42 protein-coding genes, 5 pseudogenes and 1 riboswitch are annotated in these 50,504 nt (G+C 39.1%); of the genes and pseudogenes, 45 read left to right on the top strand and 2 right to left on the bottom strand.

Annotated features, from left to right (window positions below; all coding sequences use genetic code 11):
* Positions 1–137 precede the first annotated feature (137 nt).
* The 13 genes and pseudogenes from HMPREF2805_RS04810 to HMPREF2805_RS04750 all read left to right on the top strand — a co-directional run bounded on the left by HMPREF2805_RS04810 (position 138) and on the right by HMPREF2805_RS04750 (position 13,408).
* The gene (locus HMPREF2805_RS04810) at positions 138–1,214 is read left to right on the top strand and encodes an aspartate-semialdehyde dehydrogenase (protein WP_075231619.1); all 1,077 of its coding nucleotides are present in this window, start codon (positions 138–140) and stop codon (positions 1,212–1,214) included.
* Positions 1,215–1,264: 50 nt separating this feature from the next.
* On the top strand, positions 1,265–2,200 hold the full coding sequence (gene dapA / locus HMPREF2805_RS04805) for a 4-hydroxy-tetrahydrodipicolinate synthase (RefSeq protein WP_075231618.1): 936 nt from the start codon (positions 1,265–1,267) through the stop codon (positions 2,198–2,200).
* A gap of 112 nt (positions 2,201–2,312) precedes the next feature.
* Complete coding sequence (dprA, locus tag HMPREF2805_RS04800) at positions 2,313–3,170, top strand: DNA-processing protein DprA (protein ID WP_148131603.1); 858 nt, start codon at positions 2,313–2,315, stop codon at positions 3,168–3,170.
* Between the two features lie 118 nt (positions 3,171–3,288).
* Positions 3,289–5,375: pseudogene (gene topA, locus HMPREF2805_RS04795) on the top strand (type I DNA topoisomerase).
* A 257-nt stretch (positions 5,376–5,632) separates the two neighbouring features.
* The gene (locus HMPREF2805_RS04790; RefSeq protein ID WP_075231616.1) at positions 5,633–5,992 is read left to right on the top strand and encodes a YbaN family protein; all 360 of its coding nucleotides are present in this window, start codon (positions 5,633–5,635) and stop codon (positions 5,990–5,992) included.
* Between the two features lie 93 nt (positions 5,993–6,085).
* Positions 6,086–6,718 carry a copper homeostasis protein CutC gene (locus tag HMPREF2805_RS04785; RefSeq protein ID WP_075231615.1) on the top strand — a complete coding sequence of 211 codons (633 nt, stop codon included), beginning with the start codon at positions 6,086–6,088 and terminating at the stop codon, positions 6,716–6,718.
* 43 nt (positions 6,719–6,761) lie between these two features.
* Complete coding sequence (locus tag HMPREF2805_RS04780; RefSeq protein WP_075231614.1) at positions 6,762–7,418, top strand: MmcQ/YjbR family DNA-binding protein; 657 nt, start codon at positions 6,762–6,764, stop codon at positions 7,416–7,418.
* A 314-nt stretch (positions 7,419–7,732) separates the two neighbouring features.
* Complete coding sequence (locus tag HMPREF2805_RS04775) at positions 7,733–9,295, top strand: 2-isopropylmalate synthase (RefSeq protein WP_075231613.1); 1,563 nt, start codon at positions 7,733–7,735, stop codon at positions 9,293–9,295.
* Positions 9,296–9,306: 11 nt separating this feature from the next.
* Positions 9,307–10,344 carry a 3-isopropylmalate dehydrogenase gene (gene leuB / locus HMPREF2805_RS04770; RefSeq protein ID WP_075231612.1) on the top strand — a complete coding sequence of 346 codons (1,038 nt, stop codon included), beginning with the start codon at positions 9,307–9,309 and terminating at the stop codon, positions 10,342–10,344.
* Positions 10,341–10,610: a DUF1294 domain-containing protein gene (locus HMPREF2805_RS04765; RefSeq protein WP_075231611.1), complete on the top strand. Its 270-nt coding sequence runs from the start codon at positions 10,341–10,343 to the stop codon at positions 10,608–10,610. The genes leuB and HMPREF2805_RS04765 overlap by 4 nt, the downstream gene beginning before the upstream one ends.
* Positions 10,611–10,613: 3 nt before the next feature.
* Positions 10,614–11,996: a 3-isopropylmalate dehydratase large subunit gene (gene leuC / locus HMPREF2805_RS04760; protein ID WP_075231610.1), complete on the top strand. Its 1,383-nt coding sequence runs from the start codon at positions 10,614–10,616 to the stop codon at positions 11,994–11,996.
* A 9-nt stretch (positions 11,997–12,005) separates the two neighbouring features.
* A complete protein-coding gene (gene leuD / locus HMPREF2805_RS04755) occupies positions 12,006–12,599 on the top strand; it encodes a 3-isopropylmalate dehydratase small subunit (RefSeq protein WP_075231609.1) in 594 nt (197 codons plus the stop codon).
* 29 nt (positions 12,600–12,628) lie between these two features.
* Positions 12,629–13,408: an L-threonylcarbamoyladenylate synthase gene (locus HMPREF2805_RS04750; protein WP_075231608.1), complete on the top strand. Its 780-nt coding sequence runs from the start codon at positions 12,629–12,631 to the stop codon at positions 13,406–13,408.
* 452 nt (positions 13,409–13,860) lie between these two features.
* Here HMPREF2805_RS04750 and HMPREF2805_RS04745 read toward each other — a convergent pair whose 3' ends face one another.
* The gene (locus HMPREF2805_RS04745; RefSeq protein WP_075231607.1) at positions 13,861–15,564 is read right to left on the bottom strand and encodes a thiol-activated cytolysin family protein; all 1,704 of its coding nucleotides are present in this window, start codon (positions 15,562–15,564) and stop codon (positions 13,861–13,863) included.
* 183 nt (positions 15,565–15,747) lie between these two features.
* Here HMPREF2805_RS04745 and HMPREF2805_RS04740 point away from each other — a divergent pair.
* The 13 genes and pseudogenes from HMPREF2805_RS04740 to HMPREF2805_RS04680 form a co-directional block, all read left to right on the top strand.
* Positions 15,748–16,530 (top strand): annotated as a pseudogene (locus HMPREF2805_RS04740) (3-isopropylmalate dehydrogenase); the annotation flags it as partial.
* 171 nt (positions 16,531–16,701) lie between these two features.
* Positions 16,702–17,685 (top strand): GMP reductase, encoded by a 984-nt coding sequence (gene guaC, locus HMPREF2805_RS04735; protein ID WP_075231606.1) that lies wholly within the window; start codon positions 16,702–16,704, stop codon positions 17,683–17,685.
* Positions 17,678–17,774: riboswitch (purine riboswitch) on the top strand. It overlaps the preceding gene by 8 nt.
* A 76-nt stretch (positions 17,775–17,850) precedes the next feature.
* The gene (locus HMPREF2805_RS04730; protein ID WP_075231605.1) at positions 17,851–18,432 is read left to right on the top strand and encodes a xanthine phosphoribosyltransferase; all 582 of its coding nucleotides are present in this window, start codon (positions 17,851–17,853) and stop codon (positions 18,430–18,432) included.
* Positions 18,432–19,691: a nucleobase:cation symporter-2 family protein gene (locus tag HMPREF2805_RS04725; RefSeq protein ID WP_075231604.1), complete on the top strand. Its 1,260-nt coding sequence runs from the start codon at positions 18,432–18,434 to the stop codon at positions 19,689–19,691. The genes HMPREF2805_RS04730 and HMPREF2805_RS04725 overlap by 1 nt, the downstream gene beginning before the upstream one ends.
* Positions 19,692–19,784: 93 nt before the next feature.
* Positions 19,785–21,743 carry an NAD-dependent DNA ligase LigA gene (gene ligA, locus HMPREF2805_RS04720; RefSeq protein ID WP_075231603.1) on the top strand — a complete coding sequence of 653 codons (1,959 nt, stop codon included), beginning with the start codon at positions 19,785–19,787 and terminating at the stop codon, positions 21,741–21,743.
* A 3-nt stretch (positions 21,744–21,746) separates the two neighbouring features.
* Positions 21,747–22,697: a diacylglycerol kinase family lipid kinase gene (locus HMPREF2805_RS04715; protein ID WP_075231602.1), complete on the top strand. Its 951-nt coding sequence runs from the start codon at positions 21,747–21,749 to the stop codon at positions 22,695–22,697.
* 32 nt (positions 22,698–22,729) lie between these two features.
* Positions 22,730–25,012: a type I pullulanase gene (pulA, locus tag HMPREF2805_RS04710; RefSeq protein ID WP_075231601.1), complete on the top strand. Its 2,283-nt coding sequence runs from the start codon at positions 22,730–22,732 to the stop codon at positions 25,010–25,012.
* Positions 25,013–25,409: 397 nt separating this feature from the next.
* On the top strand, positions 25,410–27,338 hold the full coding sequence (glgB, locus tag HMPREF2805_RS04705) for a 1,4-alpha-glucan branching protein GlgB (RefSeq protein ID WP_075231600.1): 1,929 nt from the start codon (positions 25,410–25,412) through the stop codon (positions 27,336–27,338).
* Positions 27,328–28,470 carry a glucose-1-phosphate adenylyltransferase gene (locus HMPREF2805_RS04700; protein ID WP_075231599.1) on the top strand — a complete coding sequence of 381 codons (1,143 nt, stop codon included), beginning with the start codon at positions 27,328–27,330 and terminating at the stop codon, positions 28,468–28,470. The genes glgB and HMPREF2805_RS04700 overlap by 11 nt, the downstream gene beginning before the upstream one ends.
* Entirely contained in the window at positions 28,460–29,599 is a 1,140-nt protein-coding gene (gene glgD / locus HMPREF2805_RS04695; RefSeq protein WP_075231598.1) for a glucose-1-phosphate adenylyltransferase subunit GlgD, read from the top strand. The genes HMPREF2805_RS04700 and glgD overlap by 11 nt, the downstream gene beginning before the upstream one ends.
* Positions 29,596–31,029 carry a glycogen synthase GlgA gene (gene glgA, locus HMPREF2805_RS04690; RefSeq protein WP_075231597.1) on the top strand — a complete coding sequence of 478 codons (1,434 nt, stop codon included), beginning with the start codon at positions 29,596–29,598 and terminating at the stop codon, positions 31,027–31,029. Before glgD ends, glgA begins: the two co-directional genes overlap by 4 nt.
* Before the next feature lie 211 nt (positions 31,030–31,240).
* Positions 31,241–31,882, top strand: coding sequence for a phosphoserine phosphatase SerB (gene serB, locus HMPREF2805_RS04685; RefSeq protein ID WP_075231596.1), 642 nt, complete (start codon positions 31,241–31,243; stop codon positions 31,880–31,882).
* A 16-nt stretch (positions 31,883–31,898) separates the two neighbouring features.
* Positions 31,899–33,014, top strand: a complete 1,116-nt coding sequence (locus tag HMPREF2805_RS04680) for a glycerate kinase (RefSeq protein WP_075231595.1) — start codon at positions 31,899–31,901, stop codon at positions 33,012–33,014.
* Here the strand turns inward: HMPREF2805_RS04680 and HMPREF2805_RS04675 are convergent.
* Positions 33,011–33,454, bottom strand: a complete 444-nt coding sequence (locus tag HMPREF2805_RS04675) for a DUF1694 domain-containing protein (RefSeq protein ID WP_075231594.1) — start codon at positions 33,452–33,454, stop codon at positions 33,011–33,013. The two genes, HMPREF2805_RS04680 and HMPREF2805_RS04675, sit on opposite strands and share 4 nt — an antisense overlap.
* A 164-nt stretch (positions 33,455–33,618) precedes the next feature.
* On the opposite strand from HMPREF2805_RS04675, the gene eno reads away from it, so the two are divergent.
* The 19 genes and pseudogenes from eno to HMPREF2805_RS11670 all read left to right on the top strand — a co-directional run.
* On the top strand, positions 33,619–34,923 hold the full coding sequence (eno, locus tag HMPREF2805_RS04670; RefSeq protein ID WP_000022825.1) for a surface-displayed alpha-enolase: 1,305 nt from the start codon (positions 33,619–33,621) through the stop codon (positions 34,921–34,923).
* A 261-nt stretch (positions 34,924–35,184) separates the two neighbouring features.
* Positions 35,185–36,525, top strand: a complete 1,341-nt coding sequence (gene xseA, locus HMPREF2805_RS04665; RefSeq protein ID WP_075231593.1) for an exodeoxyribonuclease VII large subunit — start codon at positions 35,185–35,187, stop codon at positions 36,523–36,525.
* Positions 36,503–36,715: an exodeoxyribonuclease VII small subunit gene (locus HMPREF2805_RS04660; RefSeq protein ID WP_075230269.1), complete on the top strand. Its 213-nt coding sequence runs from the start codon at positions 36,503–36,505 to the stop codon at positions 36,713–36,715. The genes xseA and HMPREF2805_RS04660 overlap by 23 nt, the downstream gene beginning before the upstream one ends.
* Positions 36,712–37,587, top strand: a complete 876-nt coding sequence (locus HMPREF2805_RS04655; protein ID WP_075231592.1) for a polyprenyl synthetase family protein — start codon at positions 36,712–36,714, stop codon at positions 37,585–37,587. The genes HMPREF2805_RS04660 and HMPREF2805_RS04655 overlap by 4 nt, the downstream gene beginning before the upstream one ends.
* Complete coding sequence (locus tag HMPREF2805_RS04650; protein ID WP_075231591.1) at positions 37,580–38,395, top strand: TlyA family RNA methyltransferase; 816 nt, start codon at positions 37,580–37,582, stop codon at positions 38,393–38,395. Before HMPREF2805_RS04655 ends, HMPREF2805_RS04650 begins: the two co-directional genes overlap by 8 nt.
* The gene (locus HMPREF2805_RS04645; RefSeq protein ID WP_075231590.1) at positions 38,388–38,819 is read left to right on the top strand and encodes an arginine repressor; all 432 of its coding nucleotides are present in this window, start codon (positions 38,388–38,390) and stop codon (positions 38,817–38,819) included. Before HMPREF2805_RS04650 ends, HMPREF2805_RS04645 begins: the two co-directional genes overlap by 8 nt.
* A gap of 6 nt (positions 38,820–38,825) precedes the next feature.
* On the top strand, positions 38,826–40,493 hold the full coding sequence (gene recN / locus HMPREF2805_RS04640) for a DNA repair protein RecN (protein ID WP_075231589.1): 1,668 nt from the start codon (positions 38,826–38,828) through the stop codon (positions 40,491–40,493).
* Positions 40,494–41,222: a metallophosphoesterase family protein gene (locus HMPREF2805_RS04635; RefSeq protein WP_075231588.1), complete on the top strand. Its 729-nt coding sequence runs from the start codon at positions 40,494–40,496 to the stop codon at positions 41,220–41,222.
* A gap of 78 nt (positions 41,223–41,300) precedes the next feature.
* The gene (gene lepA, locus HMPREF2805_RS04630) at positions 41,301–43,124 is read left to right on the top strand and encodes a translation elongation factor 4 (RefSeq protein WP_075231587.1); all 1,824 of its coding nucleotides are present in this window, start codon (positions 41,301–41,303) and stop codon (positions 43,122–43,124) included.
* Between the two features lie 299 nt (positions 43,125–43,423).
* Positions 43,424–43,525, top strand: a pseudogene (locus HMPREF2805_RS10640) (transposase); the annotation flags it as partial.
* 740 nt (positions 43,526–44,265) lie between these two features.
* A pseudogene (locus HMPREF2805_RS04620) lies at positions 44,266–44,760 on the top strand (hypothetical protein); the annotation flags it as partial.
* 147 nt (positions 44,761–44,907) lie between these two features.
* Positions 44,908–45,384, top strand: coding sequence for a PTS sugar transporter subunit IIA (locus HMPREF2805_RS04615; protein WP_000521965.1), 477 nt, complete (start codon positions 44,908–44,910; stop codon positions 45,382–45,384).
* A gap of 39 nt (positions 45,385–45,423) precedes the next feature.
* On the top strand, positions 45,424–45,729 hold the full coding sequence (locus HMPREF2805_RS04610) for a PTS sugar transporter subunit IIB (RefSeq protein ID WP_000590576.1): 306 nt from the start codon (positions 45,424–45,426) through the stop codon (positions 45,727–45,729).
* Positions 45,730–45,773: 44 nt separating this feature from the next.
* Entirely contained in the window at positions 45,774–47,249 is a 1,476-nt protein-coding gene (locus HMPREF2805_RS04605) for a PTS galactitol transporter subunit IIC (RefSeq protein WP_045763399.1), read from the top strand.
* 102 nt (positions 47,250–47,351) lie between these two features.
* Positions 47,352–48,245 carry an aldose 1-epimerase family protein gene (locus HMPREF2805_RS04600; protein WP_075231585.1) on the top strand — a complete coding sequence of 298 codons (894 nt, stop codon included), beginning with the start codon at positions 47,352–47,354 and terminating at the stop codon, positions 48,243–48,245.
* Between the two features lie 257 nt (positions 48,246–48,502).
* Positions 48,503–48,928, top strand: a complete 426-nt coding sequence (lacA, locus tag HMPREF2805_RS04595; protein ID WP_075231584.1) for a galactose-6-phosphate isomerase subunit LacA — start codon at positions 48,503–48,505, stop codon at positions 48,926–48,928.
* 30 nt (positions 48,929–48,958) lie between these two features.
* The gene (gene lacB, locus HMPREF2805_RS04590) at positions 48,959–49,474 is read left to right on the top strand and encodes a galactose-6-phosphate isomerase subunit LacB (protein WP_001216925.1); all 516 of its coding nucleotides are present in this window, start codon (positions 48,959–48,961) and stop codon (positions 49,472–49,474) included.
* 10 nt (positions 49,475–49,484) lie between these two features.
* Complete coding sequence (locus tag HMPREF2805_RS04585) at positions 49,485–50,414, top strand: tagatose-6-phosphate kinase (protein ID WP_075227660.1); 930 nt, start codon at positions 49,485–49,487, stop codon at positions 50,412–50,414.
* 1 nt (position 50,415) lies between these two features.
* A pseudogene (locus HMPREF2805_RS11670) lies at positions 50,416–50,504 on the top strand (tagatose-bisphosphate aldolase); the annotation flags it as partial.

Here is a 50,504-nt window from a genome sequence, read left to right as displayed (position 1 = left end):
ACAAACCACCCGTTTGACGGGTGGTCATGATTGTCAATTTCAGAAAATAGATAGGAAAAAGACTTTTCAATTTTGGTAAAAAGTAGTATAATGTTTCTATTATAGAAATTTTTAGAAAATTCCGAAAGAGGTTTGTTATGGGATACACAGTTGCTGTTGTCGGTGCTACAGGTGCCGTTGGTGCTCAAATGATCAAAATGTTGGAAGAATCAACTCTTCCAATCGATAAGATTCGCTACCTTGCGTCTGCACGTTCTGCAGGAAAGGTCTTACAATTCAAGGGTCAAGATGTGACCATCGAAGAAACAACAGAAGATGCTTTTGAAGGGGTTGATATTGCTCTTTTCTCAGCTGGTGGATCAACTTCTGCAAAATACGCACCTTATGCTGTAAAAGCAGGAGCAGTTGTCGTAGATAACACTTCTTACTTCCGTCAAAATCCAGATGTACCATTGGTTGTTCCTGAAGTGAATGCTCACGCCCTTGATGCTCACAACGGAATCATCTCTTGTCCTAACTGCTCAACTATTCAAATGATGGTAGCTCTTGAACCAATTCGTCAGAAATGGGGCTTGGATCGTATTATCGTATCAACTTATCAAGCAGTTTCAGGTGCTGGTATGGGAGCAATTCTTGAAACCCAACGTGAGCTTCGTGAAGTCTTGAATGACGGTGTGAATCCACGTGAAGTCAAAGCTGAAATCTTGCCATCAGGTGGTGATAAGAAACACTATCCAATTGCTTTTAATGCCCTTCCTCAAATCGATGTCTTCACTGATAATGACTACACTTACGAAGAAATGAAGATGACCAATGAAACCAAGAAGATCATGGAAGACGATAGCATTGCCGTATCAGCAACATGTGTACGTATTCCAGTTTTGTCAGCTCACTCTGAGTCAGTCTATATTGAAACAAAAGAAGTAGCACCAATCGAAGAAGTGAAAGCAGCTGTTGCTGCCTTCCCAGGTGCAGTTCTTGAAGATGATATTGCTCACCAAATCTATCCTCAAGCAGTAAATGCTGTTGGTTCACGTGATACATTCGTTGGACGTATCCGTAAAGACTTGGATGCAGAAAAAGGTATTCATATGTGGGTAGTATCTGATAATCTTCTTAAAGGTGCAGCTTGGAACTCAGTTCAAATCGCAGAAACACTTCACGAACGTGGTCTAGTACGCCCAACAGCTGAATTAAAATTTGAATTGAAATAATGTGTAGGAGTTCATTTGAACTCCTTCTTTGAAATAGAGAGGTGTTTTGTATGTCTTATCAAGATTTAAAAGATTGTAAAATTATCACGGCCTTTATTACTCCTTTTCATGAAGATGGGTCAATCAATTTCGATGCCATTCCAAAGTTGATTGAACATTTATTAGCACATCATACAGACGGAATTCTCCTAGCAGGAACAACTGCTGAGAGTCCGACTCTAACTCACGATGAGGAGTTGCAGTTGTTTGCGGCTGTTCAAAAGGTTGTCAATGGCCGTGTTCCTTTAATCGCTGGTGTTGGTACCAATGATACACGAGACTCTATTGAATTCGTCAAAGAGGTAGCAGAGTTTGGCGGTTTTGCAGCAGGACTTGCCATTGTTCCTTACTATAATAAACCATCCCAAGAAGGTATGTATCAACACTTTAAAGCTATTGCAGACGCATCTGATTTGCCTATCATTATCTATAACATTCCAGGTCGTGTAGTTGTAGAAATGACTCCAGATACCTTGCTTCGTCTAGCAGAACATCCAAACATCATTGGTGTCAAAGAATGTACCAGTCTTGCAAATATGGCCTATTTGATTGAGCATAAGCCAGAAGAATTCTTGGTATACACAGGTGAAGATGGAGATGCATTCCATGCGATGAACCTTGGAGCTGACGGAGTTATCTCGGTTGCTTCCCATACCAATGGGGATGAGATGCATGAAATGTTCACTGCGATTGAAGAGAGTGATATGAAGAAAGCGGCAGCTATTCAACGTAAATTTATTCCTAAAGTTAACGCTCTATTCTCTTACCCGAGTCCGGCACCTGTTAAGGCAGTACTCAACTATATGGGATTCGAAGCTGGGCCTACTCGTCTACCTTTGGTTCTTGCGCCTGAAGAGGATGCTAAACGCATTATCAAGGTTGTTATTGATGGGGATTACGAAGCAACCAAGGCAACTGTCACCGGAGTTCTTCGTCCTGATTACTAAAATTTTCATTATTAATAATAGAAACTTTCTAAACAAGTCAATTTGTTGGGGAGTTTTTTTCTTTTTTTACGAATAAATAGATAGAGAGAAAAATAAGGAGTCTATCATGAAAATTAAGATTGATAATTTTGAGATTTATAAGTTGAAACAAGCAGGTCTAAGTAATCAACAAGTGCTAAAGGTTCTTCAATATGGAGAAATTTATGATCAGGAATTAAGCTTAGAAACGATAGCAGAAGCATCTGAGTGTAGAAATCCAGTAGTTTTTATGGAACGTTACCATAAACTTACCTTTGAAAGTATGGAGAGATTAAGAAGTGACTTTGAAAAATTTTCTTCATTTTCAATTCTAGATGATGTCTATCCCTTTGCTCTCAGTGAAATCTATGATGCTCCAGTATTATTATTCTATAAGGGGGATTTAAATCTCCTAAAGTTGCCTAAGATTGCGGTTGTTGGAAGTCGCACTTGTAGTCAGTCAGGTACAAAATCAGTCCGTAAGGTTGTTCAAGAATTGGAGAATGAACTAGTCATTGTCAGTGGTCTTGCTAGGGGAATTGATACGGCAGCTCATATGTCTATTCTTCAAAGTGGCGGAAAAACTATTGCTGTCATTGGTACTGGCTTAGATGTCTACTATCCTCGATCGAATAAACGTTTGCAGGACTACATCGGTCAACATCACTTGCTCCTCAGTGAATATGGGCCTGGTGAAGAACCTTTGAAATATCATTTTCCAGCAAGAAATCGGATTATAGCAGGATTATGTAGGGGTGTGATTGTTGCAGAAGCTAAGATGCGTTCAGGAAGTTTGATTACATGTGAACGAGCTATGGAAGAGGGAAGAGATGTCTTTGCTATTCCAGGTAGCATTTTAGATGGTCGTTCAGATGGTTGTCATCATTTGGTACAAGAGGGGGCAAAGCTGGTTACAAGTGGTCAAGATGTCTTGGCAGAATTTGAATTTTAGAAGTCTGTAAGATTTCAATAATCAAACTTTTCTTCTATATATAGTAGTTAAGTCTTGACAGGTCTCTAAAAATGGTTTACACTTTATAAAGTTTATTACTTTGAAAAGGTGTGATAATGTGGCTACGGCAACAAAGAAGAAAAAATCAACAGTTAAAAAAAATCTAGTAATCGTGGAGTCGCCTGCAAAGGCTAAAACGATTGAAAAATATTTGGGTAGAAACTATAAAGTTTTAGCAAGTGTCGGTCATATCCGTGATTTGAAAAAATCCAGTATGTCGGTCGATTTTGAGAATAACTACGAGCCCCAATATATCAATATTCGTGGGAAAGGTCCTCTGATCAATGACTTGAAAAAAGAAGCTAAAAAAGCCAATAAAGTCTTTCTCGCAAGTGACCCGGACCGCGAAGGAGAAGCAATTTCTTGGCATTTGGCTCATATTTTCAATCTAGATGAAAATGATGCTAACCGTGTTGTTTTCAACGAGATTACCAAGGATGCGGTAAAAAATGCCTTTAAAGAACCTCGTAAGATTGATATGGATTTGGTGGATGCCCAACAAGCCCGTCGTGTCTTGGACCGCTTGGTAGGTTATTCTATTTCACCAATTTTATGGAAAAAGGTCAAGAAGGGCTTGTCAGCTGGCCGTGTTCAGTCTGTTGCTCTCAAGTTAATCATTGACCGTGAAAATGAGATCAATGCTTTTCAACCGGAAGAATATTGGACTATTGATGGAGTCTTCAAAAAGGGGACTAAGCAATTCCAAGCATCCTTCTATGGAATGAATGGCAAGAAGATGAAATTAGCTACCAATGAAGAGGTCAAAGAAGTCTTGTCTCACCTGACCAGCAAAGACTTTACAGTGGATCAGGTGGATAAAAAAGAGCGCAAACGTAACGCTCCACTCCCTTATACTACCTCAACTATGCAGATGGATGCAGCTAATAAAATCAATTTCCGTACTCGAAAGACCATGATGGTTGCTCAGCAACTCTATGAAGGGATTAATATTGGTACGGGCGTCCAAGGTTTGATTACCTATATGCGTACAGACTCGACTCGTATCAGTCCAGTAGCGCAGAACGAAGCAGCAAGTTTCATTACGGACCGTTTTGGTAGCAAGTATTCTAAGCATGGTAGCAAGGTCAAAATGCTTCAGGAGCTCAGGATGCCCACGAGGCTATTCGTCCATCTAGTGTTTTTAATACACCGGAAAGTATTGCTAAGTATCTGGACAAGGATCAACTCAAGCTTTATACTCTTATTTGGAATCGTTTTGTAGCGAGCCAGATGACAGCTGCTGTCTTTGATACTATGGCTGTTAAATTGTCTCAAAATGGGGTTCAATTTGCTGCTAATGGTAGTCAAGTTAAGTTTGATGGTTATCTTGCCATTTATAATGATTCTGATAAGAATAAAATGTTACCAGATATGGCTGTTGGAGATGTGGTCAAGCAGGTCAATAGCAAACCAGAGCAACATTTCACTCAACCGCCTGCTCGCTATTCTGAAGCGACCCTTATCAAGACTTTGGAAGAAAATGGGGTTGGACGTCCGTCAACCTACGCACCAACCATTGAAACCATTCAGAAACGTTATTATGTTCGCCTTGTGGCCAAACGTTTTGAACCAACAGAGTTGGGAGAAATTGTTAACAAGCTCATCGTCGAATATTTCCCAGATATCGTAAACGTGACCTTTACAGCTGAAATGGAAGGCAAGCTTGATGATGTCGAGGTTGGAAAAGAGCAGTGGCAACGTGTTATTGATTCCTTTTACAAACCATTTTCTAAAGAAGTCGCCAAGGCTGAAGAAGAAATGGAAAAAATACAAATCAAGGATGAACCAGCTGGATTTGACTGTGAAGTGTGTGGCAGTCCAATGGTCATTAAACTTGGTCGTTTTGGTAAGTTCTACGCTTGTAGCAATTTCCCAGATTGCCGTCATACCCAAGCAATCGTGAAAGAGATTGGTGTTGAGTGTCCAAGTTGTCATCAGGGACAAATCATTGAACGCAAAACTAAACGTAATCGCCTTTTCTATGGTTGCAATCGCTATCCAGACTGTGAATTTACATCTTGGGACAAGCCTGTTGGTCGTGATTGTCCAAAATGTGGCAATTTCCTTGTAGAGAAAAAAGTCCGTGGTGGTGGCAAGCAGGTTGTTTGTATCAAGGGTGACTACGAAGAAGAAAAGATTAAATAAGAGGAGAGTCCTGAAAGTGAATTTCAGGCTCTTTTTGGTTAGAACTTGACAAAATTCATCATTTTATGCGAAACTAGAAGAAGATTATTTTATACTCAATGAAAATCAAAGAGCAAACTAGGAAGCTAGCCGCAGGCTGCTCAAAGCACTGCTTTGAGGTTGTGGATAGAACTGACGAAGTCAGTAACATATATACGGCAAGGCGAAGCTGACGTGGTTTGAATTTGATTTTCGAAGAGTATTAACTAGGAGAAGTTATGCGTATTATCTATCTGATTATTGGATTTCTGTCATTAGCTCTGGCTATTGTTGGAGTTGTCTTGCCCTTGTTGCCTACGACTCCTTTTCTTCTGTTGTCTATTGCTTGTTTTTCCAAAAGTTCCAAGCGTTTTGAAGATTGGCTTTATCATACCAAACTTTATCAGACTTACGTAGCGGACTTTCGTGAGACCAAGTCTATTGCGCGTGAACGTAAGAAAAAGATTATTGTATCGATTTATATCTTGATGGGAATTTCCATTTATTTTGCGCCTCTTTTACCAGTTAAAATCGGTTTGGGATGTTTAACCATCTTTATTACCTACTATCTTTTTAAGGTGATTCCTGATAAAGAATAGCTTTAATAAGTAACGATTTCCCTTGATAAAAATAAAAACATATTCAAAATAATATGATATAATAAATTTAAACTAATCTTCAAGGAGAATCAAATGATTTACGAATTTTGTGCTGAAAATGTAACTTTGCTTGAAAAAGCTATGCAGGCAGGAGCTCGCCGCATCGAGCTCTGTGATAATCTAGCAGTTGGTGGAACAACTCCAAGCTACGGAGTGACAAAGGCAGCTGTGGAACTGGCGGCCGACTACGATACGACCATTATGACTATGATTCGTCCACGTGGTGGCGACTTTGTCTACAATGATTTAGAAGTTGCTATCATGCTTGAGGATATTGCTCTAACTGCTCAAGCAGGTAGCCAAGGGGTTGTCTTTGGTGCATTGACTGCTGATAAGAAGTTGGACAAGGCCAATCTTGAAAAATTGATTGCTGCATCTAAAGGTATGGAAATTGTTTTCCATATGGCATTTGATGAATTGAGCGACCAAGATCAGTTAGAAGCCATTGATTGGCTCAGTCAAGCTGGAGTGGCACGCATCTTGACTCGTGCTGGCCTATCTGGCGATTCTCTAGAGAAACGTTTTGCGAACTATCACAGAATCCTAGAACACGCTGCAGAAAAAATTGAAATTTTACCTGGTGGAGGGATTGACATGGACAACCGTCAAACCTTTATCGACCAACTGGGTGTGACACAATTACATGGAACTAAGGTTGTCTTTTAAAAAATAGAAAGGAACTGCTAGCTTTTGGTAGCAGTTTTCGCTTATGTTTGAAATTTTTAAAGCTTATCAGTTTAATAGTAAAAAGGCCAAAGAGTATGGATTTGTAGAAAATCAAGGCGTATGGACCCATAGTTCGACTATCTTGCAGGGAGACTTTCTCATGATGGTTACAGTTGAGGATGGAGTCTTAGGTTTTCAAGTTTATGACCAAGAAACTGGTGATCTCTATTCACAAGTTCATATGGCCAGTATGAGAGGGACATTTGTAGGAAGTGTCCGTGAAGCCTGCTTAGAAGTTCTTTATGAAATCCGAAAGTCTTGTTTTGATGTGCAGGATTTTATCTATCCACAGACCAATAGAATCATGACTCGTGTTCAAGAAAAGTATGAAAATCAATTAGAATACTTATGGGAGAAATCTCCTGATACTGCGATTTTACGCCATGAAAATAATCAGAAGTGGTATGCGGTTCTTATGAAGATTTCTTGGGATAAGCTTGAAAAGGGCAGAGAAGGATTAGTGGAAGCAGTCAATCTCAAACATGATCAAGTATCTGATTTGTTGGTAAAAAAAGGGATTTATCCAGCCTTTCATATGAACAAGCGCTACTGGATTAGTGTGCCACTGGATGACAGTTTATCAGATGAAGAGATGCTAGAATTGATCGAAAAAAGCTGGAACTTGACCTTGAAAAAGTAATTATATTTACTTGATTTTTCAAATACTTTCAATTAGCAAAATATTCTTTACTGAAGAAATTTTCAGAAAATATTGGATTTTTTCTTGACATGTGTTTTTTCCTATGCTAAAATACTAAACAAGATATCAAACGAAGGAGAAAGTCAAACATGAAAACAGCTAAGTTTAATCAATTTGCTTTGTTGTTGAGGTACTCGGGCTAGTGCAGAAGCATTAGTCCTGTTTGGCTTACCAAGCGGGAGTAAATCAACATCTCGCTTGGAACTCCGAGCGAGATGTTTTTTTAAAACCAAATTTAGAAAAGGGGAAATCTTATGAGAACAGTTGAATTTCTAGATACTAGCCTTCGAGATGGTGAGCAGACACCAGGTGTTAATTTTTCTATTAAGGAAAAGATTGCCATTGCAAGACAACTGGAAAAATGGGGAATTTCGGCAATTGAAGCTGGTTTTCCAGCAGCTAGTCCTGACTCATTTACTGCAGTTCAGGAAATTGCAAAAGTCTTGAAGAAAACAGCGGTGACTGGTTTAGCTCGCTCTGTTAAATCAGATATTGACGCTTGTTATGAAGCACTTAAGGATGCTAAGTATCCACAAATCCATGTTTTTATCGCTACTAGTCCTATCCATCGCGAATTTAAGTTGAATAAAAGCAAAGAGGAAATTTTGGAAACTATTAAAGAGCATGTTTCCTATGCACGTTGTAAATTTGAAGTGGTAGAATTCTCTCCTGAAGATGCGACTAGAACTGAGTTGGATTTTCTCCTACAAGTCGTTCAAACAGCGGTAGACGCAGGGGCAACCTATATCAATATTCCTGACACGGTTGGTTTTACCACACCAGAGGAATATGGGAATATCTTCAAGTATCTGATTGACAATGTCCAAACCGACCGTCAGATTATCTATTCGCCTCACTGTCACGATGACCTTGGAATGGCAGTTGCAAATAGCCTTGCTGCTGTTAAAAATGGGGCAGGACGAGTTGAAGGAACCATTAATGGTATTGGAGAACGAGCTGGGAATGCTGCTTTGGAAGAAATTGCAGTTGCCCTCAATATTCGCCAAGATTACTATCAAGCAGAAACTAGTATTGTCCTAAATGAGACTATCAATACGTCTGAAATGGTTTCTCGTTTCTCAGGAATTCCAGTTCCAAAAAATAAGGCGGTTATTGGAGGCAATGCCTTCTCTCACGAATCAGGTATTCACCAAGACGGAGTTCTTAAAAACCCACTTACCTATGAAATCATCACACCAGAATTGGTGGGTGTAAAGAGTAATAGTCTTCCGCTTGGAAAATTATCTGGTCGCCATGCCTTTGTAGAGAAACTGAGAGACTTATCCCTAGATTTTACAGACGAAGACATCAAACCACTTTTTGCTAAGTTCAAGGCCTTGGCAGATAAGAAGAACGAAATCACTGATGCTGATATTCGAGCTCTGGTAGCCGGAACCATGGTCGAAAATCCAGAAGGCTTCCACTTTGATGACTTGCAACTTCAAACTCATGCGGAAAATGAAATTGAAGCGACAGTTAGATTAGCTAATTTTGATGGTGAGAAAGTCGAATTTAATGCGACAGGTCAAGGTTCTGTTGAAGCTATTTTCAACGCTATTGATAAATTCTTTAATCAATCTGTTCGCTTAGTATCCTATACGATTGACGCGGTAACAGATGGAATCGATGCCCAAGCTCGGGTCTTGGTCACTGTTGAAAACAGAGATACAGAGACTATCTTTAACGCAGCTGGACTTGATTTCGATGTGCTGAAAGCTTCAGCTATTGCCTACATCAATGCCAATACCTTTGTTCAAAAAGAGAATGCTGGCGAGATGGGAACAAGAGTTTCCTATCGCGACATGCCTAGCGTGTAAAGGAGAAAGCTATGAAAAGAAAAATAGTTGCCCTAGCAGGTGATGGTATCGGACCAGAAATCATGGAAGCTGGTTTAGAAGTTCTAGCATCTATATCCGAAAAAACAGGCTTTGACTATGAGATAGATAGACGACCTTTTGGAGGTGCAGGAATTGATGCAGTAGGACATCCTTTACCAGACGAAACACTCAAAGCTTCTAGAGAAGCGGATGCTATTCTCCTAGCGGCTATCGGTAGTCCTCAGTATGATGGGGCAGCGATTCGGCCTGAACAAGGCTTGCTAGCTCTTCGGAAGGAACTCAATCTCTATGCCAATATTCGGCCTGTTAAGATTTTTGACAGTCTTAAGCATTTGTCACCTCTCAAACCTGAACGAATTGCTGGTGTAGACTTTGTCGTGGTGCGTGAGTTGACAGGTGGTATCTACTTTGGGGATCATATCCTTGAAGAGCGCAAAGCGCGTGATATCAACGACTATAGCTATGAGGAAGTAGAGCGGATTATGCGCAAGGCCTTTGAAATTGCAAGAAATCGGAGAAAACTCGTTACTAATATCGATAAGCAAAACGTTCTAGCGACATCAAAACTCTGGCGAAAAGTAGCTGAGGAAGTTGCGCAGGATTTCCCAGATGTTACCTTGGAACACCAGTTGGTGGACTCAGCTGCTATGCTTATGATTACCAATCCTGCTAAGTTTGATGTCATCGTGACAGAGAATCTTTTCGGAGATATCTTATCTGATGAATCAAGCGTTCTATCAGGCACTCTGGGTGTTATGCCATCAGCCAGTCATTCTGAAAAGGGGCCAAGTCTTTATGAGCCTATTCATGGTTCAGCGCCTGATATTGCAGGTCAAGGAATTGCCAATCCTATTTCCATGATTTTATCTGTTGCTATGATGTTGAGAGATAGCTTTGGACGTTATGAGGATGCGGAGCGTATTGAGCGTGCTGTTGAAGCTAGTTTAGCGGCTGGTGTTTTAACGAGAGATATTGGAAGACAGGCTTCGACCAAGGAAATGACAGAAGCCATCATTGAAAGATTATGAAGATAAATGAAGGAATCACGCTTGCCCTCTTGGTTTGGAATTTGCTTGTTTTCTTGATTTATGGCATTGACAAATCCAAGGCAAGAAGAGGTGCTTGGCGCGTTCCAGAGAAAATCTTACTCATTTTAGCCTTTACTTGTGCTGGATTTGGTGCCTGGTTAGCAGGAATGACCTTTCACCACAAGACTAGAAAATGGTACTTTAAAACAGTTTGGTTTCTTGGGATGGTGACCACGTTAGTAGCTTTATATTTTGTATGGAGGTAATGAATGGAAGGAAAATCAATTTTTGATAAATTATGGGACCTCCATGTGATCACAGGAGAAGAGGGACAACCTCAGCTTATGTATGTGGATCAACACTATATTCACGAGGTGACCAGTCCTCAGGCTTTTCAAGGATTGCGAGACGCAGGACGCAGATTGAGACGACCAGACTTGACATTTGGGACCTTTGACCACAATGTACCGACAGTTAATATCTACGATATTCGAGATGTGATATCCAAGGCTCAAATTGATAAGTTGGCAGAAAATGTTGAGGAATTCGGGATTGAACATGCGGCCCATGGTTCTGAAAAACAGGGCATCGTTCACATGGTTGGTCCAGAAACAGGACGAACACAACCAGGGAAATTTATCGTCTGTGGAGATAGTCATACAGCTACCCATGGAGCTTTTGGAGCTATCGCTTTTGGAATTGGGACAAGTGAGGTTGAGCACGTATTTGCTACTCAAACCATTTGGCAGGTTAAGCCCAAGAAAATGTTGGTAGAATTTACTGGTGTCCCTAAAAAAGGAGTCTATTCCAAGGATTTTATTTTAGCCTTGATTGCCAAATACGGTGTTGCTTGTGGTGTTGGCTACGTGGTGGAGTATCGAGGTCAGGCTATTGATGCACTGAGCATGGAAGAGCGAATGACCATCTGCAATATGTCCATTGAATTTGGCTCTAAGATGGGAATCATGAATCCAGATCAGACTACTTTTGACTATTTAAAGGGACGAGAGTGTGTACCCAAAGATTTTGATGCAGCAGTAGCTGATTGGAAAAGGCTTGTTAGCGATGACGATGCCGTTTATGATAAGGTTATCCGGATGGATGTCTCAGACTTGGCTCCCATGGTAACCTGGGGAACTAACCCTGCTATGGGGGTTGATTTTGACAGTAGTTTCCCAGAAATTAAGGATATGAATGATGAACGAGCCTACAATTATATGGATTTGGAGCCTGGTCAAAAGCCAGCAGATATTGAATTAGGCTATATCTTTATAGGTTCATGTACCAATGCTCGGCTCAGTGACTTGCAACTGGCTGCTCGATTTGTCGAAGGAAAGAAGATTGCTCCTAACTTAACAGCTATTGTGGTACCTGGTTCTCGACCAGTCAAGCGAGCTGCTGAAAAGTTGGGCTTGGATAAGGTTTTCCAAGATGCTGGTTTTGAGTGGAGAGACCCAGGTTGCTCCATGTGCCTAGGAATGAATCCTGACAAAGTACCAGATGGTGTTCACTGTGCCTCAACCAGTAACCGCAACTTTGAAGATAGACAAGGATTTGGCGCTAAGACCCATCTCTGTAGTCCAGCCATGGCAGCAGCAGCAGCTATTGCAGGGCGCTTCGTAGATGTTCGACAAATGCCAGAAGCCCAGTAAGGAGAGGATATGGGAAAATTTACTGTTTATACGGGAACGACCGTTCCTCTTATGAATGATAATATTGATACCGACCAAATTCTACCCAAGCAGTTTCTGAAATTGATTGACAAGAAAGGTTTTGGTAAATATCTCATGTATGCTTGGCGTTATCTGGACGATAAGTACACTGAGGATCCAGACTTTGTCTTTAACCGACCTGAATACCGTAAAGCCAGTATTCTTATCTCAGGGGATAACTTTGGCGCAGGATCTTCGAGGGAACATGCAGCTTGGGCACTAGCTGACTATGGTTTTAAGGTCGTGATTGCAGGGTCTTTCGGTGATATTCATTACAATAATGAGCTCAATAATGCTATGTTGCCAATTGTTCAACCAAGGGAAGTTAGAGAAAAACTCGCCCGATTGAAACCAAGCGACCAAGTAACTGTCGACTTGGAACAACAGAAAATCATCTCACCAGTCGGAGAATTCTCCTTTGAAATTGATAGCGAATGGAAACACAAGCTCTTAAATGGTTTGGATGATATCGGTATTACCATGCAGTATGAAGATTTGATTGCTGCTTATGAAAAACAACGACCAGCCTACTGGCAGGATTAGAAGAAAAAAATAGAAAAGGAAATAGAACTATGACAAAACACATTCAATGGGACGGAACACTTTCACAAGAAGGCTATGACATTTTAAAAGGTGAGGGCGGATGTATCGTTTGCCCTACAAAAGTTGGTTACATCATCATGACTAGCGATAAGGCAGGCCTTGAACGCAAATTTGAAGCTAAAGAGCGTAATCGTAATAAACCCGGTGTAGTCCTCTGTGGTAGTATGGATGAGCTTCGCACTTTGGCACAACTCAACCCAGAAATTGAAGCCTTCTATCAAAAACATTGGGACGAAGATATTCTTCTTGGTTGTATCCTTCCATGGAAGCCAGAAGCCTTTGAAAAATTGAAAGCATATGGTGATGGTCGTGAAGAACTCATGACTGACGTGCGTGGAACGAGCTGTTTTGTCATCAAGTTTGGTAAAGCTGGTGAACAATTAGCTGCCAAACTCTGGGAAGAAGGAAAAATGGTCTACGCTTCATCTGCAAATCCTTCTGGAAAAGGAAATCGTGGTAAGGTTGAAGGAATCGGAGAACGTATCGAGGGAGCAGTGGACCTTGTTATCGAGGCAGACGACTACGTGGCATCAATCCAACCAGACAAAACGATTGAAACACGCTACGAGCAAGGTGTGATGGTCTCTATGGTTGATAAAGACGGCAAACTCATCCCTGAACAAGGAGGAGCACGTTCAACTTCACCAGCTCCAGTGGTTATCCGTAAAGGCCTTGACATCGATAAAATCATGATGCATCTGTCAGACACCTTTAACTCATGGGACTACCGTCAGGGTGAGTATTATTAGGATGTAGAAGGAGTGAGGTTTAGTCATTATTGATAAAAACAGATTTTTTAAAAGTATTCATACACAATTAAAATCAAAGTTCATTTTTTGTTGATAGGCGACTTAAGAAACATCATAATACAAGTATAAACTTGTAAATTTACCAGCAAATCAATGAACCATACTATATTCAGGGCAAGCAAGTAATGAGTTTCTAACAATAACTTTAATATGTTTGTTTATACAGTAACATTTCTCCTCTTTTTGATTTTAAATGAGTATTAAATTGCGATAAGTTGAGTTAATTGGATTAAGAACCTCAAAAAACAAAAAGGAAAGCATCTCATGAAAAGATGTTTTCCTTTTATTGTATAAGTTATCGAATAGAGTTATCATATTGCTTTTCTTCAAATTCAAAGTGGATCAAAAATGATACTTGATGAATAATGATACTCTGTAGTTTAACCATTTTATTAGTTGTTTTCGACTTGTTCACTATATTTTGGTTTTAGGGTTGTTCCTGTATTGATAATAGTGCGTTTTTGAACTAAAGGCAATTCTGTACGATTATAAACTGTTCTCCAAGGTTCCCAAGCAAGACCAGTTTTTTCTTGAATTTTTACACGAAGATTGCGAACATTTCCTCTAAATTGTAGTTCAGTTTGGAAACCAGCAGTTCTATTTTTTCCATTATCTTCCCATTCACGAGAGCGGATGCTTTCAATTCCATTTTCGTCATATGTGACTTCGTCCCAGTAAACGTAGTAACGAGCGACATACCCACCCTTATGTTGCAAATTGAGATAGCCATTCTTGTAAGAGGTAATTTTAGTTTCAATATAATCAGTACTGTTTTGGATTGTTGCAACTTGATTATCTCTTAAAAAGGCAGTTTTATAAGAAATAGGGACTGCAGGATTTTGTGTACTAAAATTAGCTCCTTCTTGAATTAATTTTTTGAGATCTTCAGGTGTTCCAGTAACTACTCGAGCAGCGCCATCAGCGTTACCGCCAACAATAACAGCTGTTACAGAAGTATTTTTCAAAACACGAGCCCATTCAGATTCAGGGTTAATAGGCACACCTTTAATGACAGCATTTATAGCTGCTTTAAGTTCTGTACTTGTACTTGTTGTTTCAAATTTAACATACATTTGACGGCCATAAGACATACTAGAAACATAAACAGGAGGTGTTTGTTCATCCAAGCCACGATCTTGTAAATCGTTGACTGTTACATTATCACCAAAGACATCTCCAGGATTTTTTGGTGCATCAAAGTTAGCGGTAAAGTAAATTTGTTTAAAGTCGACAACTTCAATTTGTTTTTCACCTTTTTGTGCAGCTTCAAAGTCAATTTTTAAATCAACCCCAATTTTTTCAAAGTTGCTACCAAATTTTGCTTTTAGTTGATTCATACTATATGCTGAAGTAGAATCGTATTGCATACGAGCAGGTGCGGGATTACTTGATGCATAATTTGCATTCCATCTATTTACCAGAGTGTTAATTCCTTCCTGCATACCACTGACTGTTGTGTTTGCATCAGTATAGCTATCTGATCCAGCCATTCCTGGAAGGTCCACGCTGATTCTACCCTGTTTTCTATCAATACTAACAAGTTGAGGTTTATTTTCTAATAACCCTTGATCTGCTCGGAACAAAGCGCCTAAGAAGATGTCGCTATTACCGTTAATTGAAACATCAGCTGAATTATTAGAAATACTCTTTTTCACTTTTTCAATTACAACAAACTCATTCCCTTGTTGTTTTGAAGATGTATTTGAATAATTTTCGATTGCTTCACCTCTACGAGTTAAAATATCAATTTTGTTGTAGTTTAATCCGAAAAGATATTTATTCAAGTCCTTATCTGCCTGATTAGTAGATCTCATGAGGTTTTCCATAACATCTGCTTTTGGTGCTTCAGTTACAGTAGTGGCATCTTTTTCTTCGGTTTTTGAATTGAGGTTTGGAGTACTTTCTTGTTCGTTTACTGTAGGTTCTGTTTTTGGATTAGAACTACTTGAAATTGAGGGTTCAGTAGCTTTTACAGTATTATTTTGAATAATCGAAGCTGTACTTAATAAAAAAGTTGCAATAACTACACCACAGACACCAATGCTACGTTTTCGGATAGAATAACGAAAACCTTTTTCAAGATTATTTTGAATCATATAAAGCTCCTAGTTTATTATTTCATTTTATTATCTCTTGAATGCGCTTTCTCGGGATAAAAATATTCTAGCAGAAATAAAAATCTTATGCAATCGTTTTCTGCGGAAATTAGACATATCTTTATATATGTTTAATTTTGTTTCGAAGATTTTAGCTTTTTAGTGTAATTTTTCTTTACTTGAGAATTCACCTATGATAATCCACTCATGCAGCTGATCCGTCATACAATTGAATACATGAAGAATCAGAAAAGTATAGGGAGGGGAGTTCTTGATAATCTCTCTATTAGTCGTGAAAATGTGGCAGAAATCGTACGAGTAACGCCCTCTTATAAATTAGCTGCTCGTGCTAAGATTATCAGACTAAATCAAACCAAACCTCTTCGTCATGCATACTTTCGAGAGTACAGAAAATTGCAAGAGCTTTGCCTGATGATCCTAAATAGAGAAAAGCATGGTTTAGGATATCAAGAGCAAAAAATCCATGGTATTCTTTTTGATGCTGCTTGGCTTTGGTAAGAGTATGTTCATACTTTGTTGCTAAAAGAGTTCATCCATCCTAGAAATAAGGATAAGACGGACGGTATTTCAGTATTTTCTAATCGTGAAAGAAAAATATTTCCAGATTTTTATCATAAAGAGTTAAAAATCGTTTTAGATGCTAAATACAAAAAACTGGAATTGACTGAAAAGGGAATCAATCGTGAAGATCTATTTCAATTGATTTCTTATGCTTATATTTTACAAGCTGAGCAGGCTGGGATTGTTTTTCCAAGCGAGGACAAGGTTGTTGATAATGAGATAGGAAAGCTAGCAGGTTATGGAGCCCAGTTGAAGAAATGGTCTATTCAAATCCCTAGACAAGCCGAAAGTTATCAAGATTTTGTCAAGAGGATTGAATCCTTTGAAAGAGTCTTTATCGAAAATATTGGTAAAGATTTGAAAGGCAAGACAAATACAGGGTAAATGTCTACTTAGTTATCTAAATCAAAAATTATAAACACGAACATTATTTGTTTTCGGTCATTACAATTGACAAAAAACGGACAATATTGTAAACTTGTTAGAGTAATTGTCTGGAAAAGACGAGGCTATTCCTAACTTTAGGAAGGTCTAAACAAGAGAAATGAGAGAAATATGTTAAACGAATTTCCAATCTTTGACTATGAAGATATTCAGCTAATCCCAAATAAGTGTGTCCTTCAAAGTCGAGCAGAGGCTGATACACAGGTAACTTTAGGGAAACATACCTTTAAGTTGCCAGTTGTGCCTTCCAATATGCAGACAATCCTAGATGAAAATGTTGCTGAACAACTTGCTAAGGGTGGCTATTTCTACATCATGCACCGTTTTGATGAAGCTGGGCGTATTCCCTTTGTGAAACGCATGCATGAGAAAGGTTTGATTGCTTCTATCTCTGTTGGTGTTAAAGATTACGAATATGACTTTGTTAGTCAATTAAAGGCTGATGCACCAGAGTACATCACTATTGATATTGCTCATGGTCATGCTGACAGCGTGATTTCTATGATTCAGCACATCAAGAAAGAATTGCCAGATACTTTTGTTATCGCTGGTAACGTTGGAACTCCAGAAGCTGTGCGTGAACTTGAAAATGCTGGTGCGGATGCGACTAAGGTTGGAATCGGTCCAGGTAAGGTTTGTATCACTAAGGTAAAAACTGGTTTTGGTACAGGTGGTTGGCAGCTGGCGGCGCTACGTTGGTGTGCGAAGGCTGCGCGTAAACCGATAATTGCCGATGGTGGTATCCGTACACACGGAGATATTGCCAAGTCAATCCGCTTTGGTGCAAGTATGGTTATGATTGGTTCACTATTTGCAGGCCATATCGAAAGTCCTGGTAAAACAGTTGAAGTTGATGGTAAACAATTCAAAGAATACTACGGTTCAGCTTCAGAATACCAAAAAGGTGCCTATAAGAATGTCGAAGGTAAGAAAATTCTTCTTCCTGCAAAAGGTCATTTGCAAGACACTTTAACTGAGATGGAACAGGATTTGCAAAGTTCGATTTCTTATGCTGGAGGTCGTAAAGTTGCAGATCTTCGTCACGTTGACTATGTCATTGTGAAGAACTCTATCTGGAATGGAGATGCTCACTAAAAATATGATTACTTATTTATGCCGCGAATTGGCGTGGCGTTTCTACAAGGTACCGTAAATACCTAACAATGAGTAAGCTGCAGAGATATAAGAATAGGTGTTGAATCTATTTCTTTGTTTTCCAGAGGCTTACTTGGTAAGTCTCTTTTTATTTCGGAGGTTATTGTGAAATTATTAGAAGAACGAATTTTAAAGGACGGAAACGTTCTTGGTGAGAATATTCTTAAGGTGGATTCTTTCTTGACCCACCAAGTTGATTATTCCTTGATGCGAGAAATTGGTCGTACTTTTGCAGAGCATTTTAAAAATGCTGGTATTACTAAAGTCGTAACCATTGAGGCATCTGGAATTGCCCCAGCCCTTTATGTGGCTGAACAGTTAGATGTTCCCATGATTTTTGCTAAAAAGGCAAAAAATATTACTATGAATGAAGGAATTTTGACTGCTGAAGTTTATTCTTTCACTAAACAAGTAACTAGTACCGTATCTATTGCAGGTAAGTTCTTATCTCCTCAAGATAAAGTATTGATTATTGATGATTTCTTGGCTAATGGTCAAGCAGCTAAAGGTTTGATTCAGATTATCGAACAGGCTGGTGCTACAGTCGAGGCCGTCGGGATTGTGATTGAAAAATCTTTCCAAGATGGTCGTGAACTGTTAGAAAAATCAGGTCATCAGGTAGTATCACTCGCGCGATTAGAGCGCTTTGAAAATGGAAAAGTTATCTTCAAGGAGGCAGATATCTAATGAAACAACAGGAAAACCACTCACAGGCAGCCGTTCTTGGTTTGCAACACTTGCTAGCCATGTACTCAGGTTCAATCCTAGTACCAATCATGATTGCAAGTGCTTTAGGGTACTCAGCTCAACAGTTGACCTACCTTATTTCAACAGATATCTTTATGTGTGGGGTTGCAACTCTTTTACAATTGCAACTCAATAAACATTTTGGTGTTGGTTTACCTATTGTTCTTGGGGTAGCCTTCCAGTCTGTTGCTCCACTTATTATGATTGGACAAAGTCATGGTAGCGGTGCTATGTTCGGAGCTTTGATTGCTTCAGGGATTTATGTTATCCTGATTTCAGGTATCTTCTCTAAGGTTGCCAATCTTTTCCCTGCAATCGTAACTGGATCTGTCATTACGACGATTGGTTTGACCTTGATTCCTGTTGCCATCGGAAATATGGGAAATAACGTTGAAAAACCAACTGGACAAAGTTTAGCTTTGGCAATGATTACAGTTCTCATTATTCTTTTGGTCAATATCTTTACCAAAGGATTTATCAAATCTATTTCAATTTTGATTGGTTTGATTGCAGGTACCATTATCGCTGCAACAATGGGCTTGGTTGATTTCTCACCAGTAGCAGAAGCTCCACTCGTTCATATCCCAACTCCATTTTACTTCGGTGCTCCGCAATTTGAGATTTCTTCTATTGTAATGATGTGTATCATTGCTACTGTATCTATGGTAGAATCAACTGGTGTGTATCTTGCCCTTTCTGATATTACTAAAGATCCAATCGATAGCACTCGTCTCCGCAATGGTTATCGTGCTGAAGGTCTTGCTGTCTTACTTGGTGGACTTTTCAATACCTTCCCTTATACAGGATTTTCACAAAACGTAGGCTTGGTGAAACTTTCAGGTATTCGTACTCGTTTGCCAATCTATTACGCAGCTGGTTTCCTTATCTTGCTCGGTCTCTTGCCTAAGTTTGGTGCCTTGGCACAGATTATTCCGAGCCCTGTTCTTGGTGGAGCCATGCTTGTCATGTTTGGTTTTGTATCTCTACAAGGGATGCAAATCTTGGCGCGTGTAGACTTTGAGCACAATGAACACAACTTCCTCATTGCAGCGGTTTCTATTTCTGCTGGGGTGGGATTGAACGGAAGCAACCTCTTCAATACTTTACCGACTGAATTTCAAATGTTCTTTTCAAATGGTATTGTCATTGCAAGTACAGTAGCCATCGTCTTGAATGCTATTTTGAATCGTAAAAAATAAAAATAAATGAGAAGTGATAGAAATATCCTTCTCATTTTCTTTTTTAGAGCTTGAGTATTGTTTATAGAGTCCTTTTTATGGTAAAATGGTTCTATGAATGAAAGAATGAAAGAGCTCGTTGAACTGCTCAATCGCTATGCGACAGAGTATTATACAAGTGATAACCCATCTGTATCTGATAGTGAGTATGATCGTCTTTATCGTGAATTGGTAGAGTTAGAAAAAGATCATCCTGACCAAGTTTTACCAGAAAGTCCGACACATCGTGTTGGAGGTAAGATTCTAGATGGATTTGAAAAATATAGTCATCAGTATCCTCTTTATAGTTTGCAGGATGCTTTTTCACGTGAAGAACTGGATGCCTTTGATGCGCGTGTTCGTAAAGAATTGGATGATGTTACTTATATTTGTGAGTTGAAGATTGATGGTTTATCGATTTCCTTGACTTATGAGCAGGGAAGTTTTGTTGCTGGAGCAACTCGAGGTGATGGCTCCATTGGTGAAAACATCACTGAAAATCTTAAACGAGTGAAAGACATTCCTTTATCATTATCTGAAAAAATAGATATAACAGTTCGTGGTGAATGTTATATGCCAAGAGCTTCTTTCAATCAAGTCAATCTTGCTCGTCAAGAAAACGGGGAGCCAGAATTTGCCAATCCAAGAAATGCTGCTGCAGGAACACTTCGTCAGTTAGATACAGCAGTAGTAGCCAAACGTAATCTTGCAACCTTCCTTTATCAGGAAGCTAGTCCTTCAACTCGGGATAGTCAAGAGAAGGTTTTAAAACATTTAGAACAATTAGGTTTTGTAGTTAATCAAAGACGTCTATTAGCTCATAGTATGGACGAGGTTTGGGCGTTTATCCAAGAAGTAGGTCAAGAAAGAGATCAATTGCCATATGATATAGACGGTGTCGTGATTAAGGTCAACGACCTAGCTGGTCAAGAGCAACTAGGATTTACAGTCAAAGCACCTAAATGGGCAGTAGCATATAAATTCCCAGCAGAAGAAAAAGAAGCGAAACTGCTTTCTGTTGACTGGACAGTAGGAAGAACTGGTGTCGTAACTCCGACTGCTAATCTTACTCCGGTGCAATTGGCAGGTACAACAGTTAGTCGTGCAACGCTTCATAATGTAGACTATATCGCTGAAAAGGATATCCGCAAGGATGATACTGTCATTGTCTACAAGGCGGGAGATATCATACCAGCCGTTCTACGAGTGGTGGAGTCTAAACGTGTGTCGGAGGAAAAACTAGATATCCCAACAAACTGTCCAAGTTGTGAGAGTAAGTTGTTACACTTTGAAGATGAGGTGGCTCTTCGTTGTATTAATCCACGATGCCCTGCTCAAATCAAGGAAGGCTTGACGCACTTCGCATCGCGTGATGCTATGAATATTTCTGGCCTTGGTCCATCAATCGTTGAGAAACTATTTGCAGCCGATTTGGTTAAGGATGTTGCAGATATTTATCGTTTGACTGTTGAAGATTTGCTCTTGCTGGATGGTATCAAGGAAAAATCTGCTCAAAAGCTCTACCAAGCTATTCAAGCATCCAAAGAAAATTCTGCTGAAAAACTCTTGTTTGGTTTAGGGATTCGTCATGTAGGAAGTAAGGCAAGTCAGTTGCTTTTACAAAACTTCCACTCAATCGAATCACTAGCACAAGCCAATCCTGAAAAAATTGCAAGTATTGAAAGTTTGGGGAGTGTCATTGCTCAAAGCCTACAGACCTATTTTGCTACAGAGGGTTCTGCAATCCTTTTAAGGGAATTGAAAGAATCAGGTGTTAATCTAGACTTCAAAGGACAGACAGTTGTAGCAAATGCAGCCTTGTCTGGTCTAACTGTCGTATTGACAGGAAAGCTAGAGCGTCTTAATCGCTCAGAAGCCAAAAATAAATTAGAAAGTCTAGGAGCCAAGGTTACTGGTAGTGTGTCGAAAAAAACAGACCTTGTTGTAGCAGGAGCAGATGCAGGAAGCAAGCTCCAAAAAGCACAAGAACTGGGAATAGAGATTCGTGATGAAGCTTGGCTTGAGAGTTTGTAAGCTATGAAAGAAGAAAAAAAACGCGCACGTCTCATTTATAATCCGACCTCAGGCCAGGAAATTATCAAGCAAAATATCGCAGAAGTTCTAGAAGTGTTAGAGAGCATAGGCTATGAAACCAGTGCTTTTCAGACCAAACCTGAACACTTATCAGCCCAGAAAGAAGCAGAAAGAGCTGCAAAAGCTGACTTTGATTTGGTTTTGGTAGCTGGTGGCGATGGTACTATCAATGAAGTGGTTAATGGAATTGCACCTCTGGAACATCGTCCAAAGATAGCCATCATTCCTACTGGAACTACCAATGATTATGCAAGAGCATTGAAAATCCCTATGGGGGATCCAGTTGCTGCAGCGAAGATCATTGCTAAAAATGAAACCAAGCAAATTGATATTGGTCGTGCCTTTGGTGATAAGTATTTCATCAATATTGCTGCGGCAGGAGCTCTTACGGAGTTAACTTTTAGTGTTCCGAGTGAACTAAAGACGCGTTTGGGTTATCTGGCCTATGTTGCTAAAGGCATCGAGATGTTCCCAAAATCCAAAGCACGTCCTGTTCGTATTTACCATGATTGGGGAATTTTTACAGGAGAAGTTTCTCTTGTCTTTGTTGCCTTGACCAATTCTATTGGTGGATTTGAGCAATTCGCACCTGATAGCAAGCTGGATGATGGCAATTTTACGCTTATTCTAGTAAAGACAGATAAAATCCTAGATATGTTGAGTCTACTAGTTCAGGCCATAAACGGAGGCCAACACGTATCAGATGTCAATGTTGAATATCTGAAAACTAGTAAACTCCGAATTGAAACTTTGGATCAGGAAGAGCCGTTTATGCTTAATCTTGATGGAGAATACGGTGGTGACATACCAGTAGATTTGGAAGTATGTCATAATCACATTGAGTTTTTTGTGAATTGTGAGGCACTTGATCAAGAAATTATTAGTAACATATAAAATCAAATTTAATTTAGAAATTAGGGAGAACTATGTACAATTATCCTGTACTTATTCATTACCATCGTAAGGATGAAGCCTACGAGGCTTGTAGTTTCAGTAAAAAAACAGTAGATTCAGTAGAGCTTATCAAAGAAGAAGAATATTTTGGTGCCAAATTTTCACTGACTCAATCGAGTGAAGTAGCACTTGAAACCATGACTTTTAGCGTTGAAAAAGACGGTGTCAGCAAAGAATATCCTATTCGATTCAATTACTATCCACTTTTGACAGAGGTTTGGATTTTGGATGGAGACGATACAGTTTATTATTCTGAAAATCCTGCCATTGCAAGTCCACACTATAAGGACCAAAATCCTTTTGCCTTTGACAAGGCAATCAATAGTGCGAGTTTCGACCACCACTGGGGTTATCAAGGAGAGTTGGGATGTCAAGTTTCTGAAAATGAAACAAGTTTTAGCCTATGGGCACCAACAGCTACAGCTGTCCAAGTAGTAGTCTATGAATCAGCGAGTAACGATGCTCCTATCCTTAAAACCTTTGAAATGGAGCGAGGAAATAGTTATTCCTATAGCCACAAGTATAATACAATTGGTGTTTGGAGTTTATCCGTTCCAGAAAGCTTAGCAGGTCGTGCTTACCACTACCAAATTGACTTTCCTCATCACCAGTCATTAACTCGTGATCCATATACAATAGCGACAAGTCCTGATGGAAAACGTTCAGCCATTGTCTCAAATCAAGATCGTCAGGTCGAAGGTTTTGAGGTTAAGCATGGTACAGAAGCAACTTGGCGTTTGGAAAATCCTTGCCAGGCAGTTGTGTATGAAATGCATATCCGTGATTTGACTAAGTCTGAAACATCTGGTGTTGCGCCAGAATTAAGAGGAACCTTCTTAGGTGCAGCGCAAACTGGAACAGTTAACCAATATGGTCAATTGACTGCGTTTGATTACATCAAAGAACTTGGTGTCAACTATGTTCAGTTGCAACCAATTGCTGACCGTCATAAAGAATACGATGCTGATGGAAATGTAACTTATAACTGGGGATATGATCCACAAAACTACAATGCTCCAGAAACTAGCATGTCTACAAATCCAAATGATCCAGGTCAAGCTATCCGTGATTTGAAAGCCATGGTCCAAGCTTATCACGATGCTGGTATCGGCGTTATTATGGATGTTGTATACAATCATACCTTCTCAACCGTTGATGCACCATTTCAAACAACGGTTCCTGATTATTATTATCGAATGAACCATGATGGAACCTACCAAAATGGAACAGGAGTCGGTAACGAAACTGCCAGTGAGCATGAAATGTTCCGTAAATATATGATTGATTCTCTTCTCTACTGGGTAAAAGAATTCAATATTGACGGTTTCCGCTTTGATTTGATGGGAATACATGACGTCAAAACCATGCAAATGATTCGTTGGGCTATGGACGAAGTCGATCCGAAAATCATCCTGTATGGAGAAGGTTGGGATATGGGAACAGGTCTTGCTCCTTATGACAAGTCTAAGAAAGACAATGCCTACCAATTGCCAAACATTGGATTCTTTAATGATAATCAACGTGATGCGGTCAAAGGTTGTGAAGTCTATGGCTCTATCAAATCTGGCTTCGTCAGTGGAGCAGGTACTGAGCCGATTGTCGCAAAGGCTATCCTTGGAAGCCGAGAGCTTGGTTCATACCTTAGTCCAAACCAAGTCTTGAACTATGTAGAAGCCCACGATAACTACAATTTACATGATTTACTTAAAACCCTTCATCCGATGGAGAGTGATAAATGCATCATGAAGAAAGTAGAAACAGCAACGGCTATGAACCTCCTCATGCAAGGGATGGCCTTCATGGAACTGGGGCAAGAATTTGGCCGTACTAAACTCGTAGCTACAGGCGAAAATGGAGAATTGACTCACGCAGATCGTGAGCGAGCAATGAACAGTTACAATGCTCCTGATAGCGTCAACCAAGTCAACTGGAATTTGATCAATGAGCGTCAAGATAGTATCGAGTTTGTTCGTCAGATTATCCGACTTAAAACACAAACCAGTGCCTTTTCCTACCCTACTTATGAAGAAGTCTACCGTCATGTCTTTGTTCACACAGCCATTGAAAATAGTGGTTGGATTGTCTACGAGATTCATGGTGGCGAAGAGCACTTCTTGGTTGTATTCAATGCCAAAGGAGCTTCATATTACTATGAAAATGCAGGAAATCTTGAAATGCTAGTTACAAATAGCCGTTCTAACCAAGAAAATGTTATTGACGACGTCAGTGTGGCAGTTATGAATGTTTTATCCTAAAAAATAACCTAAAACTCAAGATTTATGCTTGAGTTTTTTAATATTTCTAGACATAAAAATAAAAATGGAACAATTACTAAAAATAGTTGAAAATTTCAGAAAATTTGGTAAAATTATATAAAAAGAGTTATCTACGAATATTATGTTATCAAAATCTAAAAATGTTCAGTTTTTAAGTAAGTTGTTTTATATATAGATAATGAGAGTTATTTTTGTAACAGTAGCTAATAGAAAATTCCATCGCTTATCATCATTTATGAAAATTTTAGAAATGTTAAGATAACTATATGAAGATTTTCGAAAAAAATTTTAGTAGAATTCGGAAATTAGTTGAAAGTTTTCTTAAAAGATAGTATAATAAAGACATAGAAAACGCTTACAATAAAAGGGGGATTCAATGGATAAATTTGAGGCTTTAAGAACTTTTACTAGTGGCGAAAATTTTCATCTTCAGCACTATTTGGGAGCGCATCGTGACGAAAGAGACGGTGAGTATGGTTATACATTCCGTGTCTGGGCGCCAAATGCGCAGGCTGTCCATCTAGTTGGTGATTTTACTAACTGGCTTGAAAATCAAATCCCCATGGTTCGTAATGAATCTGGAGTTTGGGAAGTTTTTACAACTTTAGCTCAAGAGGGGCATATTTATAAATATCATATTACTCGTGCTAATGGTCATCAGCTTATGAAGATTGATCCTTTGGCAGTACGCTATGAAGCTCGTCCGGGAACAGGAGCTGTTTTAACAGAAATACCTGAGAAAAAATGGAAGGACGGTCTCTGGTTAGCTCGTAGAAAACGTTGGAGATTTTTCGAAAGACCGGTCAATATCTATGAGGCGCATGCAGGATCTTGGAAGAGAAATCCTGATGGGACACCTTATAGCTTTGCTCAACTTAAAGAAGAGCTCATCCCCTATCTTGTTGAGATGAACTATACTCACATCGAGTTTATGCCTTTGATGTCTCATCCTCTTGGATTGAGTTGGGGCTATCAGCTCATGGGTTACTTCGCTTTAGAGCATGCTTATGGTCGTCCAGAAGAGTTTCAAGACTTCGTTGAAGAGTGTCACATCAACAATATCGGTGTAATTGTGGATTGGGTGCCAGGTCACTTTACCATCAATGATGATGCTTTGGCATACTATGATGGCACACCAACTTTTGAATACCAAGATCATAATAAGGCTAACAACTATGGTTGGGGAGCGCTTAACTTCGACCTTGGAAAAAATGAAGTCCAATCTTTCTTGATTTCTAGCATTAAGTTCTGGATTGATTTCTATCACCTAGATGGTATTCGTGTAGACGCTGTAAGTAATATTCTCTATCTAGATTATGACAATGCTCCATGGACCCCAAATAAAGACGGTGGCAATCTCAACTATGAAGGCTATTATTTCCTACAACGTTTGAACGATGTGATTAAACTTGCTCATCCGGATGTTATGATGATTGCAGAAGAGTCTTCTTCAGGTACCAAGATTACTGGCATGAAGGAAATGGGTGGACTTGGATTTGACTACAAGTGGAACATGGGTTGGATGAATGATATCTTACGTTTCTACGAAGAAGATCCCATTTATCGCAAGTATGACTTTAATCTTGTGACCTTCAGCTTCATGTATGTCTTTAATGAAAATTATCTCCTACCATTCTCACATGATGAGGTTGTCCACGGTAAGAAGAGTATGATGCATAAGATGTGGGGTGATCGTTACAATCAATTTGCTGGTTTGAGAAACCTTTACACTTATCAAATTTGTCACCCTGGTAAGAAATTACTCTTCATGGGTAGTGAGTTTGGTCAATTCCTAGAGTGGAAATCCGAAGAGCAATTGGAGTGGTCTAACCTAGAAGATCCGATGAATGCCAAGATGAAATACTTTACATCACAGTTGAATCAGCTTTATAAAGATCACCGTTGTCTTTGGGAAATTGATACAAGTTATGATGGTATTGAAATCATTGATGCGGATAATAGAGATCAGAGTGTTCTTTCCTTTATCCGTAAGGGCAAGAAAGGCGAGATGCTAGTCTGTATCTTCAATATGGCACCAGTTGAACGTCCTGATTTTACAATTGGTCTTCCAGTTGCAGGGATTTATGAAGAAATTTGGAATACAGAGTTAGAACAATGGGGTGGTGTGTGGAAAGAGCATAACCAAACAGTTCAAACTCAAGAAGGATTGTGGAAGGATTATGAGCAGACTTTGACATTTACCTTGCCAGCTATGGGAGCAAGTATTTGGAAAATCAAACGTCGCATAAAACCTACTAAGAAAGTCGCTAATAAAACTCAAAAAGGAGTAGAAAATGAAGAATGAAATGCTAGCTTTAATCCTTGCCGGTGGGCAAGGAACTCGTCTCGGTAAACTCACTCAAAACATTGCTAAACCTGCCGTGCAATTTGGTGGGCGCTACCGTATCATTGACTTCGCTCTTTCAAACTGTGCCAACTCTGGTATCCATAATGTTGGGGTTATCACACAGTATCAACCACTAGCTCTCAATAGCCACATTGGTAATGGTTCTAGTTGGGGTCTAGATGGTATTGACACCGGAGTTTCTATCCTTCAACCCTACTCTGCAAGTGAGGGGAACCGTTGGTTTGAAGGTACAAGTCATGCCATTTACCAAAACATCGACTATATCGACAGCATCAATCCTGAGTATGTTTTGATCCTTTCAGGTGACCATATCTACAAGATGGACTATGATGATATGCTCCAATCACACAAGGACAATAATGCCAGCTTGACAGTTGCTGTCTTGGATGTACCACTAAAAGAAGCTAGCCGTTTTGGTATTATGAACACAGATGCTAATAATCGTATTGTCGAATTTGAAGAAAAACCAGCTGAACCAAAATCAACTAAGGCATCAATGGGTATTTATATCTTTGATTGGAAACGACTTCGCAATATGCTAGTTACAGCTGAAAAGGCTAATATTGATATGTCAGATTTTGGTAAAAACGTTATTCCAAACTATCTTGAAACTGGTGAAAGTGTCTATGCTTATGAATTCAATGGATACTGGAAGGACGTTGGTACTATCGAATCACTCTGGGAAGCAAATATGGAATACATCTCTCCAGAAAATGCTCTAGATAGCCGTAACCGTCAATGGAAAATTTATTCTCGTAACCTTATCGCTCCACCAAACTTCCTTGGAGAATTCGCTCAGGTAGAAGACTCTCTTGTAGTGGACGGCTGTTACGTAAATGGTACAGTGAAACACTCTATTCTTTCTACAACTGCTCAAGTTCGTAAGGGAGCAGAAGTTGTTGATTCTGTCATCATGAGTGGAGCAGTTATCGGTAGAGGTGCTAAAATTACACGTGCAATCATCGGTGAAGGTGCAATTATTGCCGATGGTGTTGAAATTGATGGTACAGAAGAAGTACAAGTAGTCGGATATAACGAAGTAGTGGGGGTAGCAACAGATGAAGATTGATAAATATTCAGCCATTTTAGGAAATACCGTTGGTTTCCATGATATGTCAACCTTGACAAGTAACCGTCCAGTGGCAAGTTTGCCATTTGGAGGAAAGTATCGTTTGATTGACTTCCCGCTTTCAAGTTTAGCTAATGCAGGCGTTCGTAGTATCTTTGGAATTTTCCAACAAGATAACATCAGCTCTGTATTTGACCATATTCGTTCAGGACGTGAGTGGGGTTTGAATACCCTTCTTAGCCACTACTATCTTGGAATCTACAATACTCGTGTAGAAAGCAGTACAGTTGGTAAAGAGTACTATCAACAACTCTTAACTTACTTAAAACGTTCAGGTTCAGACCAAACAGTATCCTTGAACTGTGATGTTTTGGTGAATATCGATCTCAATCAAGTTTTCCATTTGCATAATACAACAAAATCACCAATCACGGTAGTTTATAAGAAATTGCCTAAGAAGGACATTTCAGAAGTAAATGCAATCCTTGATATCGATGAAACTGACCACGTGCTTTCTCACAAACTCTTTGATAAAAAATCAAACCAAGAATACTACAACATGTCGACAGATATCTTTGTTGTAGACACTCAATGGTTGATTAAACGTTTGGAAGAAGAAGCTCAAAAAGAATATCCAGAAAAATTACGTTATGTTCTTCGTGATTTGGCAGCCAAAGAAGGTGCTTTTGCATATGAATATACAGGTTACCTAGCAAATATTCATTCAGTAGAAACATACTATCAAGCTAATTTAGATATGCTTGATCAGCATAAATTCTACTCATTGTTCTCTCCAAATCAAAAGATTCATACTAAAGTTAAAAACGAAGAACCTACCTACTACGCATCTGGTTCAAAAGTGAACACCTCTCAATTTGCTTCTGGTAGTATCATTGAAGGTGAAGTGGATAAATCTATTATTTCGCGTAATGTTCGTATCAATAAAGACAGCTTGGTTAAAGAGTCTCTTATCTTCCCTCGTGTTGTCGTTGGAAAAGGTGCACAAGTTGAGTATGCAATTATCGATAAGGGTGCTGAAATAGCTGAGGGAGTTGTTATTCGAGGTACAGCAGAAAACCCTGTTGTCATCAAAAAAGGCGAAAAAGTAACAGAGGATGTCCTTTCATGAAAATTTTATTTGTAGCAGCAGAGGGCGCTCCCTTTTCAAAAACAGGTGGATTGGGAGACGTTATCGGAGCACTTCCAAAATCATTAGTAAAAGCTGGGCATGAGGTTGCTGTTATCTTACCTTACTATGACATGGTAGAAGCCAAGTTTGGTGATCAGATTGAAGATGTCCTTCAATTCGAAGTCTATGTTGGTTGGCGGAGACAATTTTGTGGAATTAAGAAAACAGTTCTAAATGGTGTTACCTTCTACTTCATTGACAATCAATATTATTTCTTCCGTGGACATGTTTATGGAGACTTCGATGATGGTGAACGCTTTGCCTTCTTCCAACTTGCTGCCCTTGAAGCTATGGAGCGTATTGGATTCATACCTGACGTCCTCCATGCTCATGATTACCATACAGCAATGATTCCGTTCTTGTTAAAAGAAAAATACAGATGGATTCAAGCTTACCAAGGAATCAAGACTGTTTTGACCATTCATAACTTGGAATTTCAGGGTCAATTCTCTGAAAGCATGCTTTGGGACTTGTTCAGGGTTGGATTTGAGCGCTATGCTGATGGAACAGTTCGTTGGAATGATTGTCTTAACTGGATGAAGGCAGGTATTCTCTATGCAGATCGTGTATCAACCGTGTCACCGAGCTATGCTTATGAGATCATGACTACAGAATTTGGTTGCGGTATTGATCAGATTCTTCGTATGGAATCTGGTAAGGTTTCTGGTATTGTTAATGGTATTGATACTGATTTATACAATCCAGAGACGGATGCTTTACTCGAGTATCATTTTAATAAAACTGATTTGTCAGGAAAAGCTCAAAATAAAGCGAAACTTCAAGAAAGAGTTGGTCTTCCAGTACGTCAAGATGTTCCAATGATTGGTATCGTGTCACGTTTGACTCGTCAGAAGGGCTTTGATGTGGTGGTTGAAAGCCTGCATCGTATGCTTCAAGAGGATATTCAAATTGTTCTCTTGGGTACTGGAGATCCAGGATTTGAACAAGCCTTCTCTTGGTTTAGTCAAGTATTCCCAGAAAAACTTTCTGCCAATATTACTTTCGATGTGAAATTAGCTCAAGAGATTTATGCAGCGTGTGATATTTTCCTCATGCCGAGTCGCTTTGAACCGTGTGGACTTTCACAAATGATGGCCATGAGATATGGTACGCTTCCTTTAGTAAACGAGGTGGGTGGACTTAGAGATACTGTTCAAGCCTTTAATCCAATTGAAGGAACAGGTACAGGCTTTAGCTTTAACAACCTAACTCCATACTGGCTCAACTGGGCATTGCAAACTGCTTTGGACGTTTATCATAACCATCCTGACGTATGGAAAAACATGCAAGTTCAGGCTATGGAATGTGATTTCTCTTGGGATACAGCCTGCAAGTCATATCTTGATTTGTACCACAGTTTAGCAAATTAAATAGTTAAAAGGCGGTGGGACAGAAATCGATAGACAAAGTCTCGATTTCGTAGTCCCAGCCCCGCGAGGATGATTAGGAGCTTTTTGGAGTCTAAAAGACGAACAAAAAGTTCAATCAGCAACCGCGTCAAAGTTTGATTGCTAATAAAAAGTGAGGTCGGGATCTTTTGTCCCAACCTCTTTTTTGAAATGAAAAAAGTAAGGAAGTTATATGTGTAAAACTAGAGGACTTTGTGTACTGGATGTTGATGGGACACTGATAGAAGAGGAAGTTATTGATTTATTGGGGAAAGAGGCAGAGTGTGAAGAAGAAGTAGCCCTACTGACTGCCCAAGCTATGAGGGGAGAACTAGATTTTGAAGAAAGCCTGAGAAAACGTGTTTCTTTATTACAAGGACTATCTGTAGATACTTTTGATAAGATTTATCATGAACTACACCTTAGTAAAAATGCTGCGCAATTTATTAACACTCTGCAAAAAAATCAGATAGAAGTGGGTCTAGTTTCAGGTGGATTTACACCTGTTGTTGAAAGATTAGCAAAAGATTTAGGAATTTCATTATTTGCTGCTAATCAACTGGAAATCAGAGATGGTCATTTAACTGGAAATCTTGTTGGTCCTATTATCAGCAGAGAAGTTAAAAAAGAAACCCTAGTAAGATGGGCTGATGAATTAGAGGTACCAATTGATAGAACAATTGCTATTGGAGATGGAGCTAATGATTTAGCAATGTTGAAGAGAGCTGGAATCGGCATTGGCTTCTGTGCCAAAGAAATCGTGAAAGAGGAAATTCCCCTTCAAATTGAAGATAGAAATTTAACAAAAGTATTGAATCTGATAGATTTCCTTTGATTAGAAAGATGAGTGTATGAAAATTGTTATAGCACCTGACTCTTTTAAGGAGAGTCTCCCTGCAAGTGAAGTAGCTAAAGCTATTAAACGAGGCCTTAAAAAGGTTCTACCTGAATCGAAATGTTTGCTCTTACCTGTTGGCGATGGAGGAGAAGGAACAGTAGATGCCATTAAAAATTCACTTGGTCTTATAGAAAACACTGCTTTGGTGACAGGCCCCTTTGGAGAAGAGGTGCAAATGCCTTATGTTTATAAAGAAACTCTCGCTTTATTTGAAGTTGCGGATTTGATAGGCCTTGCTAAAATTCCTATTGAAAAAAGAAATCCCCTGAAGATTCAAACAAAGGGAATTGGTCAACTAATCCTGCATTTAATAGAGCAAGGGATGAAAGAAATCTATATCGGAGTCGGTGGTACATCCACTAACGATGGTGGTATTGGAATTGCCTCAGGACTCGGATATCAGTTTTATGATGAAAATGGAATGGAACTTGAGGCTTGTGGCCAGTCCTTGTTTGAAATTACTGATATCTCAAAGGAGAAAGTTATATCTATTCCTTCTGATGTACGAATTAAAATATTAGCAGATGTGACCAATCCTCTCTGTGGCCTACAAGGAGCTACATATACATTTGGGAAGCAAAAAGGCTTAAATCCAGCTCAATTTCATGAAGTTGATTCTGCTATTGAAAGTTTCTATCGTAAAGTTGCCTCTGAAATCTTAAAGCTGGAAGGAGCTGGAGCAGGCGGCGGTATTGCAGCTGGCTTATGTGCTTTTGCTGGAGCAACAATTGTTTCTGGTATTCACACTTGTTTAGATCTAATCGGTTTTGATCAGAAAGTTGCGGATGCAGATCTTGTCATCGTTGGTGAAGGTAGATTAGACACTCAAAGCTTAGCTGGCAAGGCTCCAATCGGTGTAGCAAAAAGAACACCAAATGGTGTTCCAGTTATTGCTATTTGTGGGAGTCTATCAGAGGATTTACCACCCTTACCATTTGAAAATCTCGTTGCAGCCTTTTCTATACTAGAAAAAAGTGAACCTCTGGAAGACAGTCTAAAAAATGCAGCTATCTATTTAGAAAATACAGCTACAAACATTGGTCAGATCTTAGCTTTGAAGAAGCATTAACCAAACCATTTTTTCCAAAGAGAAGTAGGAGCTTTGGTCTCTTTTTCTTGCCACAAGTCTGAAAAGGCCTTTTTAAGGTCTTTTTCATTTATTTGAACAGGAGCATCACTATGAATAATCAAGCCAAAAGGGGATGAATTGTGATCTTCTGAAACGATAGTCGCTTGGCAGTCAGCATCTTTGGCTTGTTTTAAATAATAGACCTGTTTTTCAAATACTACCCGAGGAGAAATTTTGACAAAAAGAGGTTCAGTTTCTTTTTTTAGACTCACTAAAATAGATACATAACCCTTTTGAAATTTATCATCATTAGCTGTTTCAAGGTCTGCATAGCCAAGGACCCTTTCCTCGAAAGTTCCGAGAAAACGTCTCTGTTCATCTGGATTTAGTTTAAGCCCGCCATGAGCCTTTTCTAGGATTTGTTTTGATACATCAGTCATAAAAATAGTATATCATAAAATAAAGGAGAAAACAGATAAAAGAAAGCGATTACTTTATAAACTTAAGGAAAATTTGCACAAAGATAACGTTTTTCCTTGAAAAAGGAGTCTTTTTAAGGTATCATAGAGGTGTAAAAAATTTAACTCAATAAGGAGAGTAAAAAATGTCAATTATTACTGATGTTTACGCTCGCGAAGTCCTAGACTCACGCGGTAACCCAACACTTGAAGTAGAAGTTTACACTGAATCAGGTGCTTTCGGACGTGGTATGGTTCCATCAGGAGCTTCTACTGGTGAACACGAAGCAGTTGAACTTCGTGATGGTGACAAATCTCGTTACGGTGGTCTTGGTACACAAAAAGCTGTTGACAACGTAAACAACATCATCGCTGAAGCAATCATCGGCTACGATGTACGTGACCAACAAGCTATCGACCGTGCTATGATCGCACTTGACGGTACTCCTAACAAAGGTAAATTGGGTGCAAACGCAATCCTTGGTGTGTCTATCGCTGTAGCTCGTGCTGCTGCTGACTACCTTGAAATCCCACTTTACAGCTACCTTGGTGGATTCAACACTAAAGTTCTTCCAACTCCAATGATGAACATCATCAACGGTGGTTCTCACTCAGATGCTCCAATCGCTTTCCAAGAATTCATGATCGTACCTGCTGGTGCACCAACATTCAAAGAAGCTCTTCGTTGGGGTGCTGAAATCTTCCACGCTCTTAAGAAAATCCTTAAATCTCGTGGTCTTGAAACAGCTGTAGGTGACGAAGGTGGATTTGCTCCTCGTTTCGAAGGAACTGAAGACGGTGTTGAAACTATCCTTGCTGCTATCGAAGCTGCTGGTTATGTTCCAGGTAAAGACGTATTTATCGGATTTGACTGTGCATCATCAGAATTCTACGATAAAGAACGTAAAGTTTACGACTACACTAAATTCGAAGGTGAAGGAGCTGCTGTTCGTACTTCTGCAGAACAAATCGACTACCTTGAAGAGTTGGTAAACAAATACCCAATCATCACTATCGAAGATGGTATGGACGAAAACGACTGGGATGGATGGAAAGCTCTTACTGAACGTCTTGGTGGTAAAGTTCAATTGGTTGGTGACGACTTCTTCGTAACAAACACTGCTTACCTTGAAAGAGGTATCGCTGAAGGCGCTGCTAACTCAATCCTTATCAAAGTTAACCAAATCGGTACTCTTACTGAAACATTCGATGCTATCGAAATGGCTAAAGAAGCTGGTTACACTGCCGTTGTGTCACACCGTTCAGGTGAAACTGAAGATTCAACAATCGCTGACATCGCAGTTGCAACAAACGCAGGACAAATCAAGACTGGTTCACTTTCACGTACTGACCGTATCGCTAAATACAACCAATTGCTTCGTATCGAAGACCAACTTGGTGAAGTAGCTGAATACCGTGGATTGAAATCATTCTACAACCTTAAAAAATAAAATAGTTCAGTGAACTATTTTATCCCGAACCTTGAAACTCAAAAGTTCGGTCGTTGATTTAACAACGTTTTAAGCCCCTCGGATTTTATCCGAAGGGCTTTTTTTCTGTTCAGGGGGCATAAAAGGGGCAAAACTTTTAAGAAATTATTTAACACATAAATTCTCTGTATTTTCACTAATCTAGGTTGAAAATAAAGATTTTTAAGCATATTTTTGGTATAATAATACCCAGGAAAAACTAGAGAAAAGAAGGAGGTAGAGATGGAAAAGTATTTATCGGTTACAACTTTGACCAAGTATTTAAAAATGAAATTCGATAAAGACCCCTATTTGGAACGGGTCTATTTAACTGGTCAAGTCTCTAACTTCCGTAAGCGTCCAACCCATCAGTATTTTTCTCTTAAAGATGACCGAGCGGTTATTCAGGCAACCATTTGGTCAGGTATTTATCAGAAACTAGGTTTTGATTTGGAAGAAGGGATGAAGATCAATGTGGTTGGTCGTGTTCAAGTCTATGAGCCAAGTGGAAGTTATTCGATCATCATTGAAAAAGCTGAACCAGATGGTGTCGGTGCCTTAGCTATCCAATTTGAACAACTTAAGAAGAAACTGGCAGAAGAAGGTTTGTTTCAAGAGCGATTTAAACAATCTTTACCACAATTTTCAAAAAAAATAGGTGTGGTGACCAGTCGAAGTGGTGCTGTGATTCAAGATATCATTACTACAGTCAGTAGACGCTTCCCTGGTGTGGAAATTGTCTTATATCCTACAAAAGTTCAAGGTGAGGGTGCTGCAGAGAAAATTGCTCGTAATATAATTCGAGCCAATGAACGTGAGGATTTAGATGTTCTGATTATTGGTCGTGGGGGAGGTTCCATTGAAGATCTTTGGGCCTTTAACGAAGAAATTGTAGTTCGATCAATTTTTGAATCTCGTTTACCGATTATTTCGAGTGTAGGTCATGAAACAGATGTCACCTTGGCTGATTTTGTTGCTGATAAGAGAGCGGCAACGCCGACAGCTGCTGCTGAACTCGCTACACCAGTAACTAAGTTAGATCTTTTGACCTATCTTCAGAATCAAGAAAAACGCATGACTACAGCGGTTAAGCATACCTTGTCAAAGAAACAAGAAGCTTTGAGAATCCTAAGTCAATCGGTCATCTTCAGACAACCAGAGCGTTTATATGACGGTTATCTACAACGCTTGGATCAGTTACAGCTGCGACTGAAGCAAGGATTGAATGCTGAATTGGTTCGTAATCAACAAAAGGTGCAAGAACAAGTCCACCGTTTGGAACAATTATCACCAATTATTAAAATCCAGCGTTATCAGGATCGTATTTTCCAACTGCAAAAACTAATGCGTAGCCAGATGGCTGTGACCTATGATGCAAAAGTAGCAGAAGTAAAACGTCTATCAGAAGCTCTCCTTATGCTAGATACTAGTCGAATTGTAGCCAGAGGTTATGCAATTGTCAAAAAAGGAGAAGTTGTAGTGGCTTCTGCGAAAGATTTGAAAGAAAATGACCAAGTATCACTGTTGATGCGGGACGGTCAAGTAGAATTAGAGGTAAGAGATGTCAAAACAAAAGAAATTTGAGGAAAATCTAGCAGAGCTTGAGACTATTGTTCAAAGCTTAGAAAATGGTGAAATTGCTTTGGAAGATGCTATTTCTGCTTTTCAAAAAGGAATGCTCTTATCCAAAGAATTGCAGGCAACACTTGATAAGGCTGAAAAGACCTTGGTTAAAGTCATGCAAGAAGATGGAACAGAAAGTGAACTTCTATGAACAAGCAGGAAAAATTAGCTTTGGTCGAGTCAGCTCTTGAAGACTTTTATGGAGACCAACAATTTGCATCAAATTTAAGAGATGCCGTTCTTTATTCCATACATGCAGGTGGTAAACGGATTCGTCCTTATTTACTTTTAGAAGTTTTGGAGTCCCTTCAACTTTCCATTACACATGGGCATGCACAAGTTGCAGCGGCGCTTGAAATGATTCATACAGGAAGCTTGATTCATGATGATCTTCCAGCAATGGATGATGATGATTACCGTCGAGGTCGTTTAACCAATCATAAGAAATTTGGTGAAGCCCTAGCTATTTTAGCAGGCGATGCCCTCTTTTTGGATCCCTATGCTTTAATTGCTCAAGCTGATTTGCCGAGTCAAACAAAGGTTGATTTAATAGCTAATTTATCACTTGCTTCTGGTAGTATGGGAATGGTAGCTGGTCAAGTATTGGATATGGAAGGTGAAGGTCAGCAGTTGAGCCTAGAAGCCCTTCAAACAATCCATGCTAATAAAACGGGTAAGCTCTTAGCATTCCCTTTTCAAGCAGCTGGAATCATTGCTGAATTAGATAAAAATCTTCAAAATCAACTTAAAACTGTTGGAGAACTGATTGGACTTGCTTTTCAAGTGAGAGATGATGTCCTTGATGTAACAGCAAGTTTTGAGGAAATCGGTAAGACACCCCAGAAAGATTTGCAAGCCGAAAAGTCAACCTACCCTGCTTTGTTGGGATTAGATCAGGCGATAGCGTTTTGCAATCAAACTTTGGATCAAGCTAATGCGAAACTTGAAGAGATTAGCCGAGTTGTGAGCTTTGATAAGGAACCAATTGTGAAAATAGTAGAAAGTTTGAGAATCAATGGCTAAGGAAAGAGTAGATGTATTAGCTTACAAACAAGGTTTATTTGAAACGAGAGAACAAGCCAAACGAGGTGTTATGGCTGGTTTGGTAGTCGCTGTTATAAATGGCGAACGATTTGATAAACCAGGAGAAAAAATTCCTGATGATACAGAGTTGAAACTCAAGGGCGAGAAACTTAAGTATGTTAGTCGTGGTGGCTTGAAACTTGAGAAGGCGCTAGATATTTTTGATCTATCAGTTGAGGGACAAACGACCATTGATATCGGAGCTTCAACTGGAGGTTTTACGGACGTCATGTTGCAAAATGGTGCTAAACAAGTTTTTGCAGTTGATGTTGGTACTAACCAACTGGCATGGAAATTACGCCAAGACCCTCGTGTTGTCAGTATGGAGCAGTTTAATTTCCGTTATGCTGAAAAGAGCGACTTTAATCAGGAACCAAGTTTCGCAAGTATCGATGTCAGTTTTATTTCCTTAGGCCTTATTTTGCCAGCCTTACACCGTGTTTTAGCCGATCAAGGTCAGGTTGTGGCTCTAGTTAAGCCTCAATTTGAGGCTGGTCGAGAACAGATTGGTAAAAATGGAATTATCAGAGATGCCAAGGTTCACCAAAATGTTTTAGAATCAGTTACTAAAATGGCAGTTGATGAAGGATTTTCAGTCTTAGGATTGGACTATTCTCCTATTCAAGGTGGTCATGGGAATATCGAGTTTTTAGCCTATTTGCGAAAAGAAGATCACGCAATCAATCAGGTTACTTCTGAAATAGAAAAAATAGTGGAGAAAGCACATAGAGAATTTAAAGATGAATAAAAAAGAGCGACTTGAGAAGATTAGAAGATTTGTTACAGATTATCAAATCGGCACACAGGAAGAAATCGTTGAACACTTGAGAGAAGCTGGTATCTCTGCTACTCAAGCAACAGTCTCCCGAGATATTAAAGAATTAGGTATTGTAAAAATTCCATTGAAAGACAATACTTACATTTATGAATTACCAAAATCAATCGTTAGAAGCTTGCAATTGGCAGAAAACAATATTATTCATGCTGAACGCATGGGGAATATGATCAATTTGCAAGTCATTCCAGGAAATACTGTTTTCGTTAAGAGTCAGTTGATGGCTGTTTTTTCTGACCAAATTTTTAGCTGTATTGCTGATGATAATTCCATCTTGATGGTATTGAGAAGTGAAGAAACAGCCAAGGATATTTTTGAGCAAGTTAAAAATTGGTAGGATTATATGTTACTGGAAATTTCGATTAAAAATTTTGCTATCATCGAATCAATTTCTCTGAATTTTGAACAAGGGATGACAGTTTTAACTGGTGAAACAGGTGCGGGTAAATCAATCATTATTGATGCTATGAATATGATGTTAGGAGCTCGAGCTACAACAGAGGTTATTCGTCATGGGGCTCCCAAAGCAGAAATTGAAGGTCTTTTTTCAATTGAAAGTAATCGCGCGCTAGAAGAAATTTTTGATGAACAAGGATTAGAATTGAGTGATGAAATCATTATTCGTCGTGAAATTTTACAAAACGGCCGAAGCATCAGTCGTGTCAATGGACAGATGGTTAATCTCTCAGTATTAAGGACAATTGGTCAACAGCTAGTTGATATCCATGGTCAACATGACCAAGAAGAATTAATGCGTCCTCATCGACACATCCAGATGTTGGATGAGTTTGGGGATACTTCTTTCTTTGAATTAAAAGAAGCATATCAGGCGAGCTTTGACAACTATCGTCGTATGCGAAAGCAAGTGCTTGACATCAAAAAAAATCAGCAAGAACACAAGGCGCGAATTGAGATGTTGGAATTTCAGATGGCTGAGATTGAAGCAGCTAATTTGAAAGCTGGTGAAGATGTTACTCTCAATCAAGAAAGAGACAAACTACTGAACCATAAACATATTGCCGATACTTTAACAAATGCTTATAGTATGCTTGATAATGAAGAATTTTCAAGCCTTGCAAATGTTCGTTCGGCTATGAATGATATGGAAAGTCTTGAAGAGTTTGATCCAGAGTATCGTGAGATTTCAAGCTCCCTTTCTGAATCCTATTATGTTCTAGAAGATATCACCAAGCGCTTGGAATCCATTATTGATGATTTAGATTTTGATGGTAATCGTTTGATGCAGGTTGAAAGCCGACTAGATTTAATTCACACCATTACCCGTAAGTATGGTAGTAGTGTAGATGATGTCCTTGAATACTTTGCCAAGATTACAGACGAATACAATCTTCTAACAGGAAATAATCTATCTTCTGAAGATATGGAAATCGAACTCAAGAAACTTGAAAAAAATCTTGTGGACCTAGCAGGTCAAGTTGCTCAGGCTCGCCATAAAATAGCGCAGGACTTAGAAGCTGAAATCAAGCAAGAATTGCAAGACCTTTACATGGAGAAAGCACAATTTCAAGTTCGTTTTAGTCAAGGAAAATTCAGTCGTGAAGGTAATGAAAGTGTTGAATTTTACATTTCAACCAATCCTGGAGAAAATTTTAAACCTTTAGTAAAAGTAGCTTCTGGTGGAGAGTTGTCTCGTCTCATGTTAGCTATCAAGTCCGCTTTTTCTCGTAAGGAAGGCAAGACCAGTATCGTCTTTGATGAGGTGGATACGGGAGTTTCAGGTCGTGTAGCTCAAGCCATCGCACAAAAAATTCACAAAATTGGACAGCACGGTCAAGTATTAGCTATTTCTCACCTTCCTCAAGTTATTGCTATCGCAGATTATCAGTTCTTCATCGAAAAGATTAGCAATGAGCATTCAACCGTTTCAACTGTTCGCTTGTTAACAGTTGAAGAAAGGATTGAAGAAGTCGCTAAGATGTTGGCTGGAGAGAATGTGACAGAAGCAGCATTGACTCAAGCGAGAGAATTATTACAAAGTAAGGAGAAATAAATGACAGACTATTATGTAATTGGTGATGTCCACGGAAAAGCTGGAATGTTAGAAGACTTACTTAAAACATGGGATGGCAAGACTCAATTACTCTTTCTTGGAGATTTGATTGATAGAGGAGAAGATAGCCTCCGTGTTCTTGAAATGGTCAAGGATTTGGTAGAAAAGCAAGGAGCTATCTGCTTATCAGGAAATCACGAGTACATGTTTTTGACTTGGCTGGATAATCCTGAAGAAAGCTATGACCACTATCGTCGTAATGGTGGGGATACAACCATTAATTCCATTTTAGGGCGTCCTCTAGATGCACCAGTAGATGGAGTAGCAGATGCTAAGCGTGTCGAGACTGAAGCAGCAAACTTAGTCGAATTTATTCGTCAAATGCCTTTTGTGGTAGAGACAGACAAGTATATCTTTGTACATGCTGGTATTGATTTGACTTTGGATGATTGGCATGAAACGACAGATTACAAGAAAGTTTGGCTTAGAAAACCATTCCACGAAGCCGAAAATCATACTGGAAAAACCATTGTCTTTGGTCATACACCAGTCTATGGTTTGTTGGATCAAAAACCTGGCACATCTGAACTCTGGATAACAGAAGACGGTAAGATTGGAATGGATGGAGGGGCTGTCTACGGCGGTGTTCTTCACGGGATTGTCTTTACCGACCAAGGTATGACAGAACATTACTTCATTGAAAATGACGGCTTTGTTGCTGAAGATTAGTACTCCTAACAGGGTATGGTCTTGTCAAAATGTTAAAAACAATTTATAATTAATAGATACCCTGAAAGGAAGAGAATGATGAACTTAGAAGAATTGAAAAAACGACAGGAGAAGATTCGTAACTTCTCTATTATCGCCCATATTGACCACGGGAAGTCGACTCTAGCAGACCGCATTTTGGAAAAAACAGAGACGGTTTCAAGTCGTGAAATGCAAGCTCAACTTTTGGACAGCATGGATCTAGAGCGAGAACGTGGAATTACGATCAAACTCAATGCTATCGAGCTGAATTATACTGCTAAAGATGGTGATACCTATATTTTCCACTTGATTGACACACCAGGACACGTTGACTTTACCTATGAAGTTTCACGTTCGCTAGCTGCCTGTGAGGGTGCTATTTTGGTGGTTGATGCTGCTCAAGGGATTGAGGCTCAAACCCTTGCCAATGTTTATCTAGCCTTGGACAATGATTTGGAAATCATGCCAGTCATTAACAAAATTGACCTGCCTGCTGCGGATCCAGAGCGCGTGCGTACAGAGATTGAGGATGTCATTGGCTTGGATGCCAGTGAAGCAGTATTGGCTTCAGCCAAGGCTGGTATTGGTATCGAAGAAATTCTCGAGCAAATCGTGGAAAAAGTGCCAGCACCAACGGGTGATGTGACGGCGCCACTTAAGGCCTTGATTTTCGACTCAGTTTACGATGCTTACCGTGGGGTTATCCTCCAAGTACGTGTCATGGATGGAGTGGTTAAACCTGGCGATAAGATTCAGCTCATGAGCAATGGTAAGACCTTTGATGTGACCGAAGTCGGTATTTTTACACCAAAAGCAGTTGGTCGTGATTTCCTTGCGACTGGTGACGTTGGATATATCGCTGCATCTATCAAGACAGTTCAGGACACTCGTGTGGGTGATACCGTTACCTTGGCAACTAATCCTGCGGCTGAGCCCTTACATGGTTACAAGCAGATGAATCCTATGGTTTTTGCGGGTCTCTACCCAATTGAGTCAAACAAGTATAATGACCTACGTGAAGCCCTTGAAAAATTGCAGTTGAACGATGCTAGTCTTCAGTTTGAACCTGAAACATCGCAAGCTCTTGGATTCGGTTTCCGTTGTGGCTTCCTCGGCCTTCTTCATATGGATGTTATTCAGGAACGTTTGGAACGTGAGTTCAACATTGACTTGATCATGACTGCACCATCCGTTATATACAAGGTCAATCAGACTGATGGTGAGTCTATGGATGTGTCAAATCCATCAGAATTCCCAGACCCAACTAAGATTGCGACCATTGAAGAACCTTATGTCAAGGCTCAGATTATGGTACCACAGGAGTTTGTCGGAGCAGTAATGGAATTAGCTCAACGCAAGCGTGGGGACTTTGTGACTATGGACTATATTGATGACAATCGTGTCAATGTTATCTATCAAATTCCACTGGCTGAAATCGTCTTCGACTTCTTTGATAAGCTTAAGTCTTCGACACGTGGTTACGCTAGCTTTGACTACGAATTGTCAGAGTATCGTCCATCTAAGCTGGTCAAAATGGACATCCTTCTCAATGGAGACAAGGTGGATGCCCTCAGCTTCATCGTTCACAAGGACTTTGCTTATGAACGCGGAAAACTCATCGTTGATAAGCTCAAGAAAATCATTCCTCGTCAACAGTTTGAAGTTCCAATCCAAGCAGCAATTGGACATAAGATTGTGGCTCGTACAGATATCAAGGCCCTTCGTAAGAACGTTCTTGCCAAGTGTTATGGTGGTGACGTTTCACGTAAACGTAAACTTCTCGAAAAACAAAAAGCTGGTAAGAAACGCATGAAAGCCATCGGTTCTGTAGAAGTGCCTCAGGAAGCCTTCCTCAGCGTCTTGAGTATGGATGAAGAATAGTTGAGATCTCAAGAAAAAATAAGATAAATATAAAATAATGATTTTTTAAGTGGCTGGGTAAAAAGTCAATTTTCTCCGAAAATGAAAAAAATATAACGCATAGTATCAAGGTTTTCAACACCTGATATTATGCGTTTTTCTGATTTTAAAGATTTTTTGCCCAGCCTCTTTTCTTAATGTTTGACAAACGCGCCAACCTCAAGTATAGCAGATTGAACTTAGAATAGTATACTACAGATTCTAAAACATTTTTAGAAATTGATTTGACTTTCTTAATCTCTTTGTTCATATCTTATTTCAATCAACTATACAAGTTTGGGAATCGACATTTCTGGGCGGAAGGTTATTATGTGAGTACAGTAGAGCTTAATGAAGCCACAATTAAGAAATATATTCAAGAGTGAATAAATTATCCAGTGGATGATTTCTAAACGAGTATGAAAATTTGAAAATAAGTAAAGCATGATCTATCACTAGATAAATTGAGTATAAAATAATATGAGGATCCCTTTAGGGATAGTGGTAAGACTCTTTAAGAGGCAAGTGACGAGTCAAGAGCAATGAGGCTTGAACAAGGTGAAAGCCAGCGTCTTTAGGCGCTGGCTGGTAATTTGGGCTTATAGCGTTCTGGTGCAAACCAGCCGTTAGATGGGTGGTTATGTTTTTTTGATTTTTTTAAACTTTTATTATATAATAAAACCAAATAAAAAGAAAGCGGTAACAATATGCTTAATGTGAAAATTTTTTATATATTTTTATGTTTGATCGTTGTCGAAACTACAGGCTTGTTGTTGTTGAAAAACGGTCTTGAAAGAGGTTATTTAGATACAGGATCTATCATCCTTGCAGTTTTTTCATTTGCTTTCTACAACCTATGTTCATTCGGTTGGGTCTACTTTACAATAAAAAACAATAAAAAATAAATAGACGTATTTTTAGTCAGAACCTCTCAAAAAACGCATTTTCTTGCACCTGCTCCGTAAATGTGTTATACGGATTCTGCGAAAAAGTGATAGTTTTCTAAGCCATGAGCAATGAAAAAGCACCAGCAGTGCGAATGCTGAGGCTTTTTTTCGTGGTTGCAAATCACGTCCGGCCCAGTGGCACTTAATCATCGCCTTTCTTATCTAGCCAGACATAAGAAACTCAAATAGTAGGCTCAGATGGTTATGGATATGTGAAAATTCCTAAATCATGGGTTCATTTCAAAGAAATTGAAGGTGGAGATGACATTCAGTACTGTGATGGAACGGATGTCAACATTGTAACTCTCAATACTTTTAAACCAGAACAGTTTGGTATTAGTGAAAGCGAATATGCAGCGCTAGAAACTGTTCAAATTTCAACGAGCATTTATGAATCTAAACAGAAAAGTCAAGACTTTTCCAAGGTATGGGGGTCAAAATCAACTATCGGTGGCTATGAGGCCTACGTAGTAAACTGTATTGCTAAAAATGGTAAATATTTAATTATCTGGGTATTTAAATCCGATGATGGTAAGTTTAGATATGTTTCTCTTGAAGGTGTTCTAGAGGTATTAAAAAATCTCCTTCCAATGGTGGAAGAAAGTTGGACCAATAAAAAAGTTAAAATCGTGAAAACAGGAGTCATTCCTGTTTTTTGTTTTACTTATTAAGAAATTTATAAAAAATATGTTTGAAATTAGCAAATGTTTAAAACGTAAACAATAAAAATCGAACAAAATACAACAAAAAAACATTGACAACGGTTTCATATAATGTTATACTTGTACCATAAAAGTTAAATATGAAGGGAGAAGGTCATGGGATTAGATCATTTCTTTGACAAAGACTTAGTCTTTTGCTTAGAAGCAGATAATCAAGAGCAACTTTTCGATCAAGTTGCAACCCTATTGGAAGAAAAGAAAGTTGTTACAGAGACCTATCGTTCGGCCTTGATTGAACGTGAAAAATCGTTCCCAACTGGTTTGGATATGGAGTTTTTAGGGAAGGATTTGCCTAACGTAGCTATTCCTCATACTGATACAATTCATAATCTAACTGAAAATGTTGTCGTGGTTCGTCTGGAAAAACCAGTAACGTTCCACAATATGATTGCCCCTGATAAGGAAGTAGAAGTCTCATTACTCTTCTTTATCATCAACAATTCAAGTTCAAGTCAAACAAATATTCTTGCACAGTTGATGGACTTCTTTACAGGCAATGGTCATCTTGAAGCGCTGTCTAAGATTACGGAACCTGAAGCTTTGTTCCAATATATCTCAGAAGCGACTGCTTAATTTGTTAATAATTTTTATATAAAAACGGAGGAAATCCAAATGATTAAAATTCTTGCTGCTTGTGGTGCAGGTGTTAACTCAAGCCACCAAATTAAAAGTGCTCTTGAAGAAGAACTTTCTAACCGTGGGTACGATGTTCAATGTGATGCTGTTATGGTAAAAGATGTCAATGAAGACTTGATTAAAGGTTATGATATCTTCACACCAATCGCTGCTACTGATTTAGGTTTTGAACCAGGTATCCCAGTTGTTGAAGCAGGACCAATCTTGTTCCGTATTCCAGCTATGAGCGCTCCAGTTTATGACAATATTGAAGCAGCTATCAAAGAACATGGTCTAAGCTAATTATTAATTTGTAAATATTCCATAAAAATAAAGGGAGGAAAATTATGGATATCATTATCGAACTAGCCAATAAGCTGTTCAAACCTATCTTGGAAATGGGTGGACCGATCATCATGCTGATCATTTTGACATTATTGGCTCTACTTTTTGGAGTGAAATTCTCCAAAGCGCTTGAAGGTGGTATCAAACTTGCCATCGCTCTTACTGGTATCGGTGCTATCATCGGTATGTTAAATGGTGCTTTCTCAGCGTCTCTTGCAAAATTCGTTGAAAACACTGGTATTCAATTGAATATTACCGACGTTGGTTGGGCACCACTTGCTACAATCACTTGGGGTTCAGCTTGGACACTTTACTTCTTGCTTGTGATGTTGATCGTCAACATTGTAATGCTTGCAATGAAGAAAACTGATACACTTGACGTCGATATCTTTGATATCTGGCACTTGTCTATCACAGGTCTTTTGATCAAATGGTACGCTGACAACAATGGAGTTAGCCAAGGAGTTTCACTCTTCATCGCGACTGCAGCAGTTGTTCTTGTTGGGGTTCTTAAAATCATCAACTCTGACTTGATGAAACCAACATTTGATGACCTTCTTAACGCACCAAGTTCATCACCAATGACTTCAACTCACATGAACTACATGATGAACCCAGTTATCATGGTTTTGGATAAGATTTTTGATAAACTCTTCCCAGGTCTTGATAAATACGACTTTGACGCTGCTAAATTGAATAAACGAATCGGTTTCTGGGGATCTAAATTCTTCATCGGTTTCATCCTTGGTATCGTTATCGGTTTGATGGGAACTCCACATCCAGTTCCTGGTGTTGAAGGTGCTGATAAATGGGAACTTGTTATTAAAGGTTGGTTGTCACTTGGTTTGACTGCCGGTGTCTGCTTGGAGCTCTTCTCATTGATCGGTTCATGGTTTATCGCAGCCGTAGAACCACTTTCACAAGGTATTACAAACGTTGCTACTAAACGTCTTCAAGGACGTAAATTCAACATCGGTCTTGACTGGCCATTTATCGCTGGTCGTGCTGAAATCTGGGCTTGTGCCAACGTACTTGCCCCAATCATGTTGGTTGAAGCAGTGCTTCTTTCAAATGTCGGAAATGGTATCTTGCCACTAGCTGGTATCATCGCAATGGGTGTAACTCCAGCTCTCTTGGTAGTTACTCGTGGTAAATTGCTCCGTATGATTATCTTCGGAACCCTCTTGTTGCCACTCTTCCTTCTTTCAGGTACACTTATCGCACCATTCGCTACTGAACTTGCTAAAGGTGTAGGTGCCTTCCCAGAAGGTGTAAGCCAAACTCAATTGATTACTCACTCAACTCTTGAAGGACCAATCGAAAAACTATTTGGTTGGGCAATTGGTAACGCTACAACTGGTGATATCAAAGCAATCCTTGGCGCATTAGTATTCCTAGTATTCTACGTTGGTATCTTTGCATGGTACAGAAAACAAATGATCAAACGTAATGAAGAATACGCAGCAAACGCAAAATAATTCGCTCCTAAAAATGTAAATTGTAAAAACTAGGTTGTCAGTTTCCAAATCTGGAGTCGACAGCCTAGTTTTTTAGGCCTTAAATAAATGGAGGTAATTCTAATGATTGAATTAAAAACAGAACAGCTAAGTGTACAGTTTCAAACTTTTGGTGGTGCACTTTCTTCAATAAAAGACAAAGATGGAATGGAGTATTTGTGGCAGGGAGATCCAACTTACTGGAGTGGACAAGCACCTGTTTTATTTCCAATTTGTGGATCCGTTAGAAATGATACTGTCTTATATGATCAAGCAGATGGTAGTCAAGTAACAGGTAAAATTCCACGTCATGGATTGGTTCGAAAAAAAGAATTTGAATTAGTGGAACAAACAGAGAACTCTGTCACCTTTGCTATCGAAGATGACCAAGAAATGTATGAGAATTATCCCTATCATTTTCGTCTAGAAATAACTTATACTGTTACTGGAAAGACTATTCGAACACAGTATCAAGTTACCAATAAGGAAACAGATAAGAAAATGCCTTACTTTATTGGTGGACATCCTGGATTTAACTGTCCTTTATTTGATGATGAGACTTATGAAGACTACTATCTTGAATTTGAAAAGCCAGAAACTTGTACAGTTCCTAAGCCATTCCCAGAAACAGGAATGTTAGATTTTCAAGATAGAAGTAGCTGGTTAACAAATCAAAAGGAACTGGATCTAAACTATGATTTCTTTAGCTATGATGCTGTGACATTAGATGAATTAGCCTCTCGCTCTGTTTCCTTACGGTCACGTAAGCATGATAAGGGGTTGAAACTAGATTTTAAAGAGTTTCCAAACCTTATCGTTTGGTCAACACTCAATAAAGGTCCTTTCCTTGCTTTGGAACCTTGGTCAGGTTTGTCAACATCACTTGAAGAGGGCGATCATCTAGAATATAAGAAAAATGTTCGAATCTTAAATCCAGGTCAAAGTGATCAAATTGGTTTTGATATAGAAATTTTCTAAAAAATAAACAAAAACAAACATAAACTGTTGACTTTTTTAAACAATAGTAGTATATTATGTTTATAAAGAACAATTTGTGTTTGTTTTAACAAGTTATTCTTCCAATTTCTCCAAGGAGAAGTTACAAAGAGTGATTAGATAAATCATTCTTAAACTAAAATAGTCAACAAAAACTACCAGTAACTACTTGGTAATGGTCATTTTCTTTCCAGAACCCAAAAATTTTTACTGGTCTATATAAAAAAGGAGTATACAATATGTCTATTGTTATTGGTGCAGATGCTGCAGGTTTGAGATTGAAAGAAGTTGTGAAAGACTTCCTAGAAAAAGAAAACTTCCATGTTGTGGATGTTACAGCTGAAGGTCAAGACTTTGTCGACGTAACCCTTGCAGTCGCTGCTGAAGTTACAAAAGAAGAACAAAACTTGGGTATCGTGATTGATGCTTATGGTGCTGGTCCATTTATGGTCGCAACAAAAATTAAAGGAATGGTTGCTGCAGAGGTCTCTGACGAACGTTCAGCTTATATGACTCGTGGTCACAACAACTCACGTATGATTACGATGGGTGCTCAACTCGTTGGTGACGAATTGGCTAAGAACATCGCTAAAGGCTTTGTAAATGGTAAGTATGACGGCGGTCGTCACCAGATTCGTGTCGACATGTTGAACAAAATGTGCTAATTTTTATAACGAAAGAAAGGTAAGATAAAAATGAGAATTGCAATTGGATGTGACCACATCGTAACAAATGAAAAAATGGCGGTTTCAGAATTTTTGAAATCAAAAGGACATGAAGTCATCGACTTTGGTACTTATGACCACGCTCGTACTCACTACCCAATCTTTGGTAAAAAAGTTGGTGAAGCAGTAGTTAGTGGCCAAGCTGATCTTGGTGTATGTATCTGTGGTACTGGTGTAGGTATCAATAACGCTGTTAACAAAGTTCCAGGTGTTCGTTCTGCTTTGGTTCGTGATATGACAACAGCTCTTTACGCTAAGGAACAATTGAATGCCAACGTTATCGGATTTGGTGGTAAAATCACTGGTGAATTGCTTATGTGCGATATCATTGAAGCTTTCATCAACGCTGAATACAAACCATCTGAAGAAAATAAAAAATTGATCGCTAAAATCCAACACGTTGAAACTCATAACGATCATCAAACAGATGCCAACTTCTTTACAGAATTCCTTGAAAAATGGGATCGCGGTGAATACCACGACTAAGAGGTGACTCATGATTTTAACAGTCACAATGAACCCATCCATCGATATTTCCTATCCTTTGGATGAATTGAAAATTGACACTGTCAACCGTGTGGTGGATGTCACTAAAACGGCTGGTGGTAAAGGTCTTAACGTTACTCGTGTCCTATCAGAATTTGGTGACTCCGTAGTCGCAACAGGACTTGTTGGTGGTAAACTTGGTGATTTTCTAGTTGAAAATATTGATGATAAAGTAAGCAAACGTTTCTTCTCTATCCAAGGAGAAACCCGTAACTGTATCGCAATTCTACATGGAGAAAATCAAACAGAAATCCTAGAAAAAGGTCCTGAAGTTCAAGAACAAGAAGGTCAAGATTTCTTGGCTCATTTCAAGGAACTTTTAGAAACTGTAGAGGTAGTAGCCATTTCAGGTAGTCTACCAGCAGGACTTCCTGTTGACTATTATGCTAGTCTGGTTGAACTTGCTAACCAAGCTGGTAAACCTGTTGTCTTGGACTGTTCAGGAGCTGCACTTCAGGCGGTTCTTGAATCTCCACATAAACCAACGGTTATCAAACCAAATAATGAAGAATTGTCTCAACTTTTGGGTAGAGAAATTTCTAAAGACTTGGATGAATTAAAAGAGGTTCTTCAAGAGTCCCTATTTGAAGGAATTGAGTGGATTATTGTTTCCTTAGGTGCTAATGGTGCCTTTGCAAAACACGGGGACACTTTCTATAAAGTGGATATTCCAAAAATTCAAGTTGTAAATCCAGTTGGTTCTGGCGATTCTACTGTTGCAGGTATTGCTTCAGGTCTTTTCCATAAAGAATCTGATCAAGAATTACTGACCAAGGCGAATGTCCTTGGTATGCTAAATGCTCAAGAAAAAATGACCGGTCATGTCAATATGGCTAACTATCAAGGCCTATATGACCAACTAGTAGTGAAAGAGGTATAAAATGGTTTTAACAGAAAATAAACGTGCATGTTTGGAAAAACTCTCTGATGAGAATGGTATCATCTCAGCTCTTGCTTTTGACCAACGTGG

The organism is Streptococcus sp. HMSC034E03, assembly GCF_001811505.1.
Classification (GTDB): domain Bacteria; phylum Bacillota; class Bacilli; order Lactobacillales; family Streptococcaceae; genus Streptococcus.
This window is presented reverse-complemented; position numbering and strand designations above follow the sequence as displayed.

Bases quoted from the DNA above. Each gene is read 5' to 3' on its own strand.
- guaC (WP_075231606.1), top strand. From the start codon at position 16,702: ATGTTAAACGAATTTCCAATCTTTGACTATGAAGATATTCAGCTAATC.
- glgA (WP_075231597.1), top strand. From the start codon at position 29,596: ATGAAAATTTTATTTGTAGCAGCAGAGGGCGCTCCCTTTTCAAAAACA.
- HMPREF2805_RS04650 (WP_075231591.1), top strand. From the start codon at position 37,580: ATGGCTAAGGAAAGAGTAGATGTATTAGCTTACAAACAAGGTTTATTT.
- HMPREF2805_RS04585 (WP_075227660.1), top strand. From the start codon at position 49,485: ATGATTTTAACAGTCACAATGAACCCATCCATCGATATTTCCTATCCT.
- dapA (WP_075231618.1), top strand. From the start codon at position 1,265: ATGTCTTATCAAGATTTAAAAGATTGTAAAATTATCACGGCCTTTATT.
- HMPREF2805_RS04780 (WP_075231614.1), top strand. From the start codon at position 6,762: ATGTTTGAAATTTTTAAAGCTTATCAGTTTAATAGTAAAAAGGCCAAA.
- HMPREF2805_RS04635 (WP_075231588.1), top strand. From the start codon at position 40,494: ATGACAGACTATTATGTAATTGGTGATGTCCACGGAAAAGCTGGAATG.
- HMPREF2805_RS04605 (WP_045763399.1), top strand. From the start codon at position 45,774: ATGGATATCATTATCGAACTAGCCAATAAGCTGTTCAAACCTATCTTG.
- serB (WP_075231596.1), top strand. From the start codon at position 31,241: ATGTGTAAAACTAGAGGACTTTGTGTACTGGATGTTGATGGGACACTG.
- ligA (WP_075231603.1), top strand. From the start codon at position 19,785: ATGAATGAAAGAATGAAAGAGCTCGTTGAACTGCTCAATCGCTATGCG.
- HMPREF2805_RS04675 (WP_075231594.1), bottom strand. From the start codon at position 33,454: ATGACTGATGTATCAAAACAAATCCTAGAAAAGGCTCATGGCGGGCTT.
- leuC (WP_075231610.1), top strand. From the start codon at position 10,614: ATGGAAGGAAAATCAATTTTTGATAAATTATGGGACCTCCATGTGATC.
- pulA (WP_075231601.1), top strand. From the start codon at position 22,730: ATGTACAATTATCCTGTACTTATTCATTACCATCGTAAGGATGAAGCC.
- HMPREF2805_RS04765 (WP_075231611.1), top strand. From the start codon at position 10,341: ATGAAGATAAATGAAGGAATCACGCTTGCCCTCTTGGTTTGGAATTTG.
- HMPREF2805_RS04610 (WP_000590576.1), top strand. From the start codon at position 45,424: ATGATTAAAATTCTTGCTGCTTGTGGTGCAGGTGTTAACTCAAGCCAC.
- HMPREF2805_RS04745 (WP_075231607.1), bottom strand. From the start codon at position 15,564: ATGATTCAAAATAATCTTGAAAAAGGTTTTCGTTATTCTATCCGAAAA.
- HMPREF2805_RS04750 (WP_075231608.1), top strand. From the start codon at position 12,629: ATGACAAAACACATTCAATGGGACGGAACACTTTCACAAGAAGGCTAT.
- eno (WP_000022825.1), top strand. From the start codon at position 33,619: ATGTCAATTATTACTGATGTTTACGCTCGCGAAGTCCTAGACTCACGC.
- leuB (WP_075231612.1), top strand. From the start codon at position 9,307: ATGAAAAGAAAAATAGTTGCCCTAGCAGGTGATGGTATCGGACCAGAA.
- HMPREF2805_RS04700 (WP_075231599.1), top strand. From the start codon at position 27,328: ATGAAGAATGAAATGCTAGCTTTAATCCTTGCCGGTGGGCAAGGAACT.
- HMPREF2805_RS04600 (WP_075231585.1), top strand. From the start codon at position 47,352: ATGATTGAATTAAAAACAGAACAGCTAAGTGTACAGTTTCAAACTTTT.
- leuD (WP_075231609.1), top strand. From the start codon at position 12,006: ATGGGAAAATTTACTGTTTATACGGGAACGACCGTTCCTCTTATGAAT.
- HMPREF2805_RS04715 (WP_075231602.1), top strand. From the start codon at position 21,747: ATGAAAGAAGAAAAAAAACGCGCACGTCTCATTTATAATCCGACCTCA.
- HMPREF2805_RS04775 (WP_075231613.1), top strand. From the start codon at position 7,733: ATGAGAACAGTTGAATTTCTAGATACTAGCCTTCGAGATGGTGAGCAG.
- HMPREF2805_RS04790 (WP_075231616.1), top strand. From the start codon at position 5,633: ATGCGTATTATCTATCTGATTATTGGATTTCTGTCATTAGCTCTGGCT.
- HMPREF2805_RS04615 (WP_000521965.1), top strand. From the start codon at position 44,908: ATGGGATTAGATCATTTCTTTGACAAAGACTTAGTCTTTTGCTTAGAA.
- HMPREF2805_RS04725 (WP_075231604.1), top strand. From the start codon at position 18,432: ATGAAACAACAGGAAAACCACTCACAGGCAGCCGTTCTTGGTTTGCAA.
- HMPREF2805_RS04680 (WP_075231595.1), top strand. From the start codon at position 31,899: ATGAAAATTGTTATAGCACCTGACTCTTTTAAGGAGAGTCTCCCTGCA.
- HMPREF2805_RS04660 (WP_075230269.1), top strand. From the start codon at position 36,503: ATGTCAAAACAAAAGAAATTTGAGGAAAATCTAGCAGAGCTTGAGACT.
- lepA (WP_075231587.1), top strand. From the start codon at position 41,301: ATGAACTTAGAAGAATTGAAAAAACGACAGGAGAAGATTCGTAACTTC.
- recN (WP_075231589.1), top strand. From the start codon at position 38,826: ATGTTACTGGAAATTTCGATTAAAAATTTTGCTATCATCGAATCAATT.
- HMPREF2805_RS04810 (WP_075231619.1), top strand. From the start codon at position 138: ATGGGATACACAGTTGCTGTTGTCGGTGCTACAGGTGCCGTTGGTGCT.
- HMPREF2805_RS04645 (WP_075231590.1), top strand. From the start codon at position 38,388: ATGAATAAAAAAGAGCGACTTGAGAAGATTAGAAGATTTGTTACAGAT.
- xseA (WP_075231593.1), top strand. From the start codon at position 35,185: ATGGAAAAGTATTTATCGGTTACAACTTTGACCAAGTATTTAAAAATG.
- glgB (WP_075231600.1), top strand. From the start codon at position 25,410: ATGGATAAATTTGAGGCTTTAAGAACTTTTACTAGTGGCGAAAATTTT.
- HMPREF2805_RS04785 (WP_075231615.1), top strand. From the start codon at position 6,086: ATGATTTACGAATTTTGTGCTGAAAATGTAACTTTGCTTGAAAAAGCT.
- lacB (WP_001216925.1), top strand. From the start codon at position 48,959: ATGAGAATTGCAATTGGATGTGACCACATCGTAACAAATGAAAAAATG.
- glgD (WP_075231598.1), top strand. From the start codon at position 28,460: ATGAAGATTGATAAATATTCAGCCATTTTAGGAAATACCGTTGGTTTC.
- HMPREF2805_RS04655 (WP_075231592.1), top strand. From the start codon at position 36,712: ATGAACAAGCAGGAAAAATTAGCTTTGGTCGAGTCAGCTCTTGAAGAC.
- lacA (WP_075231584.1), top strand. From the start codon at position 48,503: ATGTCTATTGTTATTGGTGCAGATGCTGCAGGTTTGAGATTGAAAGAA.